This window comes from Kibdelosporangium banguiense, from assembly GCF_017876405.1.
Taxonomy (GTDB): Bacteria; Actinomycetota; Actinomycetes; order Mycobacteriales; family Pseudonocardiaceae; genus Kibdelosporangium; species Kibdelosporangium banguiense.
Genome location: NZ_JAGINW010000001.1, coordinates 11,714,434 through 11,768,756, shown reverse-complemented (window position 1 = coordinate 11,768,756; position 54,323 = coordinate 11,714,434). Strand labels below are relative to the sequence as shown.

60 protein-coding genes (1 of these 60 running past the window's edge) are annotated in these 54,323 nt (G+C 66.2%); 35 read left to right on the top strand and 25 right to left on the bottom strand.

Going from position 1 to position 54,323, the window contains the following annotated elements; all coding sequences use genetic code 11:
• Positions 1-131 precede the first annotated feature (131 nt).
• Positions 132-890 carry an SDR family NAD(P)-dependent oxidoreductase gene (locus JOF56_RS52740; protein WP_209646958.1) on the bottom strand — a complete coding sequence of 253 codons (759 nt, stop codon included), beginning with the start codon at positions 888-890 and terminating at the stop codon, positions 132-134.
• A gap of 100 nt (positions 891-990) precedes the next feature.
• On the opposite strand from JOF56_RS52740, the gene JOF56_RS52735 reads away from it, so the two are divergent.
• Both JOF56_RS52735 and JOF56_RS52730 read left to right on the top strand, forming a co-directional pair.
• Complete coding sequence (locus tag JOF56_RS52735; protein WP_209646957.1) at positions 991-1,611, top strand: TetR/AcrR family transcriptional regulator; 621 nt, start codon at positions 991-993, stop codon at positions 1,609-1,611.
• 42 nt (positions 1,612-1,653) lie between these two features.
• On the top strand, positions 1,654-2,268 hold the full coding sequence (locus JOF56_RS52730; protein ID WP_209646956.1) for a histidine phosphatase family protein: 615 nt from the start codon (positions 1,654-1,656) through the stop codon (positions 2,266-2,268).
• A 239-nt stretch (positions 2,269-2,507) separates the two neighbouring features.
• Here the strand turns inward: JOF56_RS52730 and JOF56_RS52725 are convergent, their stop codons facing one another.
• Positions 2,508-3,230 (bottom strand): hypothetical protein, encoded by a 723-nt coding sequence (locus JOF56_RS52725; protein ID WP_209646955.1) that lies wholly within the window; start codon positions 3,228-3,230, stop codon positions 2,508-2,510.
• Positions 3,231-3,363: 133 nt separating this feature from the next.
• Between JOF56_RS52725 and JOF56_RS52720 the strand changes: the two genes are divergently transcribed.
• Both JOF56_RS52720 and JOF56_RS52715 read left to right on the top strand, forming a co-directional pair.
• Positions 3,364-3,525, top strand: coding sequence for a hypothetical protein (locus JOF56_RS52720; RefSeq protein WP_209646954.1), 162 nt, complete (start codon positions 3,364-3,366; stop codon positions 3,523-3,525).
• A gap of 63 nt (positions 3,526-3,588) precedes the next feature.
• Positions 3,589-4,698: a hypothetical protein gene (locus tag JOF56_RS52715; protein WP_209646953.1), complete on the top strand. Its 1,110-nt coding sequence runs from the start codon at positions 3,589-3,591 to the stop codon at positions 4,696-4,698.
• A gap of 146 nt (positions 4,699-4,844) precedes the next feature.
• Here JOF56_RS52715 and JOF56_RS61065 read toward each other — a convergent pair whose 3' ends face one another.
• Positions 4,845-5,003, bottom strand: a complete 159-nt coding sequence (locus JOF56_RS61065; protein WP_372448341.1) for a hypothetical protein — start codon at positions 5,001-5,003, stop codon at positions 4,845-4,847.
• A 55-nt stretch (positions 5,004-5,058) separates the two neighbouring features.
• Between JOF56_RS61065 and JOF56_RS61060 the strand changes: the two genes are divergently transcribed.
• Positions 5,059-5,181: a DUF6891 domain-containing protein gene (locus tag JOF56_RS61060; RefSeq protein ID WP_372448413.1), complete on the top strand. Its 123-nt coding sequence runs from the start codon at positions 5,059-5,061 to the stop codon at positions 5,179-5,181.
• A 55-nt stretch (positions 5,182-5,236) separates the two neighbouring features.
• Here the strand turns inward: JOF56_RS61060 and JOF56_RS52705 are convergent, their stop codons facing one another.
• Positions 5,237-6,106, bottom strand: coding sequence for a DUF4394 domain-containing protein (locus JOF56_RS52705; protein ID WP_209646951.1), 870 nt, complete (start codon positions 6,104-6,106; stop codon positions 5,237-5,239).
• Positions 6,107-6,271: 165 nt separating this feature from the next.
• Here JOF56_RS52705 and JOF56_RS52700 point away from each other — a divergent pair, with 165 nt between their 5' ends.
• On the top strand, positions 6,272-6,694 hold the full coding sequence (locus JOF56_RS52700) for a hypothetical protein (RefSeq protein ID WP_209646950.1): 423 nt from the start codon (positions 6,272-6,274) through the stop codon (positions 6,692-6,694).
• Position 6,695: 1 nt separating this feature from the next.
• Here the strand turns inward: JOF56_RS52700 and JOF56_RS52695 are convergent, their stop codons facing one another.
• On the bottom strand, positions 6,696-9,809 hold the full coding sequence (locus tag JOF56_RS52695; protein ID WP_209646949.1) for an AfsR/SARP family transcriptional regulator: 3,114 nt from the start codon (positions 9,807-9,809) through the stop codon (positions 6,696-6,698).
• Between the two features lie 894 nt (positions 9,810-10,703).
• Between JOF56_RS52695 and JOF56_RS52690 the strand changes: the two genes are divergently transcribed.
• Positions 10,704-12,041, top strand: coding sequence for a ferredoxin reductase family protein (locus JOF56_RS52690; protein WP_209646948.1), 1,338 nt, complete (start codon positions 10,704-10,706; stop codon positions 12,039-12,041).
• A gap of 41 nt (positions 12,042-12,082) precedes the next feature.
• On the opposite strand, the gene JOF56_RS52685 is transcribed toward JOF56_RS52690, so the two are convergent.
• The 3 genes from JOF56_RS52685 to JOF56_RS52675 all read right to left on the bottom strand — a co-directional run bounded on the left by JOF56_RS52685 (position 12,083) and on the right by JOF56_RS52675 (position 14,257).
• A complete protein-coding gene (locus JOF56_RS52685) occupies positions 12,083-13,042 on the bottom strand; it encodes a glycoside hydrolase family 6 protein (RefSeq protein ID WP_209646947.1) in 960 nt (319 codons plus the stop codon).
• A gap of 195 nt (positions 13,043-13,237) precedes the next feature.
• Positions 13,238-13,681 (bottom strand): VOC family protein, encoded by a 444-nt coding sequence (locus JOF56_RS52680; protein ID WP_209646946.1) that lies wholly within the window; start codon positions 13,679-13,681, stop codon positions 13,238-13,240.
• A gap of 81 nt (positions 13,682-13,762) precedes the next feature.
• A complete protein-coding gene (locus JOF56_RS52675; RefSeq protein WP_209646945.1) occupies positions 13,763-14,257 on the bottom strand; it encodes an FBP domain-containing protein in 495 nt (164 codons plus the stop codon).
• A gap of 69 nt (positions 14,258-14,326) precedes the next feature.
• On the opposite strand from JOF56_RS52675, the gene JOF56_RS52670 reads away from it, so the two are divergent.
• Together JOF56_RS52670 and JOF56_RS52665 are read left to right on the top strand one after the other, a co-directional pair.
• Positions 14,327-14,890, top strand: coding sequence for a TetR/AcrR family transcriptional regulator (locus JOF56_RS52670; protein ID WP_209646944.1), 564 nt, complete (start codon positions 14,327-14,329; stop codon positions 14,888-14,890).
• Positions 14,891-15,032: 142 nt separating this feature from the next.
• Positions 15,033-15,749, top strand: coding sequence for a GAF and ANTAR domain-containing protein (locus JOF56_RS52665; RefSeq protein ID WP_209646943.1), 717 nt, complete (start codon positions 15,033-15,035; stop codon positions 15,747-15,749).
• Between the two features lie 96 nt (positions 15,750-15,845).
• On the opposite strand, the gene JOF56_RS52660 is transcribed toward JOF56_RS52665, so the two are convergent.
• Complete coding sequence (locus tag JOF56_RS52660) at positions 15,846-16,598, bottom strand: chitosanase (RefSeq protein WP_281065957.1); 753 nt, start codon at positions 16,596-16,598, stop codon at positions 15,846-15,848.
• 258 nt (positions 16,599-16,856) lie between these two features.
• On the opposite strand from JOF56_RS52660, the gene JOF56_RS52655 reads away from it, so the two are divergent.
• Positions 16,857-17,075, top strand: a complete 219-nt coding sequence (locus JOF56_RS52655) for an RNA-binding S4 domain-containing protein (RefSeq protein WP_209646942.1) — start codon at positions 16,857-16,859, stop codon at positions 17,073-17,075.
• Positions 17,076-17,209: 134 nt separating this feature from the next.
• On the opposite strand, the gene JOF56_RS52650 is transcribed toward JOF56_RS52655, so the two are convergent.
• The gene (locus JOF56_RS52650) at positions 17,210-18,529 is read right to left on the bottom strand and encodes an aminopeptidase P family protein (protein WP_307855682.1); all 1,320 of its coding nucleotides are present in this window, start codon (positions 18,527-18,529) and stop codon (positions 17,210-17,212) included.
• A gap of 316 nt (positions 18,530-18,845) precedes the next feature.
• Between JOF56_RS52650 and JOF56_RS52645 the strand changes: the two genes are divergently transcribed.
• The 6 genes from JOF56_RS52645 to JOF56_RS52620 all read left to right on the top strand — a co-directional run bounded on the left by JOF56_RS52645 (position 18,846) and on the right by JOF56_RS52620 (position 25,857).
• On the top strand, positions 18,846-21,959 hold the full coding sequence (locus JOF56_RS52645; RefSeq protein ID WP_209646940.1) for a PQQ-dependent sugar dehydrogenase: 3,114 nt from the start codon (positions 18,846-18,848) through the stop codon (positions 21,957-21,959).
• Between the two features lie 174 nt (positions 21,960-22,133).
• Positions 22,134-23,279 carry an acyl-CoA dehydrogenase family protein gene (locus tag JOF56_RS52640; protein ID WP_307855681.1) on the top strand — a complete coding sequence of 382 codons (1,146 nt, stop codon included), beginning with the start codon at positions 22,134-22,136 and terminating at the stop codon, positions 23,277-23,279.
• Complete coding sequence (locus JOF56_RS52635; RefSeq protein ID WP_209646938.1) at positions 23,276-24,250, top strand: LLM class F420-dependent oxidoreductase; 975 nt, start codon at positions 23,276-23,278, stop codon at positions 24,248-24,250. Before JOF56_RS52640 ends, JOF56_RS52635 begins: the two co-directional genes overlap by 4 nt.
• 22 nt (positions 24,251-24,272) lie before the next feature.
• Entirely contained in the window at positions 24,273-24,746 is a 474-nt protein-coding gene (locus JOF56_RS52630) for a winged helix-turn-helix transcriptional regulator (protein WP_209646937.1), read from the top strand.
• 96 nt (positions 24,747-24,842) lie between these two features.
• On the top strand, positions 24,843-25,283 hold the full coding sequence (locus JOF56_RS52625; protein ID WP_209646936.1) for a hypothetical protein: 441 nt from the start codon (positions 24,843-24,845) through the stop codon (positions 25,281-25,283).
• A gap of 253 nt (positions 25,284-25,536) precedes the next feature.
• Positions 25,537-25,857: a hypothetical protein gene (locus JOF56_RS52620; protein WP_209646935.1), complete on the top strand. Its 321-nt coding sequence runs from the start codon at positions 25,537-25,539 to the stop codon at positions 25,855-25,857.
• Between the two features lie 44 nt (positions 25,858-25,901).
• On the opposite strand, the gene JOF56_RS52615 is transcribed toward JOF56_RS52620, so the two are convergent.
• Positions 25,902-26,315 carry a VOC family protein gene (locus JOF56_RS52615; protein WP_209646934.1) on the bottom strand — a complete coding sequence of 138 codons (414 nt, stop codon included), beginning with the start codon at positions 26,313-26,315 and terminating at the stop codon, positions 25,902-25,904.
• 129 nt (positions 26,316-26,444) lie between these two features.
• Here JOF56_RS52615 and JOF56_RS52610 point away from each other — a divergent pair, with 129 nt between their 5' ends.
• On the top strand, positions 26,445-27,224 hold the full coding sequence (locus JOF56_RS52610; protein WP_209646933.1) for an isocitrate lyase/PEP mutase family protein: 780 nt from the start codon (positions 26,445-26,447) through the stop codon (positions 27,222-27,224).
• A gap of 10 nt (positions 27,225-27,234) precedes the next feature.
• Here JOF56_RS52610 and JOF56_RS52605 read toward each other — a convergent pair whose 3' ends face one another.
• The 3 genes from JOF56_RS52605 to JOF56_RS52595 are packed head-to-tail and all read right to left on the bottom strand — an operon-like array spanning position 27,235 to position 29,713.
• Positions 27,235-27,984 carry an ABC transporter permease gene (locus tag JOF56_RS52605; protein WP_307855680.1) on the bottom strand — a complete coding sequence of 250 codons (750 nt, stop codon included), beginning with the start codon at positions 27,982-27,984 and terminating at the stop codon, positions 27,235-27,237.
• A complete protein-coding gene (locus JOF56_RS52600) occupies positions 27,981-28,733 on the bottom strand; it encodes an ABC transporter ATP-binding protein (RefSeq protein ID WP_209646932.1) in 753 nt (250 codons plus the stop codon). Before JOF56_RS52600 ends, JOF56_RS52605 begins: the two co-directional genes overlap by 4 nt.
• Complete coding sequence (locus JOF56_RS52595; protein ID WP_245378777.1) at positions 28,730-29,713, bottom strand: ABC transporter substrate-binding protein; 984 nt, start codon at positions 29,711-29,713, stop codon at positions 28,730-28,732. The genes JOF56_RS52600 and JOF56_RS52595 overlap by 4 nt, the downstream gene beginning before the upstream one ends.
• Positions 29,714-29,780: 67 nt before the next feature.
• Here JOF56_RS52595 and JOF56_RS52590 point away from each other — a divergent pair, with 67 nt between their 5' ends.
• Positions 29,781-30,134, top strand: coding sequence for a cupin domain-containing protein (locus JOF56_RS52590; protein ID WP_209646931.1), 354 nt, complete (start codon positions 29,781-29,783; stop codon positions 30,132-30,134).
• 318 nt (positions 30,135-30,452) lie between these two features.
• On the opposite strand, the gene JOF56_RS52585 is transcribed toward JOF56_RS52590, so the two are convergent.
• Entirely contained in the window at positions 30,453-31,295 is an 843-nt protein-coding gene (locus JOF56_RS52585) for an ADP-ribosylglycohydrolase family protein (protein ID WP_209646930.1), read from the bottom strand.
• Between the two features lie 183 nt (positions 31,296-31,478).
• On the opposite strand from JOF56_RS52585, the gene JOF56_RS52580 reads away from it, so the two are divergent.
• A complete protein-coding gene (locus JOF56_RS52580) occupies positions 31,479-31,973 on the top strand; it encodes a hypothetical protein (RefSeq protein WP_209646929.1) in 495 nt (164 codons plus the stop codon).
• 55 nt (positions 31,974-32,028) lie between these two features.
• Positions 32,029-32,580 (top strand): DUF5565 family protein, encoded by a 552-nt coding sequence (locus JOF56_RS52575; protein WP_209646928.1) that lies wholly within the window; start codon positions 32,029-32,031, stop codon positions 32,578-32,580.
• Positions 32,581-32,595: 15 nt separating this feature from the next.
• On the opposite strand, the gene JOF56_RS52570 is transcribed toward JOF56_RS52575, so the two are convergent.
• A complete protein-coding gene (locus tag JOF56_RS52570) occupies positions 32,596-32,784 on the bottom strand; it encodes a hypothetical protein (RefSeq protein ID WP_209646927.1) in 189 nt (62 codons plus the stop codon).
• Between the two features lie 413 nt (positions 32,785-33,197).
• Here JOF56_RS52570 and JOF56_RS52565 point away from each other — a divergent pair, with 413 nt between their 5' ends.
• Together JOF56_RS52565 and JOF56_RS52560 are read left to right on the top strand one after the other, a co-directional pair.
• A complete protein-coding gene (locus JOF56_RS52565; RefSeq protein WP_209646926.1) occupies positions 33,198-33,998 on the top strand; it encodes a helix-turn-helix transcriptional regulator in 801 nt (266 codons plus the stop codon).
• Positions 33,999-34,025: 27 nt separating this feature from the next.
• The gene (locus tag JOF56_RS52560; protein ID WP_209646925.1) at positions 34,026-34,895 is read left to right on the top strand and encodes a DMT family transporter; all 870 of its coding nucleotides are present in this window, start codon (positions 34,026-34,028) and stop codon (positions 34,893-34,895) included.
• Here JOF56_RS52560 and JOF56_RS52555 read toward each other — a convergent pair.
• The gene (locus tag JOF56_RS52555; RefSeq protein ID WP_209646924.1) at positions 34,889-36,400 is read right to left on the bottom strand and encodes an ArnT family glycosyltransferase; all 1,512 of its coding nucleotides are present in this window, start codon (positions 36,398-36,400) and stop codon (positions 34,889-34,891) included. The two genes, JOF56_RS52560 and JOF56_RS52555, sit on opposite strands and share 7 nt — an antisense overlap.
• A 116-nt stretch (positions 36,401-36,516) precedes the next feature.
• Between JOF56_RS52555 and JOF56_RS52550 the strand changes: the two genes are divergently transcribed.
• Together JOF56_RS52550 and JOF56_RS52545 are read left to right on the top strand one after the other, a co-directional pair.
• On the top strand, positions 36,517-37,239 hold the full coding sequence (locus tag JOF56_RS52550; RefSeq protein WP_209646923.1) for a dienelactone hydrolase family protein: 723 nt from the start codon (positions 36,517-36,519) through the stop codon (positions 37,237-37,239).
• A gap of 15 nt (positions 37,240-37,254) precedes the next feature.
• Positions 37,255-37,641 carry an MmcQ/YjbR family DNA-binding protein gene (locus JOF56_RS52545; RefSeq protein WP_209646922.1) on the top strand — a complete coding sequence of 129 codons (387 nt, stop codon included), beginning with the start codon at positions 37,255-37,257 and terminating at the stop codon, positions 37,639-37,641.
• Here the strand turns inward: JOF56_RS52545 and JOF56_RS52540 are convergent.
• Positions 37,638-39,857 carry a molybdopterin-dependent oxidoreductase gene (locus JOF56_RS52540; protein ID WP_209646921.1) on the bottom strand — a complete coding sequence of 740 codons (2,220 nt, stop codon included), beginning with the start codon at positions 39,855-39,857 and terminating at the stop codon, positions 37,638-37,640. The genes JOF56_RS52545 and JOF56_RS52540 overlap by 4 nt on opposite strands.
• Before the next feature lie 9 nt (positions 39,858-39,866).
• Positions 39,867-40,313: a winged helix-turn-helix transcriptional regulator gene (locus JOF56_RS52535; RefSeq protein WP_209646920.1), complete on the bottom strand. Its 447-nt coding sequence runs from the start codon at positions 40,311-40,313 to the stop codon at positions 39,867-39,869.
• 170 nt (positions 40,314-40,483) lie between these two features.
• Between JOF56_RS52535 and JOF56_RS52530 the strand changes: the two genes are divergently transcribed.
• The 4 genes from JOF56_RS52530 to JOF56_RS52515 are packed head-to-tail and all read left to right on the top strand — an operon-like array spanning position 40,484 to position 45,127.
• Positions 40,484-41,698: an amino acid ABC transporter substrate-binding protein gene (locus JOF56_RS52530; protein ID WP_209646919.1), complete on the top strand. Its 1,215-nt coding sequence runs from the start codon at positions 40,484-40,486 to the stop codon at positions 41,696-41,698.
• Positions 41,699-41,712: 14 nt separating this feature from the next.
• Positions 41,713-42,576 (top strand): branched-chain amino acid ABC transporter permease, encoded by an 864-nt coding sequence (locus JOF56_RS52525; RefSeq protein ID WP_209646918.1) that lies wholly within the window; start codon positions 41,713-41,715, stop codon positions 42,574-42,576.
• A complete protein-coding gene (locus tag JOF56_RS52520; protein WP_209646917.1) occupies positions 42,573-44,333 on the top strand; it encodes a branched-chain amino acid ABC transporter ATP-binding protein/permease in 1,761 nt (586 codons plus the stop codon). The genes JOF56_RS52525 and JOF56_RS52520 overlap by 4 nt, the downstream gene beginning before the upstream one ends.
• Positions 44,333-45,127 carry an ABC transporter ATP-binding protein gene (locus JOF56_RS52515; RefSeq protein ID WP_209646916.1) on the top strand — a complete coding sequence of 265 codons (795 nt, stop codon included), beginning with the start codon at positions 44,333-44,335 and terminating at the stop codon, positions 45,125-45,127. Before JOF56_RS52520 ends, JOF56_RS52515 begins: the two co-directional genes overlap by 1 nt.
• A gap of 153 nt (positions 45,128-45,280) precedes the next feature.
• Here JOF56_RS52515 and JOF56_RS52510 read toward each other — a convergent pair whose 3' ends face one another.
• Complete coding sequence (locus tag JOF56_RS52510; RefSeq protein ID WP_209646915.1) at positions 45,281-46,300, bottom strand: LacI family DNA-binding transcriptional regulator; 1,020 nt, start codon at positions 46,298-46,300, stop codon at positions 45,281-45,283.
• A 58-nt stretch (positions 46,301-46,358) separates the two neighbouring features.
• Positions 46,359-47,453, bottom strand: coding sequence for a M20/M25/M40 family metallo-hydrolase (locus JOF56_RS52505; protein ID WP_209646914.1), 1,095 nt, complete (start codon positions 47,451-47,453; stop codon positions 46,359-46,361).
• A gap of 57 nt (positions 47,454-47,510) precedes the next feature.
• Here JOF56_RS52505 and JOF56_RS52500 point away from each other — a divergent pair, with 57 nt between their 5' ends.
• Positions 47,511-48,284: a GNAT family N-acetyltransferase gene (locus JOF56_RS52500; RefSeq protein ID WP_209646913.1), complete on the top strand. Its 774-nt coding sequence runs from the start codon at positions 47,511-47,513 to the stop codon at positions 48,282-48,284.
• Between the two features lie 4 nt (positions 48,285-48,288).
• On the opposite strand, the gene JOF56_RS52495 is transcribed toward JOF56_RS52500, so the two are convergent.
• On the bottom strand, positions 48,289-48,705 hold the full coding sequence (locus JOF56_RS52495) for a VOC family protein (RefSeq protein WP_245378775.1): 417 nt from the start codon (positions 48,703-48,705) through the stop codon (positions 48,289-48,291).
• Positions 48,706-48,728: 23 nt separating this feature from the next.
• Between JOF56_RS52495 and JOF56_RS52490 the strand changes: the two genes are divergently transcribed.
• Both JOF56_RS52490 and JOF56_RS52485 read left to right on the top strand, forming a co-directional pair.
• Positions 48,729-49,157: a MarR family winged helix-turn-helix transcriptional regulator gene (locus tag JOF56_RS52490; protein ID WP_209646912.1), complete on the top strand. Its 429-nt coding sequence runs from the start codon at positions 48,729-48,731 to the stop codon at positions 49,155-49,157.
• Between the two features lie 188 nt (positions 49,158-49,345).
• Positions 49,346-49,645, top strand: coding sequence for an ArsR/SmtB family transcription factor (locus JOF56_RS52485; RefSeq protein WP_209646911.1), 300 nt, complete (start codon positions 49,346-49,348; stop codon positions 49,643-49,645).
• Between the two features lie 17 nt (positions 49,646-49,662).
• Here JOF56_RS52485 and JOF56_RS52480 read toward each other — a convergent pair whose 3' ends face one another.
• The gene (locus JOF56_RS52480; RefSeq protein ID WP_209646910.1) at positions 49,663-50,703 is read right to left on the bottom strand and encodes a DNA polymerase IV; all 1,041 of its coding nucleotides are present in this window, start codon (positions 50,701-50,703) and stop codon (positions 49,663-49,665) included.
• A 19-nt stretch (positions 50,704-50,722) separates the two neighbouring features.
• On the opposite strand from JOF56_RS52480, the gene JOF56_RS52475 reads away from it, so the two are divergent.
• Together JOF56_RS52475 and JOF56_RS52470 are read left to right on the top strand one after the other, a co-directional pair.
• Positions 50,723-50,905, top strand: coding sequence for a hypothetical protein (locus JOF56_RS52475; protein WP_209646909.1), 183 nt, complete (start codon positions 50,723-50,725; stop codon positions 50,903-50,905).
• Positions 50,902-51,189, top strand: a complete 288-nt coding sequence (locus tag JOF56_RS52470) for a hypothetical protein (RefSeq protein ID WP_209646908.1) — start codon at positions 50,902-50,904, stop codon at positions 51,187-51,189. The genes JOF56_RS52475 and JOF56_RS52470 overlap by 4 nt, the downstream gene beginning before the upstream one ends.
• Position 51,190: 1 nt before the next feature.
• Here JOF56_RS52470 and JOF56_RS52465 read toward each other — a convergent pair whose 3' ends face one another.
• Complete coding sequence (locus JOF56_RS52465) at positions 51,191-52,153, bottom strand: helix-turn-helix transcriptional regulator (RefSeq protein ID WP_209646907.1); 963 nt, start codon at positions 52,151-52,153, stop codon at positions 51,191-51,193.
• A 74-nt stretch (positions 52,154-52,227) separates the two neighbouring features.
• On the opposite strand from JOF56_RS52465, the gene JOF56_RS52460 reads away from it, so the two are divergent.
• Positions 52,228-53,205, top strand: a complete 978-nt coding sequence (locus JOF56_RS52460) for an ABC transporter ATP-binding protein (protein ID WP_209649018.1) — start codon at positions 52,228-52,230, stop codon at positions 53,203-53,205.
• Entirely contained in the window at positions 53,202-53,936 is a 735-nt protein-coding gene (locus JOF56_RS52455) for an ABC transporter permease (RefSeq protein ID WP_209646906.1), read from the top strand. Before JOF56_RS52460 ends, JOF56_RS52455 begins: the two co-directional genes overlap by 4 nt.
• 43 nt (positions 53,937-53,979) lie before the next feature.
• Here the strand turns inward: JOF56_RS52455 and JOF56_RS52450 are convergent, their stop codons facing one another.
• Positions 53,980-54,323, bottom strand: partial view of a phosphotransferase family protein gene (locus tag JOF56_RS52450; protein ID WP_209646905.1) — the 3' end only. Its footprint extends 496 nt past the window's final position; the window shows 344 of its 840 coding nt (coding positions 497-840); the start codon falls outside the window, past its right edge — the gene reads right to left on this strand; it ends in the stop codon at positions 53,980-53,982.

Here is a 54,323-nt window from a genome sequence, read left to right as displayed (position 1 = left end):
TGCCATTCGCCCGGCCGCGACGACGATGGGGAGCACCCACTTGCGTACAGCGTTCATGGGTCTCACCTCCTCGCGTGATGTCACGGCGTCGCGGACGCTATCAGCTGCGCCGACGTGCACCCAACCCTTTTTCAGACCGCAGCCCAGCCGTTGTCCACAGGAAGCACGACGCCGGTGATGTTGCTGGCAGCGTCCGAGGCGAGGAACACGATGGCGTCGGCCTGTTCGCGTGCTTCGGAGATGCGCCCGATGTTGCGGGCGTAGGCGGCTACGACCTTGGGACCGTGGGTGTCCATTTCGGCGTCGACGGTCAGGCCGGTCATCGTGCCGCCGGGTGCGATGGCGTTGGAACGAATTCCGGTGTCGCGGTACATCACGGCGACCGACTTGGTGAGTCCGATGATGCCGTGCTTGGACACGGTGTACGCGGTGCCTGCCGCGCTGCCGCGCAGCGCTGCCTCTGAGGCCGTGTTGACGATCGCGCCTTTGCCCTTGGCCAGCATGTGGGGGAGCGCGGCACGGGTGAGCAGGAACGGGGCCGTCAGGTTGACGCGGATGACCCGCTCCCACTCGGCGTCGGAGACGTCGGCGGTGGCCGACATCCGGTCCATGATCCCGGCGTTGTTGACGAGTACGTCCAAGCCGCCGAACGTCTGGACGGCCGTGGTGACCACCTCGTCGACCACGGCGGCGTCACTCAGGTCGCCGGTCACCGCCACGGCGGTGCCCCCGCTCGCCTGGATCTCGGCCACCACGTCCTTGGCCGTCTCGGCGTTGAGGTCGGCCACCAGGACTTTGGCGCCTTCCTCGGCGAACCGCAGAGCGGCGGCCTTGCCGATACCCGAGCCCGCACCGGTCACGACGACGCTGCTGTTGTTCAACCCACTCATCTCGGCTCCTGTCCGCTGTGCCCCTCTTTGTGCAGGTTACAGATTTATGGCACATGGTGCCAGTAAGGCGCACCGTGACAGAAAGTGCTAATCTGGTGACATGTCCGCCGAGAACCCGGGCCGGACCGGCCGGCCACCGTTGACCGAGCGGCGCAAGGCCCAGACCCGTCTGGAGATCGCCCACGAAGCGGTCCGCCTGTTCACGGCCAAGGGCGTGGCCGCGACCTCCGCCGAGGAGATCGCGGCGGCGGCGGGCATTTCACTGCGCACCCTGTGGCGTTACTTCCCGTCCAAGGAGAGCTGCGTACTTCCCTTGCTGACCAGCGGAATCGAGGTCACGGCGCGGTGCATGCGCGCGTGGCCTCCCGGCGAGGCGATGACCTGGCTGCTCAAGGAAATGGAACGCTGCTCGCAAGACCTCGTCACCCACCTGCCCACACTGTTCGACCTGGTCCGGCTGACCCAGTCCGAACCAGGGCTACGCGCGGTCTGGCTGCAGGCCCACCAGGACGCCGAACCGGTTTTCGCGGCGGTCCTCGCCCACCGCGCCGCCCTCCCACCCGACGACCTGTCGGCCAGAATGCAGGCCGCGATGATCAACACTGCCCTGCGAGTGGCGATGGAACACCACGCCTCGAAACCCGGCCCACCAACCGAGGAAGCCGTACTGCGGACAGTCCGGACCGCGTTCCTGACTGTCGCACAAGGACTTCCCGACTGAAACCGCGTTGCGCCAAGCCGGCGATCGGACCACCATCACGGCATGATCGAGCGCGTCCTGTTGGCCCGGCACGGCCAGACCGAATGGAACCTGCAGGGCCGAAGGCAGGGACAGCTGGACTCTCCGCTCACAGAGCAAGGATTCGAGCAGGCTCGCCGCAACGCGGAACTGCTGGATGCCGTCGACATTGTGTTCACCAGCCCATTAGGACGAGCAGTGTCCACCGCCAAGATCTTCGCCGAGCACCTCGGCGCGACCGTCATGGTGATCGACGAGCTGGCCGAGCTGCACCACGGCCGTCTCGCCGGCCTGACAAACAACGAGATCAAGCAGCAGCACAACAACGAATGGCACCGCCGCACCCAGGACAAATACCGCTGGAGATTCCCCGACGGAGAAAGCTACGCCGATGTGGACGAGCGCGCAGCCACCGCACTGACCCTGATCGAAGGTCACGCGGCCGACCGCCCCCTGATCGTGTCCCACGAAATGATCGGCCGGATGCTGCTGCGCCGACTACTCGACCTCGACCCAGCCGACGCCCTACGCCGACACCACCCCCACAACGTCATCTACGAGGTAATCCCAGGCTTCGCGCACCTCCAAGAACTCCAGTCACCGAACCCACTCCACGACGACCCAACCCCGGCGCCCTGACCCAGCCCCCGCGCCACCCTGGCTTCCAGTCTCAAGACAAGCGCCATCACATGTGAAATTCCCCCAAAGGGGAACCCTTGTTGAACACATTACCAAGGGGGTCCGACAGTTTCGGTGTTTCCGCAGGTCAGGGCGGGTGGGGGCGGTCGGGTGGGCGGTCGAGGCCCGAGTGGTCAAGAGGGCGGCCAGCGTATCCCCGGCCTGAGTCTATTTGGGGCAGACGGCTTGGGGGCTGCTTGTCAGATCTGACTGTAGCTTCTGAGCCCGACCAGCGTCGTGAACGTGATCCTGTTCGTACCGGATGCGGCCGGCAGGCCGAAACGCTTGTTCACCAGCCGGTCGAACGCATGGCAGCCACGCGCCTTCGGCACCGCGAACTGTTCGTCCTTGATGCTGAACCTCAGTACGGTCGGATTGGGAGAGACCACGTCGGGTCCGCTCGTCCGGATCGGCCTGAACTTGATCGGATCCTGGTCGCTGCCGATCGTGCACGTGCCCGGCAGCAGCGGCGAGATCACCCTGAGCTTCAGGTGCTGCTCACCCATCTGGTCGCCGACCGACAGGAAATCGGCGAATCCCGCGTACTCGATGCGGATGTCGGCCCGCAGCAACGGATTGTGCTCGTCGGAACCCGGGATTCCGAGCAGGCCGCCGGGTACCCGGGCCGGGTCGGCCCGCAGAGCGCCGAAGACCTGAGCGAACTTCCCATCCAGCCGGCCCTCCGCGAACGTCAGCCGCATAGCCCCCGACGGCTGTGCGGGAAGCGTGCCCAACTGGACCGTTCCACTCGACATCAGCACCTCGCACCGCCACTGTGCCGGATCGGCTCCCGCCGGAATCGCCGGACAGTCACTGAAATCAAAGGTGGGCACAGGTTCCGCGGCCGCCGCCTGTCCAACCGGGACCATGATCACCGCGGCGGCTGTCAGCACAACCGCGGCAGCACGTCGAAAAGCTCGCATTGTCGTCATACCTGCAGAGACTTCCGGTTCGCAGCCCGCCGATGATCCGGCAGATCCCGGATTCGCCCCCTGGATCACCCCGAGGCCCACTGCGGGTTCTGTGTCAAATGACATGTTTGGTGCCGCACTTTCTGTGGTTGCTTGTGTCGCGACCCGTGTCGGTGGTGGCAGTCCGGACGATGACGCGTCCCAGTTGGCCGCGCGAACCCTGATCCCGTCAGTGGTCTGGATCGCGGGCTGGCTCGCCCTGATCGGCTGGGGCCTGTGGACAGGTGTGCCCCTGTTGTGGCCGTGATCTGTTTTTGTCGGACCCCTGCGCCATGATGTCGCTGTCGGTTTCCGAGTGCGGGGGTTGATCATGAGGACGTTGTTCGAAGGCGACGTGTGGGTCCACTATGGACAGATCTATGTAGAGACCGCTGAGGAGTTTCCGGGGTTGACGGAGTGCTTCGCGGGTCAGCGCAACGGGTTGTGCGGTGCGGCCGTGCCCGGGCATCTGTTCCTGATCACCGGGTTGCATACCGGTGAGGTCGCGTTCGCGGTCGAGGTGCACGAGTCGGTGCCGGCGTTGGATGAGTCCTGGCAGGACGTTGTCGAGGTCTCGTTCCGGCCGGAGGGCGAGGCCGCGCTGGTGCAGTGGGCAGGGGAGAATTCCTGGCCGCTTGACCTGGCTGAGACCGACTATCGGGTGCGGTACTGCGGCAAGGGGATGGATCAGGCCAACCGTAAGGACACGGTCCTCGATGACGAGCCGGTGATCGACCGGTACCTGCTGCAGTTCTGGCCCGCCCCGCCGGCACCTGATCAGGTGGTCAGGCAGACCAGCGAGGTCGCCGCGTACTGGCACGGCGTGGCGCAGGATCAGCCACCGCCGCCGACACCGGAGGAGAAGGCCGAGGCCAAGCGCCTGGCCGCGCTCGAACAGCGGTGCAAACATGAGGAAGCCAAGCTGAAGGCCGAGCAACGCGAGTGGGGAGGGTCGTTACCCAGCGAACGTCTGAGGCAGTTACGCGGTACTGCCCTCGTCATCGCGCCTATGGACCGTCCGCTTGTCGACGCGTTAGGCGCGGCGGATGCGCGCACCCAACGGGAGGTCGCCCGCTGGGTGACCAGGCGCGCCTTCGTTGAGGCACAACTCAGTGAAGTGGACTGGATCGCGGCCGCCCTCGCCGCGGTCGACCAGGGCGATCCGTTACCACCGCCGTTCGACAACGACGAGGAGGCATGGCAACGGCTGTTCACCGACCCGCATGTGCCGCACACGATGGTGACCTCGCCCGACGGCCGGCTGGACAACTGTTCGCAGCAGGCCATGGCGTTCCCTGCGATGTTCTCGGCCAGGGTCGAGGATCCGTTGGCCGCCGCGTTCGACGCGCTCTGGGCTGGAGCGGTCGCGTTCGGGCACGGGCGGCACAACGTCTTGTTCACCGAGGTCAAGGAGGTGTTCCCGATACTCAGGCAGAGCTGACCGCACAGGCTGTCGCGAGAGGTCCGCCGGAACTGTCGGTGGTCGCTGGCAAGATGCCGGCCGTGGTGGAACCGATGAAAGACGCCCTGCCGATCGAGGTCTCGACTGAGGACGGGGCCAAGCGCTTCGGGCTCACCGGAGCGGAGCTACATGCGCTGGTGGACGGCCTCGGCGGCGACGGCGACCGGTTTGTGGTCGTGGAGCGAGTGCCTGCGTCGCCAGAGGTCTACGTCCAGACCTGGCGGGAGGGCACCGGGTCGTATGGCGTCGAGTTCCGGGATGGCAGTGCTGATCGGCACTTTCACGTTGAGATAGGCGGCGTACGGATCTTTGCCCGGGTCGCCCGACGACTCGCTGACAGTGGGCCGCGAGGTCGCCGCCGCGCTCACAGCGGGTGGATTACCTGTGGTGTGGAACGATTCCGCGGATACACGCATCCACGTCACACCGTTGGACTGGAAGAAGCGGATACCTCAGGGCTGAAAGGCGAGCCCGCCCGCGGGGGGTTTGGGGCGGGCTCGCCGACCGGGGGTGTGTTTCAGTTGGTGTCGAGGGCGATGGCCAGGTCGCCGAGCGGGATCGGGAACGCGCCCACGCTTGTTGTGGCGCCGGTGAACAGGTTGACGGTGTAGAGCGATGATGTGGAGGCGCCTGCTGGGTTGAGAATGGCGAAGCCGGTCACCGAGGTCGTCTTTCCGTTGGTCAGATCGCTGTAGATGTCGAAGCCCGCGTTGGGCAGCGCGTCGAAGCCGATCGAGCCGATCGGCGCCAGCGTGCCGATGTTGGCCGGTGACTGGATGACGATCTCGTCAGTGGCGGTGGCGACGTCGTACAGGGTGGTCGCGGTGTCCGGGCTCAGGTCGTTGTTGGTGTACGCGGCGCCGGTGACTCCCCTTGTCGGCCCATACGGCGGCGGGGTCGTCAGGGTGCCGTCCTCGATCGTGGTGTGGTCGTTGAGGTTGTGCCGCAGGTTCTGGCCGTTGTCGCTGATCACCCGCAGCCGGTCGGCCGCCGGGTTGAAGTCGACGCCGAAGTTGTTGCCGTACAACGGAACCTGGAGCTGTGAGACCTTGGTGACCACCGGGTCCGAGACCTGCGGCGGGGTCTTGATCGTGTAGATGCCGCCCTGGTTGCCGACCGCGTACATCAGGCCGTTCTGCACGCGGAAGTCGATCCCGATCACAGCCGTGTCACCGACGAGCCCCAAGATCAGCCGTACCCAGTCGAGGGTCTGGGGTTTGTCGGTGGTGAAGGTGGCCATCAGCTTGCCGTCGGCCGAGATCCCGAACGCCCGCAGGCTCTGCACCTGAGCCCAGCCGGTGCCGGCGGCCGGCGTCCCGACGACCGCGGTCGCGGCCGACAGGGCCACGGCCACCGCGGCGATCCCCTGCTTCATACGTGCTTTCACAGGTCGTTCCCTTCCGAGCGTCTGGTTGTTGCCGGAACGGCGAGGATCAAGCTATTGGGCGCCACTGGACATCCATTGGACGCGGGCTGAACTAGTCACATCGGCTCTTGCAGGCGTCCCGGACAGCCGCCAGATTGGAGGCATCAGACCGACCAAGGGGACGACGTGATCAGACGTTGGGTGCTCGCACTGTGTACCGGGGTTCTCCTCACGGGGCTCCCGGCCACAGCCCAGGCCGCGCCGCTGGAGTGCTCCTCGCCCGTACGGACGACCGAAGTGCTCCTGAAGTACCAGGACTCCTTCACCTACATCTTCAGGGTTTCCTGGTGCGTGGAAGGAAAGCAGATCACCGGGATCGCCACGGAGGTCGTGCACGAACAGGACGGCAAGACCTGCACCTGGACAGGTCGGATGGAGGAGTGGATACGGCGGGACCAGCTGACCGGCTCGTGGACAGCCTTCGACATGAGCGAGTTCTCGTGCATGAAGAGCGACGGATCCGGGACTCAGGCTGTGAATCCGTGGGCCATGGTGACGGTGTACCCCGACAACACGCCGCCACTGCGACGGGACGGAATCGAGAGATAGCTCAGGTCCGGTCGAGAACGCCGAGGGAGTGGGTTGCACCCAGGCGATGACCGGTCTCGTGGTGAATGGCAAGTGCCCGGCGGGCGTGCTCGGCCGCATCCGCCGCCCTGCCCTGGGCCAGCAGAACACCAGCGAGAGCGGTCATCGCCTGCCCTTGCAACGCCCGGTAACCCGCCTGTTCGGCAAGTGCGAGAGCGTGCCGGGCGTGACTGATCTCCGCCGTGGCCGTGGTGAGACCGATGAGGATGTCGATTTCGGGGTAGCGGTCGCCGGTTTCGCGGATCAGCTCGAGTGCCTGACGGTAGCGGCGGATCGCGTCCTGCCGATGGCCGAGACGGTGGTGCACAGCGGCGAGCGTGGCCAGTGCCTCTGCTTCTGTGCGTGGCTCACCGGATTGCTCGGCCAGGGTGAGGCCGGTGCGTGCGTAGTCGGCGGCTTCGGTCATACGTCCGAGATCGCAGTACGTCGCGGCCAGCCGGCTGTGCGTCTCAGCCTCGCAGGCGCGGTTACCGGCTTCGCGATGCAGGCTGATCGCACGCGTAAGCAGCACGGCAGCTTCGGCAGGCAGCCCGCGGACGCGTTGCACCTGGCCGAGATTGCCCAGGTTGATCGCCTCGCCGTACCGGGACCCGATCTGGCGGTACCGGCTCAACGCCTGCGCGTAGTGCTCAGCCGCTTGTGACAGCCGGCCCAGTTCCCAGTGCACGTTACCGAGATTGCCGAGCGCGACCGCTTCGCCTATCGGCTGGCCGATGGAGCGGCTGAGGACCCGTCCACGGTCGAATCGGACAGCGGCAGCCGTGAGGCGGCCTGCCTGCCAGTACGCGCACCCGAGGTTGCCCAGCACGGCAGCCTGGGCCTCGACCCATTCGGCTTGCCGGGCAAGCAGAAGCGCTGACGTGTAGTGCCGGACCGCCTGCCGGTATCGGCCTTGCCGGAAGTGCAGGTCGGCGAGGCTGAGCCGGGCCGCGGCCCGGGCCCGGGAGTCGCCGGTCTGCTCGGCCGCCGTGAGTCCCGCCGCGGCCGCGGCCTGCCATTCCACCCGGCGCATGCACATCCAGAAGTAGCCGCGCAGCGCGTCGGCAAGCGGCCACGTCATGGCTGGTGGCCCGGCCCGGATGGCCGTGACGAGGTTGCCCAGTTCGGCGTCCAGCCACGCTGCTGCCCCGCCGAATTCCGTGACACCAGAAGGCATGCGAGCGTCGATCTCGGGCACCGGCAGCCGTAGCATGTGTGGATAGAGCAGCCGGGCGGCACCGTCCACCGCGTGCAGATACCAGTCGTACAGCCGTTTCAGGGCCGAGTCGCGATCCTGTTGGGGCTCTTGCTGTTGCACCTGCTCGGCCGCGTATCGCCGCAGCAGGTCGTGGAAGTGGTAGTGGCTGGGTGCCTGATGTTCGACGAGGTGCGCCCCGGCAAGGCGATCCAGCAGACGGCCGGTCTCTCCCAGATCCGCGCCGATGAGCGCGGCGACCGTCTCGACACTGAACTCCGTACCGGGAAGTAAGCTCAACAAGCCGAAAAGTCTCTGTGCTTCGGACGGCAGTGCGGCATACGAAAGGTCGAAGGCCGTTCGTACCGCGGTTTGCTCATCGCCCTGGACTGCGAGGGCGGCCAACAGGTTGCCTTCACGCAATTCGGCGACGTAGTCCTGGATGCCGCAGCCAGGACGGTCGGCGAGGTTGGCCGCCGCGATTCGTAACGCGAGTGGCAGGTATGCGCACAGCTTGGCGAACTCGACAGCTGCCTCATGCTCGGCGTTCACGCGTTCCGCGCCCAGGATTCGGGCCAGCAGATCAAGGGCGTCGTCAGGGCTCAGGACGTCGAGCGTGAGCTGACGGGCGCCGTGCATGGCGACCAGGCCCGCCATCCGGTCTCGGCCGGTCACCAGCACGAGGCAGCCCGGACCGGATGGCAGCAGCGGCCGGATCTGGTCCGGACTGGCGGCGTTGTCCAGTAGTACCAGCGTTTTCTGATCGGTGGTCAACGTCCGGTACAAGGCCGACGCGGTCTCCAGGTCCAGCGGCACGCGCTCGGCCGGAATGTCCAATGCGGACAGGAACTGGGCGAGGATCTCGATCGGCGTGGCCGGCGGGCCGTGTGCGTGCCCGCGCAGATTCGCGTAGAGCTGCCCGTCCGGGAACCGGTCTCGCACCCTGTGCGCCCAGCGCACGGCCAACGCCGTCTTGCCGACGCCTGCGGTCCCGGAGATCGCGGCGATCGTCATCGCCTTCTCCCGTTCCGGCAACAGGTCGTCCAACATGGACAGCTGAGACGTCCGGCCGGTGAAGCCGTGGGGCACGGCCGGTAGTTGTTTCGGGACCCGGGGCGCGGGCCGGGATTTCGTGGTGGCCGTGCCTGTGGTCTCCCCGTCGTGCAGAAGCGCCGCGTGCGCCGCGAGCAACTCGGGGCCGGGGTCGATGCCGAGTTCCTCGATGAGCCGGTCGCGAACCTCGTGGTATGTCTGGAAAGCCTTGGCCCGTTGCCCGACGGCGTGGTACACGCGGATCAGCCTGGCCTGGACGGACTCGTCCAGCGGCTGGTCGGCGGCGGCCTCGGCGACCTCGGGCAGGACGTCCGCGGCGGCCCCGATCGCGATCATCGCGTCGCCGTGCCTGGCCAGCACTTCCCGGCGTTCGGCGACCAGCGCCACAACCTTCGGATGCGTGGCCAGGAAAGGAATGTCGGCGAGCGGCCGGCCGCGCCACAACCGCAGCGCCTCCCCGAGCAACGTCGCCACACGGGCCGTGTTGCCGTCGCGATGCGCGTCGTTCGCCTCGTCGATGAGCCGCCGGACATGCACCAGATCGACGTCCACGATGTCCCGGTGGACCGCGTAACCGCCGCTCACGTGCGGCAGGACCGTACTGCTGGAACGCGGCGGACGGCCAGGCTCCAGCACCCGGCGCAGGTGTTTGATGTGTGTCTGCAGGACATTCACCGCACTTCGTGGCGGCCGGTCACCCCACAGCGCGTCCATCAGCTCGCGCCGGGGCACCGCCTCGCCACCGGCGAGCGCGAGCAATCCCAGCACCGCTCGCCGGGCAGGCGGACCGAGATCGAGCTCAACGCGGTCGTTCCACGCCCGCAACGAACCCAAAACCTGGATCCGCACAGACCCCCCTGCCAGTGTGGGCCTTGCAATCGTCAACAGGGTGGAACGTAATTCACAGACCAGTGCTCCACAAGGAAAGTCACGGAAAGAGGTCCACTGCGACAGCCATTGGGTCCGCTCAGGCTAAAGCCCGCCCAACCAGTTGGGCTGATCCGGTCGCGCCCCGCAGGTCGCATCAGGCAGGACGTTCGCCGATCGTCGACCGGCGAACCCGTTGCCGGAGTGGCCGATCGGAGACACCTGTGACCAGACTGCCGGTGCACTGTCCTCATGGAACACGGAGCCGGGCGGTGCCGCCACCCGAGGCAGCCCTCCCCGCACCATGAATTCCGGCAAGGGGAACCCTTGATGAACACATTACCGGAGGGGTCTGACAGTTTCGGGGTTTGCGCAGGTGGGAGGGGGTGTTCGGGGTGGATGGTCACCAAGGCGGGCAGCAGGGGAGCGACCCAGGCGGGCACGGTGGCGGCATGGCTATCATCGCGACAACAATCGAACGTGCGGTGAACAACCGTTTCCGGTATCGCCGCGTGAAGTACCTGGTCGCATAGTTCTTCCAGTCGTCAGATCGGTGGAACCGCGTACCAGGAATAACGCCATGTAGACATGCACTGCCTGTTGGGTAGAAGGCAAACTCGCAGGTCAGAGGCTCAGGCGCGAGTCCTGATGTTATCTCTTTTCGCGTCGCGCCGCCCACTGGAAACCATGTTCTGCATCATTTGTTGTGCCCGCGTTCGGGTAGTGGTAGGGAAAGGTGTCGGCTATTCGGAGGGCTGGCTGCCCCGGACCAGGGGAACACGCCCGGGAGGCGGATATGCCGTTGCGGGGCGCCGTGGGGTGCCCGATTCGTACATAATGTGCACCCGGCTTGACGCGGCTCGATGAGAGGTAACGATGGTGGCCACGAGTTCACAGGTGCGGCGGAGCTCCGTACCGCCGGTCGTCCAGGCGCGGTGGGCGCTGTGGGCGTTCGTCATTGTCAACGTGGTGATCGTCGAGGTCCTGTTCATCACCGCGGGGACCGGCAAGAACAACATCCTCACCATCGCCAAGTTCTTCGGCCTGCACGCCGCCCTGGTCATGATGTTGCAGCTGTTGCTGGTCGCGCGGCTGCCGTGGCTGGACCGCCGGATCGGGATGGACCGCCTGACGTCCTGGCACCGGTGGGTCGGCTTCGGTCTGCTCTGGACCGTGCTCACGCACGCCACGATTGTTGTGCTCGGCTACGCGACGCTGGACAACGCCTCGATGGGCAAGACGTTCCTTGCGTTGGCCGGCGTACCCGCGTCGCTGCTGGGCATGATCGCGGCCGCGCTCATCGTCGTGGTCGGGGTTTTCTCCATGCGCTATGCCCGGCGGCGGTTGAAGTACGAGACCTGGCACGGTCTGCACCTGTTGCTGTACTTGGTTTTGGGGCTCGCGTTCGTCCACCAGCTGCTGGAGACCACGACTTTCAAGTCCTCGGTGTTCGCGATGGTCTACTGGTGGGCGCTGTGGATCTTCGCCTTCGGGTCCCTGATCGTCGGCCGGATCGTCGTTCCGTTGCGGCGCAACGCCTACCACCAGTTCCGGGTCCAGGCCGTGGTGCCTGAGGCGCACAACGTGACATCGGTGTACGTCACCGGCCGCCACCTCGACCAGTTGCCCGCCCAGGCCGGGCAGTTCTTCATCTGGCGCTTTCCCGGGCACAACCACTGGTGGCTGGCCAACCCGTTCTCGATGTCCGCGGCTCCCAACGGCCGCACGCTGCGCCTCACCGCCAAGGCGGTCGGCACCACCAGCGCGGGCCTGCGCAACCTCCAGGTCGGCGCCCGCGCGTTCCTGGAAGGCCCGTACGGAGCGTTCACGTCGATGCACCGCACGCGCCACGGCGTCGTGCTGATCGCCGGCGGAGTCGGCGTCACCCCCGTGCGGTCCCTGCTGGAAGAACACACACCAGGCGACTTCGTCGTGCTCTACCGCGTCCGTGACCCCAAGGACGCCGTCCTGCTCAACGAGTTGCAGCAACTGGTGGCCGCGCGCCGTGGCCGTCTGCACGTGCTCACCGGCCGCACCGATCAGGGCGCGCGTCCCTTCGAACCGGACCAACTGCGCTACCTGGTCCCCGACATCACCGAACGGGACATCTACGTCTGCGGCCCACCGGCCATGACGGCAGCTGTCCTAAGTGGCCTCCGCAGCCTGCGCGTCCCCAGCCGCCAGGTCCACGCCGAAAAGTTCAGCCTGGCCTGACGGCGCCGGCCGCTTGGCAGGCAAGCGGCCGACGCTCCGGCTCAGGTGCCGTCGATCAGGAACTCTGCCAGTTCCGGGCTGAATTCTCCGGCGGGGATGGTGCGGATGACTCCGCATGTGCCGTCGGAGTCGCCGGGGACCTTGATCCAGAGCAGCATGTCGGCGCCGCCGCCGACCTGGGACGGGGTGCCGAGCTTGCGGCCGGGAGGGTTGCACCAGTCGCCGTTCGAGCCGTTGCCGTTGCGGCTGGTGTCGACCACGAATGGCTTTGGGTAACCGTATTTGCTCGACAGTGCTGCGCTTACGTTGTTGCCGTAGGTGTTGGAGGCCTGGGTCGAGTGGAAGTTGGACACGTTGACGGCGAAGCCGCGGATGGTGCTGACGCCCGCCGCGTGCAGCCGGTCGGCCATGGTCGCGGCCGGGATCCAGGTGGCGTTGCCGCCGTCCATGTACGCCCAGGTGTTGGGGGCCTTCTGGGCGAACTGGGCCGCGGCGAACTTCAGCAGCTCCAGGCGGGTCTGGCGCTCGGCCTGGGGCAGGCAGTCCAGCTGGGCCAGCGCGTCCGGCTCGATGATCACGACGGCCGGCTTGCCGCCGATGCCCGCGGCGAAGTTCGAGATCCACGTCTTGTAGGCGTCGACGCTGCCCGCCCCGCCACCAGAGTGCCCGCCGCAGTCCCGGCCGGGGATGTTGTACGCGACCAGGATCGGCAGCTTGTCCACGACGTCGGCGGCGTAGGTGAAGGTGTCCACGGCCGTGCGGATGTCACCGCTCCAGTTGCCGAACCAGCGGCCACCCGCCTTGGTCGCGATGGCCGCTTTGATCTTGTCCACCCGGGGTTTGTCGCCCGGGTTCTGCCTCACCCACTGCGCCGGGTTCGAATCGGGATCGACATAGAAACCGTTGGTCTTCTCAAGAGGGTTGCCGTCGGCGGCCTGCGCCACCGGGACGCTGAGAGCCAGCATCGAGGCGGCCAGCAGCCCGAGGATCTTGATACGCATGCGCCGCAACATGGCAGCGACGCGTACAAGAATCGTACAAACAGACATAAGTGGAACTACTCATGGGCCGCCGTGTGGGCGGCGCCGTCAAAGTGTGGTCGCTGAACTGGCGCGACCTGGGCCCACTGGAGAAGTCCTGCAGCGCTGAGGCCGCGCTCGCCGGCTCATAGGGACCGACGCGCTACCGCATTGGCGTCAGTTGATGTCGAACTCGTTGCCTTCCGGGTCCTTCATCCCGACCGCGTAGTGGTCGAGCCCCTCGTTGGGCAAGGCGCCGGTGATGGTGGCGCCGAGGCCCGCCAGCCGGTTGGCCTCGGCGTCGACACGCTGCCGGCGGGTCTCGATCGAGTCGGTCCGCGCGCCGCTGGCGTGGATGTCGAAATGCAGCCGGTTCTTGACCACCCTGGGGTCCTGGACCTGCTGGAACCAGATGCTCGGGCCGTTGCCGTCCGGGTCGCTGATCCGGTCCGCGCCGTCGTCCAGGTCCTCCTCGGGTATCCCGAGGTCGCGGTAGAAGTCGTTCCAGGTGGCGAAGCCGGCCGGCGGCGGCGCGAGCTGATAACCCAGCGCGGCGGCCCAGAAGCGGGCCAGGCGGTCCGGGTCGGCGCAGTCGATCACCAGCTCGAAGCGGACGGGCATCGGGGTTCCTTCCACAGGTCACGCCGGGTGCGCCGGCCATCCTGCCAGGTGGCTCGCGGAGTGGTCCACGCAAGCCGATGACTATTCGGCGACTTTGGCCAGGAATCCGGTCAGGTTGGCCATGGTTCGTTCGACCTGCATGTCGACTGTGAGCGACTCGTGGAAGCGGGCGCCGGGGCCGGCGTCCTTCTTGCCGCGCAAATAGAGCGAGCAGGCGAGGTCGCTGCAGATGTAGGCGCCCACGGAGTTGCCCTGCTGGCCATTTTTACCGGCTTTGCGTGCGGTCATCAGTGAGACGCCGTCGCCCGGGTGCGTGGTCAGGCAGAGCGAGCACATGCTTCGTTTGACGTGCCCGGCTCGTGGTGTGGCCCGGCGCAACGCGACCCCGACGAGTCCGTTGCCGGATTCGGTGACGAGGTAGGCGCGGTCTGGCGCCCCTGGGTCACACCAGCCGAGGAAATCCAGGTCATCCCATGGCTGCGCGGCCAGGTCGCGCGGTACGGCCAGGCGCTGGGCCTCGCCCTTGGTGCAGTTGACGAACGACGCGCGGATGTCGCTCTCGGTGACTGGCTTCATGACAGTCGACGCTAACTTTCCTAGATGTCTTAGGCAAATGAATATAGGCTCTAGGCAGAAAGGTGGTCCATGGCACGAGTGGGGATGACCGCCGAACGCCTGACTCAGGCGGCGGCGGAACTGGCCGACGAGATCGGCTTCGAGAACGTGACTGTCTCGGCGCTCGCGCGCAGGTTCGGCGTCAAGGACCCAAGCCTGTATTCCCATATCAAGAACGCGCAGGATCTGAGAGTCCGGCTGGCGACACTGGCCCTGTCGGAGCTCGCCGACAAGGTCACCACCGCCATGGCCGGCCGCGCGGGCAAGGACGCCCTGGTGGCCTTCGCGAACGCCTACCGGGACTACGCGAGGAAGCATCCCGGGCGATACGCCGCGATGCAGATCCACATCGACACCGAGACATCAGCTGCCCACGCGGCACGCCGTCACGCAGAGCTGACACGCGCGATCCTGCGTGCCTACAAGCTGTCCGAACCCGATGAGACAGACGCGGTACGTCTCCTGCACAGCACGTTCCACGGATACGTGAGCCTGGAGGCCGCTGGCGGATTCCGCTTCTCGCGTCCGGCCGACGCCTCATGGTCCAGAGCGCTCGACGCCCTCGACACCCTGCTCACAAACTGGCCGCGCTGAACCGGTGCCGGTCCCCGACCGGTAAGGTGACCTGGGTTTCGTTGAAAAGTCAGCGGGCTCACCGAAATGGGATTTTGGTGAGCTGCTGTCGTGCTCGCCGCTGCAGCAGCACAAGGAGCGATCAGTGGCGGGTGATGCACCCATGGCGGAGCGTTTGGACGAGGTCAGAGCGGCGATGTCGGCTCTGACCAGCGCGTTGGAAACCACGTCGGACGATTTGGCAATGCTCGAGGCCGTCTGCGCCGAGGCGATCCGGGTCGTGCCGGGTGCGGACATGGCCAGCATCACGGCCATCGACGACGACGGCCCGCGAACTGCCGCGTACACGGACAAACGGGCCCTGGAAGTCGACCAGGCGCAGTACGTTGCCGGCGACGGCCCATGCCTGCGAGCCGCGGCGACCGGCAGGACAATGCGGTTGTCGCTGGAGACCGCGAGCGAGCTGTGGCCGGGTTTCGTCGTCCAGGCGAAGCAGTTCGGCGTGGGCAGCTACCTCGCCGCACCGCTGCGAGTGGACGAGCACCTGACCGGGGCCATCAACCTCTTCGGCTTCGACAACCACGGCTTCCAGGAGACGGACTCCAAACTGCTGGAGCTCTACACCACGATCGTGGGCTTCGGGCTGAGAACCACCCGCCGGTACCGGGAAACCCTGGCGCTGGCGCAGAATCTCGATGCCGCCATGCAGTCGCGGGCCGTCATCGAACAGGCCAAAGGCATCCTGATGGCCACCCACAAGATCGACGACAGCCAGGCGATCGAGCGGCTGATCGCGCACTCCCAGCAGACCAACACCAAGCTGCGCCAGGTCGCTGTCGACTTCGTCCGCGAGGCATCCACTCCCGCGAGCGCGGTTTGAGAATCCCGGCAGGGGAAACCTCTTGGGCAGGCCTGGCATACGGGCTCAGGCTTCGCCGGTCCAACAGTGGGCCGGCGAAGCCGGTGAGATCTCCCGTTACTTGATGGAGAACGAGTCGCCGTAGACCTTCCAGTTCAACGGCGTATTGAGGTCGAAGTTCTTGTTGCGCAGGAACACCCGCTGCGCGGTGTCCACGCGGCTGGTGTCGGAGTGCGCCTCTTCCTGTTTCATCGCCCATACGCGGGCGTCGAGGAAGGCGTTGAGGTACGCCGTCTCGTCGCCGCCCTGTGCCGGTGGCTTCGCCTTGGTCAGGGCCCGCTTGCGGATGTTGGTGAAGCTCGTCTTGTCCGAGCCGTCACCGTGCATCACGATGGCGTCGTAGTAGATGAACTGGCCGAGGGTGCGCAGTCCGTCCTGCTTGGCCCGGCTGACCGACGGGTTGAAGTACACGCGGTCGCGTTCGGACTCCTGGGAGTCCTGGAAGACCTTGTCCTTCGCGGCGGTCTTCCAGTCCTTGGGGTAGTTGGGGTCCAGGCCTTCGTGCGAGTCGCTGCCGTCGACCTTCTTCAACGCTGGCAGGTACTTCGCCAGGATGTTGTTGGGTGAGCGGCGGGTGTACTCCTGGACGAGCTCGAGCATGTCGTGCGTGCCCGAGCAGAAGCCGATGATGCCCGCGGTGTAGCCGCGGCCGTCGTCGATGTCCTCGATGTACTTGAACTGGGCCCGCCAGTCCAGCGAGGAGTTCTCCGCGCTGGACACGATCTTCATCGCGATTTCCTTCTTGGCCGGGTCGTCCAGGCCACCGGCCGCCGCTCCCGACGCGGTCACTGCCGTGGCCGACAGGCCCATGCACACGACGGAAACCATTATCGCAGCCCGTTTGTGCCACTTTGCCGTGAGTTTCAAGCGTAATCCTCCTTGCAGGGCAGGATGTTCGCTCCGCCGGGCGTCGGGCGGCGTCACGCTCGAAGGAGCGGGCCCGACAGACACGGGCCCTGCCGGTGAGTCAACAGCTCCCGGCCTAATTCGTCAAGATTCCTTCCGAATTGTCGGGTTGCCCCGGACCCGTCCTGCTCCCGCCGGCCGGTCGGCGTATTCTCCGGCGTGATGAGCACCCGTGACGTATCCATCCGCGACGACTCGATCCGGCTTGGGCAGTTTTTGAAACTGGCCGGTCTGGCCGAGGACGGCAGCCATGCCAAGGAACTGATCGAGACGGGGGACGTCGCGGTCAACGGCGAGCGTGAGTACCGCCGCGGCAGGCAGCTGCGCCTGGGTGACGTGGTCGCGGTCGGCGGCGCGCAGGCCCGGCTCGTGAGCTCGTAGAACCTCGTGGAACAGATGACGCTGGACCGGTGGGCTGTGAGGCGGACCGGCCCAGCGTGCTGTGGCGGGTACCCGGCTGGTGTCGCCGGGTGATCAGGTAGTCGGCCGGCAACGCCGTTTGGTTCCCAGGACCGTCACCGACTGCCGGCGACCCACTCTTCCAGGCCGCGGGCACTTCGGGGCAGCGCGGTGGACAGCACCTTGTTACCGTCGCGTGTGACGAGGACGTTCTCCTCGATGCGGATGCCGATGCCGCGTAGCTCCGGTGGCACGGTCTCGTCGTTGGGGTGGAAGTACAGGCCTGGTTCGACGGCCAGCGTCATCCCTGGCTCAAGGGTGCCGTAGTGGTAGGCCGCCGCGCTGGAGTTCGCGCAGTCGTGCACGTCCAAGCCGAGAAAATGGCCGACACCGCAGACCACATAGCGCCGGTGCTGCTGGCCGTCGGGGCTGAGTGCCTCATCGACCGAGACCGGCAGCATGCCCCAGCCGTCCAGGCCCATGGCCAGCGCCAGCATGGTCGCTTCGTGGAACGCGCGGAACGGCACGCCCGGCTGTACCGCGGCCAGCGCGGCTTCGGTCGCCTGCTCGACCAGGTCGTAGATCTGGCGTTGGGCCTCGGTGAACCTGCCGGCCACCGGCAGCGTCCTGGTGATGTCGGCGGTGTACAGGGTGTCCACCTCGACCCCGGCGTCGAGCAGCAAGAGCGCGTCCGGGTCGACGGGCCCGTTGTTGCGCGTCCAGTGCAGCACGGGGGCGTGTGGCCCGGCAGCGACGATCGAGGCGTAACCGGGGGCGTTGCCCGCCGCACGGGCCCGGCGGTCGAACGTGCCCTGTAGCCAGCGTTCGCCACCGCCCTTCACGGCGGCCGGCAGTTCCGTCACCACGTCCTCGAAGCCCTGGACCGTGGCGTCCACTGCGGACTGCAGCTGGCCGATCTCCCAGTCGTCCTTGACCCGCCGAAGCTCCGCCAGTGTCTGCCGGATCGCCGCGGAGTTCTCCGGGCTCACCAACGCGTCCAGCAACGGATCGACACCCGTGGCCGCGTACACACGGGGGAGCGCCCCGCGTAACGCTGTTGGCAGCGACTCGATCGGCCGGCAGCGCATACCAAGCGCTTGCTCCCATTGCTCGGGCCCGGGAACCGGCCCGATCCACAGCTCGCCGTCACGCGCGTTCGCGAAATAGTCGGTCTCCGCGGGCCCGGCCGGCTCCGGCAGGAACAACTCGGCGTCCCCGTCCGCCGACATCACCAGCACGGCGCCTTCGGCATGACACCCTGTGAGCCAAGAGAAGTCACTGTCCGGCCGGAAGTCGTACCCGGTGTCGTTGGACCGGACCGGCGCCCACCCCGACGCGACCGCCACTCGTGCCCCGGGCAACGCCTCCCGCAATCGGGCCCGGTGCGCTGCGGCCGCTTGCGCCGCTCCATCCGCCAGACGGACGGTCCGATCCACCGGTCCCCACCCGTGCGGGATGCTCGTGCGAAACCCCCGGGCATTGAGAAGTTCGTACCGGTCGGGGCGCGCGGGTCTGCTCACAGCAGCCAGGATCTTCGACCCGCCCGGCCGCCGGGACCTCCCATATTCCCCTAAGACCACGTTATGACTCGGGCCGCGGCTGTTGCGTATCGCGAAACCCGACCAACCGGCCTATGTGGACGATACATGTCGGAGGCCCCGGCGTGAAACGTTGTGGAGGACTGCGCCGATGCATCAGGCGAGCCGGTCCTATGGGGGGTCCGGATAGTGATGGACGGCGGGGTGTTTTGTTGTGCGCATCAGACGCTTAGTTCATGCTGCGGTCGTTCTGGCCGTCGCGGCGGGCCTTGCGGTGGCAGTGCCGAGCGGGGTGGCGAGCGCGGTCACGTTGTCGAACGGCTTTCTGCTGGAAGACACTCCGGCGGGTCTGGCGGGGGACCCGCTCACCGATTTCGCCTTCCTGCCCGACGAGAGCATGATCGCGACGGGCAAGAACGGCCGGGTCAACTGGTTGCCGAAAACCGGTGCGCCCAAACAGATCGCGACGATCCCGGTGGTCACCACGGGCGATATGGGCCTGCTGGGTGTCGCGATCGCGCCGGATTACGCGACCAGTCGGACGATCTACACCGCGAGGAGCGCGCCGGGCTCGGGTCAGTACGGTGTACTGAGGCTGAGCCGCTGGACAGTCAGCGTCGACGGGGCCGGAAACCCGGTTGGTCTGACGAGTGAACGAACTGTCGTGGAGACCTCCGCGGGCAGCAGTATCCACCCGATGACCACAGTGATCGCCGACGAGGACGGCACACTGTGGGTCAGTATCGGCGATTCCGCCGTTTTCACCTCGGTCGACCCCCTCGCGCTGCGGGCGTTGGACATCAACGATCTGCACGGCAAGGTGTTGCACATCAAGGCTGACGGCACAGGCGTGCCGACGAACCCCTTCTACGAGCCGGGCAACCCGAACTCCACGCGCAGCAAGGTGTACGCGAGCGGGTTCCGCAGCCCGTTCCGGTTCAGCCTCGAACCGAACACCAAGCAGCCGATCCTCGGCGATGTCGGGTGGAACACGTTCGAGGAGATCAACCTGCTCAACCCCGGCAACTCGTACGGCTGGCCGTGCTGGGAGGGCACGCAGCGCACACCCAGCTACGGCGACTTGCCGGGCTGTTCCGGCGTCAACGGTGTGGCTCCACTGAGGACATATCCGCGCGCCGACGGTTCGGCCGTCGCCGGTGGCCTGATCTACCAGGGCAAGAACTATCCGGCGGAGTACCAGGGCCGGTACTTCTTCGGCGACTACGCATCACGTCGCATGTGGACCATTCCCTTCGAGTCGCCGGGCGCGGTCACGGCTCCGCTCGGCACGCCGTTCGGCCTGGAGATCGGCAGCGTCGTGAAGATCACCGCCACGCCGGCGGCAGGCGACATCGTGTTCGCCGACATCGGTTCGGGCAACATCCGCCGCCTGGTGTACGCGCCGGGCAACAATCCGCCGACCGCCGTGATCGAGGCGAGCAACGACCCGGCGACGCGGCAGGTCACGTTCGACGGCGAGGAGTCGTCGGACCCCAACGGCGACGAGCTGACCTACGCCTGGGACTTCGGTGACGGCACGACAGGCACCGGTGCGGTCGTCGACCACACGTACGCCGGGACTCCGGAGAGCTTCACGGTCACCCTGACGGTGACCGATCCGCTGGGGGCGGCAGGGTCCAAGACCCTGCAGGTGTATCCGGGCAACAACCCGCCGGAGCTGGCGTTGCAGCCGCCGGATCCGAATCGGACGTTCGCGGTCGGGGACGTGATCGAGGCGTCGGCCACGGCGACCGACCCGGAGGACGGCCCGTTGCAGGTGTCGTGGGCCACCGAGGTCATCCACTGCCGTGGCGCGGGGAACTGCCATTCGCATCCAGGAACCCAGTTCAGGGACATGACACCGTTCCGGTTGCCGTTCGAGGGCCATCCCGGTGACACCCGCCTGGAGATCACCGCGACCACCACGGACAGCAAGGGCGCCACGGACAGCAAGACGTTCGTGGCCAAGCCCAAGCAGCGCCGGATCACCGTGCAGAGCAACTCCCCGGCCGAATTCACCATCGGTGACGAACAGATCAACTCCGGTCTGTTCACCGTCGGCAGTGCGCTGACGATCATCGCGCCGGAGGCGGCGGCCGACAAGGTCGCGACGTTCGACCGGTGGTCGGACAACGCGCCGCGAGTACGGACCCAGACCGTGCCGGACGCGGACGTCACGCTGCAGGTCAACTACCTGACCCCGATCGACCGCCGCTACAACAGCGAAGCCGCGCTGCGGCAGGTGTTGGGCGCGCCGACCGGTGTCGAGCAGGGCGACGCGCAGGTTCGGTGGCGCACATACCAGGGCGGCCGGCTCTACTGGTCCCAGGCGACCGGTGTCCACCTGGTGATGGGCGAGATCCTCGCCAAGTACCTCGCCGCGGGTGGCCACCAGGTCTATGGCCTGCCGACCACCGACGAGCTGACGCCGTCGGCGGACAACCGGGGCCGTTACAACCTGTTCGAAGGCGGCCGGTCGATCTACTGGACGCAGGCCACCGGCGCTCGCCTGGTGTTCGGCATGATCTACGAGAAGTGGCAGGCCCGGGGCAACGTGGCCTTCAACGGCTACCCGGCCACGGACGAGCTGCCCACGACGGGGAACTACGGCCGGTTCAACGCGTTCGAACGCGGCTACATCTACTGGAGCCCGGCCACGGGCGCCAATGAGCTGCACGGCGCGATCTACGACCGCTGGGCGTCGCTCGACTGGGAACGCTCGGTGGTGGGCTACCCGACGACCGATGAGACCGGTACACCGGATCGGATTGGGAAGTTCAATCATTTCCAGTTCGGGTCGGTCTACTGGCATCCGAATATCGGTGCCTACGAAGTGCACGGCATGATCAAGCAGAAGTGGGCGGCTCTGGGCTGGGAGTTGTCGCCGTTGGGTTACCCGACGACCAACGAGACCGGTACACCGGATCGGATTGGGAAGTTCAATCATTTCCAGTTCGGGTCGGTCTACTGGCATCCGAATATCGGTGCCTACGAGGTCCACGGCATGATCAAGCAGAAGTGGGCGGCTCTGGGCTGGGAGTTGTCGCCGTTGGGTTACCCGACCACCGACGAGACCGGTACACCGGATCGGGTCGGGAAGTTCAATCATTTCCAGTTCGGGTCGGTCTACTGGCATCCGAACACCGGCGCCAACGAGGTACGCGGCCTGATCAGGGACCGCTGGGCGGCGCTCGGCTGGGAGCTGTCCTACCTCGGCTACCCGACAAGCGACGAGCACAACTGGAACGGCCTGCGCCGCTCCAACTTCCAGTACGGCTACATCACCTACAACCCGGCCAACGGCCAGATCATCGACCGGCGTTACTGACCAGCCGGTGTCATGCGGCTGCCCGGACCTCCCCCTTGGGTCCGGGCAGCCGCTTTTGCCTTTTTTGCGAACTGTGACCCAGTCGACGGCGGCCCGCTGACCTGTCGGCTTGACGGCGGAGTGTCCGGTAAAGATACTGAACCGGTAACGCATCTGAACCGACTGGGAGGGGTTGTGCTCGATTCGGTGATCCAGCGCACGACCGCGCCCGGCGAGTTCGAGAGCCTGCACCACGCCGCCCGGGAAAGTGCCGAGCTGGCAAGGAGGCTGGCCGCGACCACCGAGCAGCGGCGGGCGTTGCCGGTAGAACTGGTGGACAAGCTCGCGAAGGCGCAGTTGCTGCGCTCGGGCGTGCCGCGGCATCTCGGTGGGCCCGAGGCGCCACCGGCGGTCAGCCTGGAAACGGCGGAAGCGGTTGCCCGTGGCGACGCGTCGGCTGGTTGGTGCGTATCGATCGCGGTCACCAGCAGCCTGCTTTCCGCTTACGCGCCAAGGCAATGCGCTGAGGAAGTGTTCGGTGACCCGACGACGGTGGCAGCGGGTGTCTGGGCCCCGAAAGGCCGGGGCCGCCAGGTGGACGGCGGGGTCGTGCTGTCCGGGCAATGGGCGTTCTGCAGCGGGATTCCCCACGCCGACTGGCTTTTCGCAGGTTTCGTGCTGGACAGGCAGCTGAGGGTGGCCGCGCTGCCCAAGGCCGATCTGGAAGTCCTCGACACGTGGCACACCAACGGCTTGCGTGGCACCGGAAGCCATGACTGTGTCGCGAACGAGTTGTTCGTCCCGGACCATCGCGTGTTCTCTGTTGTGGACGGCCCGCCGGCACAAGCCACGCGACTGCACCGTTTTCCGTTGTTCGGTTACTTCGCGCTGTCGATCGCGGCCGCCGCGCTGGGCAATGCCAGGGGAGCGATCGACGATCTGGTGGAACTCGCCGCGGGCAGGAAATCCCTGGGGTCGAGCCGCACTCTTGCCGAGCGTTCCCACACGCAGGCGGTTGTCGCGGAGTCCGAAGCCGCGCTCCGGGCGGCGCGTTTGCTGATGTACCAATCCATCGACGATGCGTGGCAGGCTGATCAAGCCACTGACGACCTCAAGGCCGGCATCCGTCTGGCGGCGACGCACGTGGTGCGCACGTCCGCGAAAGTCACAGCGGCGATGTACGACCTTGGTGGCGGTGCCACGATCTACCAGGGTTCCCCGCTTGAGCGCCGGTTCCGCGACGCACACACCGCGACCGCGCACTTCCAGGTCAACCAAGCCAGTTACGAGCTGCCCGGCAGGCTACTGCTGGGACAGCCCGCGCAGACAGGGCAGCTATGAACGAGATCGGAGTGGCAATACCTTTCTGGCTGGACCGGCCGGACACCGAGGCACTGGACATCGCGGTGACCGCCGACCGGCTGGGCTATTCGACGCTGTGGGTCGGCGAGATGGTGACGTTCGACGCGTTCTCCCTGGCGACCGCGATCGGGTCGCACACCAGCCAGATCCGCCTTCGGGTGGGGCCGTTGGCCGTCGGCGTGCGTACCCCTGTCGGTATGGCGCTTGGGTTGTCGTCCGTGGAGCGACTGACCGGCAGCCGGGTGGATGTGGCGCTCGGCGCGTCCAGCCCGACGATCGTCCACGACTGGCATGACCGCCCATGGGGTAAGTCCGCGGTCAAGATGCGGGAGTCCGTGCAGGTTCTGCGCACGATCCTGGAGGACGGCCGGGCTGACTATGCGGGCAAGGAAGTCCGTACACGCGGTTTCCGGTTGCGGCACGCGTTGCCGAATCGTTCGGTCACAGTCGCGGCGTTCGGTCCGGAGATGACCAAGGTCGCCGCTGAGGAAGCCGACGAGATCGTCCTCAACATCGTCACGCCTGGGCTCGTCGCGCGAGTCCGCGAAACGGTCTACGCGCACGCGAAAGCGGCCGGCCGGACCCCGCCGAGGATCGCGGTCTGGGTGTCGGCCGCGCTCGACCCGGGCCCGGCGAGTATCCACCAGTTGGCCAGACAGCTTGTGGTGTACCTGAAGCAGCCCGGCTACGGCGAGATGTTCACCGAGCTCGGCTACGGCGAACTCGTGCGCCGGGCCCGATCCGGCGCCTGCTACGCGGACTTGGCCCGTGATCTGCCGCCTGAACTGCTCGCGCGGGTGTGCATGATCGGGTCGGCCGAGCAGATCGCCAGTCGCGTCGAGGCCTACCATCGCGCGGGCGCCGACCACGTCGCGCTTGTCCCCAGTACCGCGGAAGATCCCGCGGGCCACTGTTTGCTCAGCGCCGTCGCCAAGGAGATGAACCTGTGACCAGTAGTGCTCTGGACCTGTGATGCTGTCGGCCAAGGACGTCAAATACCGCTTCGAGGCTGATTCTGTGGGCCGTGCTGTGGCACTGGTAGGAGAGCGCTGGAGCCTGCTGATCCTGCGGGAGACCTACTTCGGGGTCCGCAGGTACGCGGAGTTCGCGCGCAATCTCTCGATCCCGAGGCCGACCTTGTCGGCCAGGTTGCGGACACTCGTCGACGCGGGCCTGCTCGACCGCGTGCGGTACGCGACCGACCCGGACCGGCACGAATACCGGCTGACCCAGGCCGGCCGGGAACTGTTCTCGGCCATCGTCGTGCTGATGCGATGGGGCGACAAGTACCTGGCCGGACCGGACGGCCCGCCACTTCTGTTGCGGCACATCGACTGCGGCGAGATCGCCGAGTCCTATGTGGCCTGCCGGCAGTGCGGCGGCGAGATCACGATGGAAACGGTGACCCCGGAGCCTGGCCCGGCATTCCGCGAAGAAGAGGCCTGATAGGCGGCACACAACAAACGGGATACCCGTTGCGCGGGCCTGAAAACGTACGGTTTCTGTTGAGCGGGCCGGGTGGCCGGGTGCGACCATCGAGCTATGAACTATCCGGAACCCGATCCGCAGCGGACCAGGGCGTTACCGAACCAGGATCCGGCCTACACACAACCGCCACCGCAGCAGCAGCCGGTCGTACAGCCTGAGCAGGAGACTGCGCACAGTCAGGCCAAACGGGTGCGTACGGTGCGGATGGTGTGCACGGCCATCACGTTCGTCTGTGCTTTCTTCGCGGTGATACTCGGTATTCAGATTGTTCTCGTACTCGCGGACGCGAACCCCGCCAACGGTGTGGCGTCGTTCGTCGAGGGTTTCTCCTCGGCGGTTTCCCTCGGTTTCGACGGGCTGTTCACGCCTGACTCGGCGAAGGCCGCAGTGCTGTTCAACTACGGGGCCGCGGCGATCGTCTGGTTGTTGATCAGCACTGCGCTGACGTACCTGATCAGGAGGTTCGCCCTGCCCGCGAACAGGATCACCGAATAAAGCGCACCTCTGGGCCGGCCCGTCTGCACCAGGTGCAGCTCCTTGACGCCCACCGGCTTACCGGCCGGTCGGAGCCGGTAAGCCGAGGACTGTCCCGGCTGAGGCCGGAACGGCGGTCAGCAGAAGCACGGCGACGACAAGACACCAGAGTTTTCGCATGTCCGCAGCCTGCCGCAGGATGATTCGCCGCACATCCTGCCTCAGGACGTCAGACCCAGGTATGACACGACCCGAAATCGGCTAACCCCAGGGCATGACCGATGACCTGAGTGACTTCGTGCTCGCCCGGCTGGCCGACGACGAACAGCGGTTCAACGCCGGTGAACTGCCCTATCTGGACGAGGCCGAGCGGCACGGCCGGATCCGGATCATGTACACGGAGGACGGTACCGGCCTGCTCGCCGTGGCCGGCCCGGTGGAGGCCACCGGGCAACGGGTCCCGGTGCCGTTCCCGGACAAGGTCGCTTTCCTGCGGACTGAAGCGAAAGTCATGCAGGACAAGGATGTCCTGGAGCTGGTGGCGTCGGTCTACAACGCCCACCCGGACTGGCGGGAGCACTGGCCGGCCATGTGAAACCGCCCCCGGCCGGCTGCCGGAGGCGGTCGGCGGAGTTCGGATCAGGCTTGCGGCTGCGTGATGTTGACCATCCACTCGATGCCGAACCTGTCGGTGAACGAGCCGAACTCGTCGCCCCACGCCTGCTTCTCCAGCGGCACGTTCACGGTGCCACCTTCACTCAACCTGGTGAAGTAGCCGCGCAGTTCCTCAGCGTCGTCACCGCTGATGCTGACGGAGAAGTTGTTGCCGGGCTTGACTTCCCCGCCGGGAGGGCCGTCGGACCCCATCAGCGTGTAGCCGCTGGAGGTGTCCAACTGGGCGTGCATGATGTTCTTGTCGAACGGGGTGGGCTCCGGAGTGAATCCCTCGAACGTGTTCAGGACCAGGTCCCCGCCCAGCACCTCCTGGTAGAAGGTCATCGCTTCGCGGGCGGTGCCGGGGAAGTTGAGATACGGGTTGAGCCGTGACGCCATCAGATGCTCCTCGAAGGGGGTGGGAGCAGCATCGTCGCAGACCAGCGGCAGTCCGGCAACGCAACTGGACCACGAAAACAGTGTCAAACTGGACCTCGCGAGTGGACAAGTCACGGTTAGCGTCAACCCATGACACAGCGAATCGGCACTTCACCAGGTGCCCTGAAGGCCGGTAAGGCGCTCCTGCGGTCCCTGCACGTCCCGGGCAGGCCGCTGATCCTGCCCAACGCCTGGGACGCGGCGTCCGGCCTGCTGGTGGAGGAAGCCGGATTCCCCGTTGTGGCAACGAGTTCCGGTGCGGTGGCCGAATCACTCGGATACGCCGACCATCAGGGTGCTCCGGTGGACGAGGTCTTCGCCGCGATCAGGCGGATCACCCGGACGGTGTCCGTACCGGTCACGATGGACGCTGAAGGTGGCTACGGCCTGTCAGCCGGCGAACTGGCCGATCGGCTGGCAGAGGCCGGTCTGGCCGGCTGCAACATCGAGGACACCGACTACGCCGGAACCGGCCTGGTGGACATCGTCGTGCAAGCGGACAGGCTCGCTGCCCTGCGGGCCGCCGACCCGGATCTGGTGATCAACGCCCGGATCGACCTGTTCATCGCCGCCAAGGATCACCGAGCGGTCCTGGACGAGGCGATCGAGCGGGCGCGTGCCTACCTGGCGGCGGGTGCGGACTGTGTCTACCCGATCCTCGTCCGGTCGGCTGACGTGCTGGAATCCTTCGTCGGCGCGATCAGCCCGGCCGCGGTGAACGTGGCCTACCTGCCGCACGGGCCGGACCTGCCCGCGCTCGGCGCCCTCGGGGTCGCACGCGTTTCGCTGGGGACAGGCCTGTGGTGGAACCTGCAGGCCGTGCTGCGGGCAAAGCTCGCCAAATTCGCCGCAGGCACACCACCCTACTGAGAACTGACATTCACTCCTGAGACCAAGGCAAAATCACCCGTTCGAGGTATACCAGTCCGTAGAACAAAGCAATGCTCATGATTGCGAGCAGAGTCATCGCCGCGAATGCCAGTGCGGTGTCCACACTCGCCCCGGACTGCACGATGACGTAGCCGAGCCCAGCCTTGGCGCCGACGAACTCCCCGATCACGGCACCGATCACGGCCAGCGAGATCGCCACCTTCAGCCCGACGAACACCTGCGGCATGGCGTACCGCAGCCGGAGTTTGAAGAACTCCTGGCTGCGGGAGCTGTCCATGCAACGCATCAGGTCGACCAGTTCGGTGGGAGTGGACTTCATCCCGGTGGCCGTGGAGATCACGATCGGGAAGAAACAGACCAGGAACACCATGATGACCTTGGGCAGCGTGCCGAATCCCAGCCAGACCAGCAGGATCGGCGCGATGGCGATCTTGGGCACGGCGTTCACCGCGAGCAGCAGCGGGTAGATCATCCGCTCGAGGATCCGGGAAGAGACGATCAGCAACGCGATCGGCACACCCACCACAATGGACAAAGCGAAGCCCTGGACGGTCTCCAGGAGCGTCACCCATGCCTGGTCGAGCAGGAACCGCTGGTGCAGCACGTACGCGTCGAACACGTCTTTCGGGCTGGGCAGCAGGAACTTCTCGATCCCGAACACGATCGTGGCCAGCCACCACAGGCCGATGACGGCCGCCAGACCCAGCAGCGGCAGCACAATCCGCCCCACCCGGCTCACGCGGGCGCCAGCATGTCGTGCAGCTCGTTGCTGATGCGAGCGACATCGGCGGCGTGGGCGCCCCGGCCCAGCGACCGGGGCCTGGGAATGCCGACCTCGACGATCTCGGTGACCCGGCCCGGCCGCGGGCTGAGCACCGCGACCCGGTCGGACAACAGGACGGCCTCGTCGATGGAATGCGTGACGAACACGATCGTAGTCGCGAGTTCCATCTGAACCCGTTGCAGCTCTTCGGAAAGCTCGGTCCGGGTGAGCGCGTCCAACGCGGAGAACGGCTCGTCCATCAACATCACCTTGGGACTCTGGATCAGCGACCGGCACAACGAGACGCGCTGCTGCATCCCGCCGGACAGCTCGCGCGGCAGCCGGTTCTCGAACCCGGTAAGCCCCACCATCCGCAGCAGATCGTGCGCGCGGCCGGTGTACTCACGCCGGTCGAGCCGGAAGATCTCCACCGGCAGCATCACGTTGGCCAGCACCGAACGCCACGGCATCAGCGCCGACTGCTGGAACATCACCGAGACATCCCGGCTGGGTCCGGTGACAGGGCGGCCGTCGACCGTGACGGTGCCCGAGGTCGGCCGCAGCAGCCCGGCGATCAGCCTCAGCAGCGTCGACTTGCCGCAGCCAGACCGGCCGATCAGCGTCACGAACTCGTTGGCGCGGACCGTGAGATCGACGCCGTCCAAGGCCTGCACCGGCCCCGACCGTGCGTCGAACACGTGCGAAACGCCGTGCAGCTCGATCATGAGCCGGCCACGATGTCCTTGGTCGCGATCGACCCCTCCGGGATCGCGTTCGCCTCGGTCAGCAACTGGATCGTCTTCTGCACCCGCAGTTCGTCGACGCTGCCGATCGGGCCGCCGGCCGGCCGCACCGCCGGTCCCATCAGAGTGACCTCCGCCGCGGCGACGACCGGGTCCTGGGTCGGCTGGTGCTTGCGCAGGATCTCGCCGGTCTCCTCAGGGTGGTCGATGGAGTACTGCAGGCCCTTGAGCAGCGCGGCACGGAAGCGTTTGACCAGATCCGGATTCCTGGCCGGCAGATCCTTCGACGTCACGAGCGCGTTGCCGTAAAGATCGGGAAGCAGATCGCCGTACGGCAGCGCGGACACCTTCCGTCCCTGCGCGGCCTTCTCGATCAGCGGCGTGCCCACAACAAACTGCCCGATCCCGTCAACCTGCCCGGACACAAGCAGCTGAGGCAAAGCCGGGGGAGCGGCAGGCACAAACTCGACCTTGGCCGGATCGATGCCGGCGGCCTTGGCGTAAATGGGAAACATCACCTGATTGGTGGAACCCGGCTGATCGCCAATACGCTTGCCGACCAGGTCGGCGGGCTTGCTGATGCGCCGGTCAGCCAGCGTGACAATCGCCGACAGCGACTTCTGGTGCACCATCGCAACCGTGGTGACCGGCAGCTTCTCCTTGGCGGCTGTGATCACCGTGGCGGTGAAATCACCGACCCCGAAGTCCGCGCGGCCACTCGCGACCAGCTTGAGCACCTCGACCGTCGCGGAGCCCGGATTGATCGTGACATCAAGCCGGGATTCACTGAAGTAACCCTTCTCCAGCGCGACGTAGGCGTACGCGTCCCTGCCGAAGGTATTGAACGAAGTCAGATAGGTGATTTTGTCCGTGCCACCGGCCGCGGGAACCTCACTGGCACTGCACGCGCTCGCGGCGGCCAAGGCGGCGGCCAGCAGAATCGCTGAGGGACGTGTCCGCATCGGCTTCTCTCCCCCTGAATAGGACCTGTGAAATCCTGACCATATCTTGGGTGAGAGGAAACGCGGGATGGCCAAGGACAGGATCGTCACCGGACCGGACGGTTCCACCATCGAACTCGCTGACGTCGGGCAGCGCGTCATATTCGAAAACGACCAGGTCCGGGTATGGGAGATAACCCTCGCGCCAGGCGAGCACCAGACCTGGCACCGGCACGAACATCCATACCTGGTGATCGCTCTCGGCGGCGCATCCAACCGCATCGACCCACTCACGGGTGAGCCGCGCCTGGTCCACGAGGAGCCCGGCGGTGTCGTTTACCGGGAACCCGGCGAAATCCACATGCTGACCAACCAGGGCTCGACAACCTACGTGAGCCGCCTGATCGAACTGAAACTCGGGGTGAGTCCGAACATGCTGTGACTCCGGGATCGCCTGGATGGGGTAGCGCTTGGGTGGCGCAGGGTGTATGGCGATTGGGTGAGTCTTCGGCTGGTGTTGGTGCTTTTCACTGAAAGGCGACTCGGGTTTGGGGCAGGTTTCGTTGCGGGGCGCCGGGCTTGGGGTGCTCGCCGCTGTGCTGCGGTGCCCTGGACTTGTGTGGTCAGGCTTCGCCCAGGCAGACCGAGGATGAGGACACTCAGGACACATTTCTGTTGCGCTGACGCGCTTTGGCTTCAAGGGGTGCTCGGTAACCGGGGCTGGGTTCGCGACCGGGGGCTAACCAGGCACGCCAGATCTTCAGGCTTGGGTGGGGAGGCGGGAGTTGAGGGCGGCGAGGTAGTCGCGGCCGTACTTGCCGTTCTCCAGATTGGCCAAGAGGGGTGCTGGTAGGTCCTGGGTGTACTCGGGGCTTTGGGAGGCTGCTGCCAGGGCGATGGTTGCGACTGTGTCCACGTCGCCGGTGAATGCGATGCAGGTGTGCAGGAGCCTGCTCATGCTTATGTTGGAGGATAAGGCTGTCAGGGCTGCGGTTACGCTCATTCGGCCTTTTGAGCCTACTTTTCCGTGCCATTTCTTTGCCCAGCTTCCGGTTGGCAGGACGCTGTCTATCCATTCGGCTACTTTGGATGGTGGGCCTAGGGTTTTGTGGCAGTAGTGGACGGCGAGGGCTGCTGCTTGGGCTGAGGCTATGCCGTCGGGGGTGTTGTGGGTGACCTGGGCTTGGATGGCTGCGGCGGTCATGACTTCGGCTGGAGTCGGGAGCAGGCCTATGGGGGCCGCGCGCATGGCCGCTCCGCTTTTGTCGCTGTCGGGTTTTATCTGGCGCAGGAAGTCCTTGCCTGATTGGGTGTTGAGCAGGAATTGGTGGAAACGGCCCGCGTAGCCTGATCGGGGGTCCCGGTGGAACGCCTCGACGAAGGCGTCGGCGAGGTTCTCGGGGGTCCATGGCCGGTCTGAGAGCATCAGCTCGGCTATGGCTATGGTCATCTGGGTGTCGTCGGTGTAGTCGCCCGGACGGATGTCCGAATGAGTGGGGTGCTGGACGTAGTTCTGCAATGTGTTGTGGTCGGCGACGAACTTGCGGTCCGCGTATTCGAATCCCGCGCCGTATGCGTCTCCGACAGCCAGTTCGACGAGCACGCACGCACTGTACGGCAACGCCTGTCCTGTCCACTTCGGATGGTGACAACCATGTTCAGGTAGTGGCGACCTTGTGCCTACTGCGGAGTAGGCACTTGACGGGATGCCTCCGGCACATTCGCTATTGACCATCCACAGTGGTCCCGTTACTCCTTGTGACGCAGGAGCATGGGAGGAGACTAGGTGAGGCGCAGGCGTGGCTGGGCTGTCCTGGGGGCGTCCGGGGTAATGGCGGTCATTGTGGGGGCCATGATCGCGAACGACAGCAACGAGCCGGAGGAATCGGCCGCCCCCAAGATCATTGTTCCGTTGGCCGAGGACGCGGTCGTGGATCTGCCGACGACGACGCAGACCCGGCCGTCGATGGTTTTCATCGACGTGCCACCGGTCGCGGTGACATCCGAAACGGTGGTGTCGACACCTTCGCAGCAACCGCCGGCTATCCCGGCGCCGAAGAAGGCGGCGACCAGCACACCGCCGCCGCCACCGAAACCGGTGTTGCCGGTCCCGACGGTGAAGGTGCCGACGACGGTACCCAAGCTGGATCGCTCGCAGTCCTTTTGGGGCCTCTATCCCGGCGCCATGTACAACTACGGCTACTACGGTGGCTATGGCTACTACGGCGGGTACCCCCAGGATCCTTATGGTTACCCGCAGGGCGGCTACTGGGGCCGGTAATAACGAGTGGACGGTACTGCGACCATCGTCATGAAGTTCATGACGGAGGTAGCCGATGCGCAAGATCCCGACTTTGTTCACTCGCGATCCCGAGAATCTACGCAAGGTCACCCGCGACGTGCACCCCGACTGCGGTTGGGTGCTCGACGGCGAGGGTGAGCCGACGCGTAAGTACGACGGTACCTGTGTCCGGCTCGACGAATCGGGCACCTGGTGGGCACGTCGTGAGGTCAAGGCGGGTAAGACCGCGCCGCAGGGTTTCCAAGCTGTCCAGCAGGATCCGGCGACCGGCAAGACCGTTGGCTGGGAGCCGGCCGGGTTGTCTCCGTTCGCGAAGGTGTTCGATCAGGCGATCGCCGGCGAGCCGGATCTTCCGGCCGGCACGTACGAACTGTGCGGGCCGAAAGTGAACGGCAATCCAGAAGGGTACGAGGGACATCGCCTTGTCCGGCACGAGACAGCCGAAGTACTGGCCGATGTTCCGCGTGACTATGACGGTTTGATGGCCTGGCTGCTCGACCATCCACAATACGAAGGACTCGTCTGGCATCATCCCGACGGGAGGATGGCCAAACTCAAATACCGTGACGCGCTGGCCAGTAAGTAGGTCACCGGAAAGCGGTCACAGTTTGTTGCGCAGGTTCCGTTCTCGCAGCGCGACGTGCAGCCGTGCGATCGTGCTGCGAGAAATGGGCAACGGGTGTAGCACACGGACCCATAACGGCCGTTCATCGGTCAGCAACCGATACAGCTCAAGGCCCTCGACGTCCGTCAGCGCGAGCCTGACGGGCAATTTCTGCTCGTACGCCATGGTTCAAAGGCTACGCCGCCAGGCAGGTCCGCAAAATCACCTGCTTGTGTGAGACCTTCTGATGTGGACGCTCCGGCACCGAGCCGGAATGCGGAATTCCACTTGTTGCCACGTGGGGCGCCGGCATCGCCGGGGAGCGGACCGACGCCACCACGTAGCGCACCGCCGGTTCGGGCGGCGGCTTTCGGTCATTCCCAAGTGGTGTCGACGCCCGCCTTGGGAATCGCAATGAAAACGCTATCCGCAGCCGCGTGTTGTTGTCTGTGGACCAAGAGCGGCTTGCTTCATCACGTTTTGATTGAGCGTTTGACCAGCACTTTTGCCGGAACGGGGAAATGTCGATCTTCGGCTGGCGACTGTGCGTCATAGCCGTTAGTCCGGCCGGGGGACGAACCTGGGATACATTCGCACGCATGGAACAAGCCACATGGACACGCGTTGACGCAGGTCAGGGCGCGCCCCTCGACATGCTCACCGCGCGGTTCACCCGGCATGTCTACGCGCCGCACGCGCATGACGAGTTCTCCATCGGGGTGTGCACCGACGGCCTTGAAGTGATCGACATCCGCGGCGCACGCCACTACGCGGGTCCCGGCAGCATTGTGGTGATCGAACCGGGCCTGACCCACACCGGCGGGCCTGCTGGGCCGGCCGGATTCGCCTACCGAGTCCTCTATCCGCAGTGGACCAGCATGTCCGAACTGGACGTCCCGCACTTCCGCGATCCGGTGATCGAGGATCCGCAGCTGGCGGCCGAGATCCAGCGAACCCACACGGCCCTGGTCGACTGGCGGGACCCGCTCGAAGCGGAGTCCCGTCTCTCCTGGGTCCTGGCCAAACTCGTGCGCCGGCACGCGGTCGGCGCCGCGACGCCGCCGGTAGCGGCGAGTTCCGGCGTCGCCCGTGCCACCATGGACCGTCTCGCTGACCGGATTGTCAGCCCTCCCGCGCTGCACGAGATCGCTGCGGACTTAGGCCTGTCGCGCTTCCAGTTGTTACGTACCTTCCGGGAAACAGTCGGTATGCCGCCGTTCGCCTGGCTCTCGCAGTACCGCGTCAACCGGGCCCGCGCCCTGCTCGCCGAAGGCCACCGTCCCGCCCAGGCCGCCGCGCTGACTGGCTTCGCCGACCAGGCGCACCTGACCCGGTGGTTCCGCCGGGTGCTTGGGGTCACCCCGGGCGCGTTCCGCGACGCAACAGCGTTCAAGACTTGAGCCGCCCGCCTCGGCGAGGCTGTAGCGGTGACACGTAATGGTTGGATTCTGTTCGGCCTGATGAGCGTTATCTGGGGGCTGCCTTACCTGATGATCAAGGTGGCGGTCGAAGGTGTCTCGGTGCCGGTGCTGGTGTTCGCGAGGACGGCGGTCGGCGCCGTGCTGTTGTTGCCGTTCGCGTTGCGGCGGCTGGACTGGGATGTGGTGCGGCGGCACTGGATGCCGATTGCCGCGTTCGCCGCTTTCGAGGTGATCGGGCCGTGGGCGTTGTTGTCCGACGCCGAGCGAGGGCTGTCCAGTTCGATGACCGGGCTGCTGATCGCCTCGGTGCCGATCATCGGGGCGGTGCTGGTGAGTGTGCTGGGGGAGCGGCTGGGGCCCAAGCAGTGGATCGGTCTGGCAGTCGGATTCGGCGGCGTGGCCGTGCTCGCGGCGCCGAACCTGAGCGGCGGCGACGCCTGGTCGGTCGTCGAGGTGCTGTTGACCGCGTTGGGATACGCCATCGCGCCCATGATCGCGGCCCGCAAACTCCAGGAAGTGCCAGGACTTGTGCTGGCGACGTTGTGTCTGGGCCTCGCCGCGGTTGTCTACGCCCCGTTCGCGATTCTGCACTGGCCGCAGCGAATGCCGTCCGCTGATGTGCTGTTTGCCCTTGGCGGGCTTGCGGTGTTGTGCACGGCCGTGGCGTTCTTGTTGTTCTTCGCATTGATCCGGGAAGCGGGGCCGTCCCGGGCGTTGGTGATCACCTACGTCAACCCGGTGGTCGCCGTCGTGGCCGGTGTGGTGGTGCTCAGCGAGCCGCTGACCACCACCACTGTCGTGTCGTTCGTTCTGATCCTTTGTGGATCCATTCTGGCGACGTCGAGGACGCCGGAGCGTGTGGCAGTGGCTCAGTAGAACCGGCGGAGGCTGGGCCAGATCTTGGACCAGGGCGCGGTCGTCCCCGAACACAGGGTGATGGCCGTGCCTTGTTCCTCGTTCTCCAGTCCGATTCCGTTGTCGTTCTTCGTGACCACGCGGCATCCAGTGAGCGAGGGCGACAGCGTGGGCTGACCGCCGACAACGATCACGGCTCCGGTCATGGTGTCCGGCGGCGGGCCCCAGTCCGCATAGGACATATGACCGGAGTACGGCTTGGGCAGCCCGATCGCCGGGCCGTAGTGCTCAATCGCACCGGCCTGGCCGTAGTTACTGGTGAGGATTACCGACTTGGCACGCTGTTCAGCCGGGATCTGCAGCCACACACCGGCTACGCTGTCCGTCAGCTCGGGCCAGCCGACCTGCTCGCCGGGCTCCTTGTTGATCGCCAGTACCGGCCCGTTGAGTGAACTCGGTGGCAGCAGCGGAAGCCCGGTGACCAAGGACATGGCAAGCCCGATCACGCCGAACACCGTGACAACGCCTCGCCGCGACGCTTTCCGCCCACGGCTGAGCCAATCCAGGGCGGGCCGCACGCCTGCGGGCAGCAACATGATCAGCAACGGCACCGAGTAGTACGGCTTTCCGCCCAGCGCCAACAGTTCCACGCACACAACGGGATAGCTCACCGCGAGCGCCCGAGCCCAGCGCAGCCCGGGATCACGCCACAGCCGGACCAGACCGGCCGCCCACACCGGCACGAGCACCGGCGTCAGGTACACCAACTGCATGGGAATGAACAGAATCCGGTTCTCCACGCCGTCGTCCCCGCTGATCCCGGACGCGACCGTGAGCATCGGCCAGTCATTCGCGGCCTGCCATAGGAAAACCGGTGCCGCGAGCACCAACGCGACCGCGACCCCCGCCGCCAGCCAGACACTGCGAAGCACACCGCGCGGCCCGAAAGCGAAAACGCCCGTCGCGAGCCCGGACACCAGCAGCAAGATGAGCCACTTGTTCGCCAGGCCCAGGCCGATGACCGCGCCGACCGCGAGCCACCAGCGTCCATCGCCGGTTCGCAGCAGGCGCAACACAGCCAAGCCCAGCAACGCCCAGATCAGCATGTCCACTGTCGTTGTGGACAGCATGTGCGCCACGGCCACGGCGAACGGCCCGAGCGATGCCAACGCAGCCGATACCCATTGGACGGTCCGGCCACCGCCGAGTTCCCGGGCGATCAACGCGATCACCGCGATGGTTCCGGCAGCCGCCAGTGTGGCGACAACCCTTAATCCGACCGGCGTTTCGCCGAACAGCGTGATCGACAGCCGCGCCAGCGCGGGCGTGATGGGTGGTTGATCGGTGTATCCCCAGGCCAGCTGTTTGCCCGCGGCGATGAAGTACAGCTCGTCGCGGTGAAACCCGTACCGTCCGGACAACGCGCTCAGAACCGCGACCTGCACAGCGAGCACGATGGAGACTTCTCGCCACGCGAATCGGGGCAACTGTGCGGTTTCCGGCGTTCGCAGGGCAGTATCGCTCATATCAGGCCCTCCCCCAGAGGCAGCCGTCGACTGCGGCAGAGCGTACCGGTCCAATGTCACATCTCGGCATGCTTCTCGCGGTGCGCGAGCCGTCACGGCTGGCTACGGTTTAGCCCATGGCTGACATCGACCTGACCGACCTCGCCGGGAAGCACGGCGGCTCTCAGCCCTTGCGGGGCTACCTCGCGAAACCTGCCGGCGACGGGCCGTGGCCCGGTGTGGTCGTGATCCACGAGGCGCTCGGGGTGAACGACGTGACTCGGCGGCAGGCAGACCGGCTGGCCAAAGCCGGATACCTGACCCTGGCGGTCGACCTGTTCAGCGAGGGAGGCGTGCGCCGCTGCCTGGTCTCCACCATGCGCTCGCTGACCAAGGGAGAGGGCAGGCCGTTCGCCGACATCGAGACAGCCCGTGACTGGCTGCTGGCGTCCGATGAGTGCACAGGGAAGATCGGCGTCATCGGCTTCTGCATGGGCGGTGGCTTCGCGCTGCTGACCGCGGCATCCGGGTTCGACGCGTCCTCGGTGAACTACGGCTTCCTACCGCGTGACCTGGACGCCACACTCGCCGGCGCGTGCCCGATCGTGGCGAGCTACGGCTACAAGGACGTCCCCCAGCGCAAGATCCCGGCCAAACTGGAGCGGGCGCTGACCAAGGCCGGTATCCCGCACGACGTCAAGCAGTACCCGACCGCGGGGCACTCCTTCCTCAACGACGCCGAGATCGGCCCCAAATTCCTGCGCCCGGTGATGCGGGTCGCCAACATGGGCCCAGAGCCGATAGCCGCCGCCGACACCTGGACCAGGATCGAGTCATTCTTCGCCGAACACCTGCGCTGAGAGTTAGCATCCCCCATGGCCACCTGGGATGATGTCCGCCGAATCGCCATGGCACTGCCGCAGTCGGAGGAACGCGCCTCAGGTGACGGCCTGCTGCAGTGGCGCGTGAAGGACAAGCTCTTCGTCTGGGAACGCCCACTGCGCAAGGGAGATCTGGCCGCTCTGGGTGATTCGGCCCCGGACGGCCCCATCCTCGGTGTGCGAGTGGCAGACCTGGGCGTCAAGGAGGCCCTGCTTGTCGAGGACCCGTACTTCACCACGCCCCATTTCGACGGCTACCCCGCTGTGTTGGTGCGACTGACGGAGATCGACATCCCGGACCTCGAGGAACTGGTGGTCGAGGCCTGGCTGGACCGCGCCCCCAAGCGCCTGGCCAAGGAATACCTGGCCGGCCAGGCCTAAGGCAGTTCGCCGGAGTAGATCTCCACCTCGACGAGTGCGTGCTGGCCGGTGCAGCCTTGCGCGAGATTGGATGTGCCGCGGTCCGCGGTCAGCACGTTCGGGTTTCCGGCCGCGCACAACGGCTCGTCCAGGCTGTCGACTGGGGAGAACCAAGCCCCGGTGGGCAATTGCACGACCCCTTGCCGGACTTCGGCACTCACCACGGCTCCGGCGAGGCATGCGCCAAGATCGTTGAAGACGCGGACTACGTCACCGTCGGTGATTCCCCGGGCGGTGGCGTCGGCTGGGTGGATCCGGATCGCCTCTCGTCCGGCGACCTTGCCGGCCTGGCTGGTGGGGCCGCCGTCGAGTTGGCTGTGCAGGCGGGTGTTGGGCTGGTTGGCGATCAGGTGCAACGGGAATCTGCCGGCGTCGGCCCAGCTTGACGGGGCCAGCCACACTGGATGCCCAGGGCAGTCCGCGTATCCGAACCCGGCCACTGTCTTGGATGTGATCTCGATCCGGCCGCTCGGTGTCGGCAGGGCGGCGCGCTCGGGATCGGCCCGGAAGTCGGCGAAGAGGACGTGTTCTGACTCGTCCACCGGCAGTTCGAGGGCGCCCGCCTCCCAGAATTCCGAAAAGGACGGTTCGGTGCGCCACGCGGAGTACAGATGTTCCAGCCATTCCCGGGCGGTGCGGCCCTCGGTGTACGCGTCCTCGACGCCCAGTCGCGCGGCAAGGCCTGCGAAGATCGCGTAGTCGTCACGGGCCAGCCCGGCAGGCGCGGCGATCTGGTGCATGGCGATCAGGTGGCTGTCGCCTCGCCCGGCCCCGAAGTCCTCTCGTTCCAGGCTTGTGGTCACGGGCAGCACGATGTCTGCGTGCCGGGCGGTCGCGGTCCAGAACGGTTCGTGCACGACGATCGTTTCCGGGCGTCCGAAGGCACGCCGTAGCCGGTTGAGATCCTGGTGATGGTGGAACGGGTTCCCGCCGGCCCAGTAGACCAGCCGGATGCCGGGATACCGGCGCTCAGAACCGTTGTACGAGTACTCCTCGCCCGGATGCAGCAGCATGTCCGCGATCCGGGCGACGGGAATGAACTCGGTCACCGGGTTGACGCCCTGAGGCAGCGCGGGAACCCCGGCTCGGGAACCATCGGTGCCGACGTCGCCCATCGAACCGTATCCATGGCCGAAACCGCCGCCTGGCAGCCCGATCTGGCCGAGCATCGCGGCGAGCGTGATGCCTGCCCAGATCGGCTGCTCACCGTACTCGGTCCGTTGCAGCGACCAGGTCACGGTGATCATCGTCCGGGAGGCGGCCATTTTCCTTGCCAGAGCGACGATGTCGGCGGCCGGGATCTCGGTGATCGCGCTGGCCCAGGTGGCGTCCTTGGGCACACCATCGAACAGGTATCGCTCGAACTCGGCGTACCCGGTGCAGTACCGGTCGAGGAAATCCTTGTCGTGCAGGCCTTCTGTCACGAGTGTGTGGGCGATCCCGAGCATCAGGGCGACGTCCGTGCCGGGCCTGATCGGCAGCCATTGCGCGTCTATTGTGGACGGAAGGTCGGTCCGGATCGGGCTCACCAGTGCGACTTCGATACCGGCCCGGCTGAGCTCGGCGAGATGGCCTGGCGTGGTGTGCCGGGTGACGCCGCCGGGTGTGACAAAGACGTTCTTGGCCGGGACGCCACCGAAGGCGACGAGCAACTCGGTGTTGGCGGTGATCGAACGCCAGCTGGTGCCGCGGTGCACCACCTGCTGGTAGTCGCCGACGATGTGCGGCAGCACCACCTGGGACGTGCCGAAACTGTAGGTGTTCCGGCTCGCGGTGAACCCGCCGATGGTGTTGAGGAACCGGCGCAGCTGGCTTTGGGCGTGATGGAACCGGCCTGCGCTTGCCCAGCCGTAGGAACCGCCGTAGATCGCCTGATTGCCGTGCTCATCGCGGATCCGTGCCAGCTCTCGCGCGGTCAGGTCGAGTGCCTCGTCCCAGCTGACCTCGACGTACGAGTCACGCCCGCGCCGGTCGTCCGACCCTGGGCCGTTCTCCAGCCAGCCTCGCCGGATCGCAGGTGCCGTGATCCGGCTGGGGTGCGTCAACGCGGTGGTCAGGTTGTCCAGCAGGGGAGTAGGCGCGGGATCTGCCGGATGGGGAACGATCGTGAGCCGCCCGTCGGCGTCGGCCTCGGCGAGAAACGCTCCCCAGTGTGACGTGTTCGGCCGCAAGGTCATGAACGGATCTTATGAGCGCCCAGGCAGCGAAAGGGTGTTTTCCGGGGTCAGGGGCGTTCCGCAGCGATCACACAGCAGGTGTGAATCTGGATGGCCGCCGCATCCGGTGTGCTCGACGATCAACGGCGGCCCGTCCGGTTTCGAGTAGTGCTCGTCGCCCCACATCATCAGTTGCACGAGCGTCGGCCAGAGCTGCCGGCCTTTGGGCGTGAGGTGGTACTCGAAGCGCGGTGGGTGGTCCAGGTACTGCTTGCGCTCCAGCACACCTTCTTCGGTCAGGTGCTTCAGCCGGGTGGTCAGGACGCCTCGCGGGATACCGAGCTTGCGGCGGATGTCGTCGAAGCGCCGGATCCCGAGCCCTACGTCGCGGATGATCAGCAACGACCAGCGTTCGCCGACCACTTCGAGTGAGCGCGCGATCGAGCACACCTGGGTGTCGTAGTCGCGATGCAGCACGCAGTCAGTGTACCTGCTCAGTTCGGTGAAAAGACTGACCAGTGCGGCAGAAGGGGGCTGTGCGGCCTTCCCGGCCGTGATAACTCAGTGTTGACAGATCGCAGCACCCAGCGAACGATAGCCGGCTGCAATCGTTTGCTGTGGTCAACCGAGTCCGAGGAGACCCTGCGATGCGCGACAAACCCGCCCGGCGACGTCTGCTCGCCCTGCTCGCGTCCGTGGCGCTCGTGGCCACCGGCTGCGGCAGTTCGGGCGGCGGGAGCCCAGGCGGCCCGATCGTGATCGGCACGTCGCTGCCGCTGACCGGGCAGTTCTCCCAGCCGGGCGGCGAAGCCAAGCGCGGTTACGAGATCTGGCGCGACATGGTCAACGGCAGCGGCGGAATGCTCGGCAGGCAGATCGACCTGCGTGTCACCGACGATGCCGGCAATCAGGACACGATCATCGCCGACTACACGAAACTGATCACCCAGGACAAGGTGGACCTGTTGCTGGGCAGCTTCTCCTCGCTGCTGAACTACGCCGCCTCGGCGGTGGCCGAGCGCAACCGGATGCTTTACGTCGAGCCGGCCGGCGGCGCGCCGAACATGTTCACGCGTGGCTTCAAGATGCTCTTCTTCACGCAGCCCGCGACCGCCCCGCATCACGCCGACGGCATCACGGAGTGGGTCAAATCCCTGCCAGCAGACCAGAAACCGGCGACCGCGGCGTTCCTGACCCAGGACGACCCGTTCACCCGCCCGGCCATCGAGTCACTGCAGAAGCAGCTCGAAGAAGCGGGCGTGAAGACGGTCCACAGCACGATCTACCCGGCCAACACCACGAACTTCCAGCCGATCGGCAGCGCGATCGCCGCGCAGAAGCCCGACCTCGTCGCGCAGGGCGCGCAGTTCGAGGACGGCATCGGCGCGATCCGGGCGTTTCGGCAGATCGGGTTCTCCCCGAAGATCATGTTCCAGACGAACGCGCCGGGCAACGGCAAGCAGTACAGCGACGGCGTCGGCATGCCCGCGACCGAGGGCGTCTTCTACAGCACAAGCTGGAGCGAGACCGCCAAAACCCCGCTGAACAGCGAGTTCGTCGCGGAGTACCGCAAGCGCTTCAACTCCCCGCCGACCGAGGACGCCGCCGACGCGTTCGCGGCGGGCCAGGTGCTCAAGGCCGCGGTCACCGGGGTGGGCAAGATCGACCAGGTCGCGCTGGCGGACTGGCTGCGGGCCAACGAGGTGCCGACCATCCTTGGCCCGTTGCGGTGGGCTGCCAACGGTGAGCCGCAAACCTCGTTCATGCTGGCCCAATGGCAGAACGGCAAGGTCGAGGTGGTCTCGCCGAAACAGGCCGCGACCACTGAGAAGGTCGTGTTCCCGAAGCCGGGCTGGACATGACGCAGCTGTTGCAAATGATTGCACTAGGGCTGCTGATCGGCGGCGTATACGCCCTGATGGCGGCCGGGCTGACCCTCGTCTTCGGGATCATGGGCATCGTCAACGTCGCCCAGGGTGCGTTCCTGGTCCTGGTGGCGATGCTGACGTGGAAGGCGTGGCAGCTGACCGGGCTGGACCCGATCCTGCTCGCGCTGGGCACCACGCCGGTGATGTTCGGCCTGGGCTGGGTGCTCTACCGGCTGGTGATCGTGCGGGTGCGGGGCACGGCTGCGGCCATGTCGATGCTGCTGACGTTCGGGATCGCGCTCACTGTCGAAGGCCTGCTGAACGTCACGGCGGGTAACTATTTCCGGTCGGCCACGCCGTCGTACTTCGCCGAGTCGTTTCACCTCGGGGCGATAGTCCTGCCCAAGGCTCAGGTGTACGGCTGCCTTGCGGCCCTGATTGTGCTCGGTGTGTTGTATCTCGTGCTCAACCGGACATGGACCGGGCGTGCGATCCGTGCGTGTTCGCAGAATCCTTCTGGTGCAGCGCTTGTTGGGATCAGTGCGTCTTCCATGGCCGCGTTGTCGTTCGCGATCGGTACGGCGACCGCGGGGACCGGCGGGTCGATTCTGTCGGTGCTGTATCCGTTTTTCCCCGCCTCGCACTACGAATGGATCGCCCGGCTGTTGGGGATCATTGTGCTGGGCGGCATGGGATCGCTGCGCGGGGCGTGGGTCGGCGCGATCATTCTTGGACTCGCTGAGACGGCTACCGCGACGTACGGCTCGCCTCGCTGGTCCACGCTCGTGTTCTACGCGGTGATCCTTCTTGTGTTACTCGTCCGTCCACATGGGCTGTTCGGCACCCGGTTGCGAGAGGACGCCGCAACGTGAATCCGCGTGTTGGGCACGGGATTGCCGCAGTGGTTTGCCTTGCACTCATTCTGGTTCCGCTCATCGATCCGGCGGCCACGTATGAGCAGACCGTGTTGCTGCTGGCCTTTCTCGTGGCGATCCAATCCATCAGCTGGAACATCATCTCGGGTTTCGCGGGCTACATTTCCTTGGGGCACAGTGTCTTTCTCGGGATAGGCGCCTACACCGCGGGCATTCTGTCCACTCGATGGGAGGTCAACCCGCTGGTGCTGGCGCCGCTCAGTGGCGTTGTCGCGGTCGTGGTGGCTTTGCTGGTGGGCAGCGTTGTGTTGCGTGTCAAGGGTCCCGCGTTTGTGATCATCACGATCGCGCTGTTGCTGTTGTTCCAGATCCTGGCTGTGAACCTGCCCGGGCTGACCAACGGGTCGGACGGGATCACGCTCGAGCTGCCGTTCTGGGATCCGGAGATCCAGAACATCCCCTTCTACTACATGTTCCTCGGGCTGATGGTGCTGGCTTTCGGCTTCAGCGTGTGGATCCGGCGCACCAAGTTCGGCACCGGGCTGGTCGCGATCCGGGAGGACGAAGGAAAAGCCGCCGCGATCGGCATTCCCGCAACCCTGTACAAGAATCTCGCCTATGCCGCGAGTTCCTTCTTTGTCGGGGTCGCGGGCGCGGTGTACGCGTACTTCCTGACGTTCCTGAACCCGTTGGGTGCCTTCAATATTCTCGTCAGTGTGACAGTGGTTCTCGGAGCACTTGCCGGTGGGCGGGGAACCTTGTGGGGTCCGGTCATTGGTGCGTTCATTGTTTCGTTCGCCAGCGAGGCCGCGACTGTTTATGGCGGCGGATCGCAGAGCAGGCTGCTGCTTTTCGGCCTGGCGCTGGTGATCATCGTGCTTTTCATGCCTGCTGGACTGCTGCCCGCGTTGCAGCGCCTGCTGCCCAAACGCCCCATCGAGTACACAGACCACGTTGGTGCGATGGAACATCGCCCGATCGAGGTAACGACTCGGCCGATTGAAGACAAAACCGGGCCGTTGCTGGAAATTCGGGACGTGCACAAAGCTTTTGGTGGTCTGCATGCGGTCAACGGCGCGAGCCTGGAGATCCCGCGCGGCTCGATCACAGCCCTGATCGGGCCGAACGGGTCCGGCAAGACGACGTTGTTCAACCTGATCACCGGAACCGGAGGGGCGCACACCGGGCAGATCTGGTTCGACGGCTCGCGGATCGACGGGTTGGCGCCGTGGACGCGAGCGCATCGCGGCCTGGGCCGGACATTTCAGGTAACCCGATTGTTCAAAAGCATGACCGTCCTGGAGAACGTGGTGTCGCCGCTGGGTTCGTTCTCCCCGTCGGTGCTGGCTTCCGGCGCGGTTTCCGGACATGAGGCGGATCGGGCGCGCGACCTGCTGTCGTTCGTCGGACTTGGCCGTTTCGAAAACGAACGGGCCGGAGCCTTGTCCTACGGTCAGCAGAAACTCGTCGAACTGGCGCAGGTGCTGATGCTCGAACCCCGGCTGGTCCTGCTCGACGAGCCGGCCGGCGGCGTCAATCCCGGCCTCGTCGACCGCATGGCCGACGTAATCCGTGCGGCCAACCGCCAGGGCATCACATTCCTGGTGGTGGAGCACAACATCCCGATGGTGCTCGACCTGTGCGACCCTGTCTTCGTGCTCGCCAGGGGAGAGGTGATCGCATCCGGGCCGCCGGACGTCATCCGCAACGACGCGGCTGTTCTGGACGCATATCTCGGCGAGGTGCCCACCTGATGTTGACCTTGCTCGATGTGTACGCCGGATACGGCGGCGGCGACGTGCTGCAAGGCCTGAACATCACAGTGGAGCCGGCTTCGGTCACATGTGTCCTCGGCCCCAACGGCGCCGGAAAGTCGACAGTCCTCCGCGTGATCAGCGGTCTGATCAGGCCCCGACAGGGCACAGTCCTGTTGGGATCGACTCGAATCGAGAATCTGACCGCCCCGCAGATCCTGGAATTGGGAATCGCCCAGGTCCCACAGTCGGGCGCGTTGTTCCCACGAATGTCAGTGCGGGAGAACATCCTGCTGGGTGGTTACCTGATTCGCCGTCAGCGCAAACTGCTCGAGGAGCGCTATTCAGCGGTCGCTGAACTAGTGCCCCTTCTCACGCAACGCCCGAACACTCCGGCCGGCAACCTCTCCGGCGGCCAACGCCGAATGCTCGAAATAGGCCGCGCCCTGATGCTGGATCCAGCCGTGGTCCTCCTGGACGAACCCTCCCTCGGCCTCGACCCCAAAAGCCTCGCCGCCGTCACCGCCCTGATCCGCAGCATGCGCGACCAAGGCAAAACCATCCTCCTGGTAGAACAGAACGTCCGCCTCGGCCTCGCCCTCTCAACCCACGGCATGGTCATGGAAGGCGGACGCGTCCGCCTCACCGGCACAGCCAGCGAGGTAACCAACCACCCCGAGATAGCCTCCCTCTATCTGGGAGCCCTCCAACCCCAATCATCCGACACAACCCAGCCACCCACGCCAAAACGCGCGCCACCCACCGCGTCAGGAATCCGCCAGGGGAACCCCTGATTTTACGTTACGGCAAGGGTCTGACAGTTTTTCGTTTTCCCTGGTGGAGGGCAGGTTCTGGGGCCGAGCGATCTCACGCGCGGCGCTGGATGCCCTGTTGCTGGAGTCTCCAGCGCTGGCAGCAACACGTTTCCGGCAGCCGGGGCTGGTGCCTCAGCGAGGCGGGGCTGTTGATTCGCGGAGGACCAGGGTTGCGGGGAGGGTGATCGACTTGGCGGGGAGAGCTGGGTTGGCGAGGCGGTCGAGCAGCATGCGGGCTGCCTCGGCGCCGATTTGGTAGTGGGGGACGCGGACTGTGCTCAGGGGTGGGGTGAGGCGGTCGACGAAAGGCATGTCGTTGAAGCCGACCAGGGAGATGTCCTCGGGGCAGCGTAGGCGGCGTTCGCTGAAGACGTCGAGGCAGCCCAGCGCGATCATGTCGTTGGCGGCGACTATGGCGGTCGGCAGTTCGCGGGCGTCGAACATCGCGCGGATTGCTTTGGCGCCTTGGATTTCGGTGAATTCGCCGGCGATCATGACCAGGCTGGGGTCGGGTTCGATGCCTGCGTCGTCGAGGGCCTGGCGGTAGGCGCGGAGCCGGGTGCGGCCGGTGGTTGTGTCCTGGGGGCCGCCGATGTGGCCGATTCTGCGGTGGCCGAGTTCGATCAGGTGGCGGACTGCCATCGCGATGCCGTCGTGGTCGTCGCCGGTCACCGACGGGATGTCGGACTGGTCGACCCGGCGGTTGACCAGGACCATCCGTACGCCCTGTTGGTGGGCCTCGATGAACAGGTTGTCGTCGCGGCGGGCGGTCGCGATGATCACGCCGTCGACCTGGCGGGCGCGCAGGGTGTCGAACAGGGTGCGTTGCCGTTCGAGGTCGTTGTCGGTGTTGGCGATCAGGGTTGTGTAGCCGGAGTTGGCCAGTACGTCCTCGATGCCGCGCACGATCGGCGGGAACAGCGGGTTGGTCAAGTCCGGCAGCAGCACGCCGACCGACATGGACCTGGACGTCTTCAGGCCGCGTGCCATCGCGTTCGGCTGGTAGCGCAGCTCGCGGGCCGCCGCCTGCACCCGGCGCATCGTCGCCGGGTTGACCAGGGACGCCGTAGCCGGGTTGAGGGCCCTGGATGCGGTGGTGACGTGCACCCCGGCGCGCTGCGCGACCTCTTTGAGGGTAGGAGAGTTCGACATACGGCAGCACCAGAGCCCTCGGCGGCGGAAAACGATTGCATCAGGAGATTAACACGGCTCAACCACAGAATCGCCTGGCTGCGGCCGTGAGCACGGATGCGCACTTGATCGTGTCGGCGATGCTGACCCACTCCACATCGGCGTGCGCGCCTTCGCCGCCCGGCCCGTAGAGCACTGTGGGAATGCCCGCACTCGAGATGAACGCCGAGTCCGCCCAGTAGCTCGCACCGGTGATCTCCGGGTTGCCCGCCACTTCGGCCAGCAGCTTGACGATCTCGGCGTCCTGCGGGGTCTGCATGCCGTCCCGGGCCTGCGTGGTGCGGCTGGTGGCCTTCAGTTCCGGATCAGCTCGCATGCACGAGTCCAGCAGATCCGCGATGTCCTGTTCGACGTCCGCGAGCGTCTCGTAGGGGAGCGTCCGCCGCTCGACGGTCAGCACGCAGCGGTCGGGGATCGTGGTCTCCTCACGGCCGCCGCTGATCAGCGACGCGTGCAGGCTGCCTGAGCCGAGCAGTTCGTGGCTGCGATCGCGCAGCGACCGGTCCAGCTTGTCGAGCGCGACCAGGATCGGACCGGTCTTGAGAATCGCGTCGACACCGAGATGCGGCCGGGAGCCGTGCGCTGCTTTGCCATGCACCTCGATCTCGGTCCACGCGAAACCCTTGTGCGCCACGGCGATCGTCAGCTCGGTGGGTTCACACACGATGGCCGCGTCGGCCTGCAGGTGCGGCAGCGTCTCTTGGATACCGACGCTGGAGTGCTCCTCGTCGCTGACCGCCGCCACGATCACCTCGCCCGCCAAGCCGTTCGAGTCCCGGCAGGCGATCAGGGCCGCGGCCAATCCGGCTTTCATGTCGTACGCACCACGGCCGTAGAGCCGGTCGCCCTCGATCCTCGGGACCAGTGGATCGGTCACGCCGCCCAGGCCGACCGTGTCGAGGTGCCCGCACAGCAGCAGTTTCCGGCCTGGACCGCCGTTGGACCGGACGATCACGCTGTCGCCGACGATCTCGGCCCGCAGCCCGGCGTCGGTGGCCCAGCCCGCGACGAACCGGGCGATGGCCGCCTCCCCGGCCGCGCCCGGCACCAGTGAGGCGTTGACCGAGTCGATCTCGACGAGCCGCTTGAGCAGCTCAATGACTTCTTCCCGCATACGGCCAGTGTCGCAAACCGAATGCGGGCGGGCATGAGGTCCGGCTAGGGTCGGGGCGTGCCGGATGCCGCAACGTTGCTCGCCGCGTATGACGACCGCCTGCGTCCCGCCGAGGCCACGAACCTCGAAGCAGGCGCCTGGGCCGAATCCGACGGGCCGATCGTCCGGATCGTCGGCAAGCGCCGTGGTTTCATCAGCGCACCCAGGGATCTGGGCGTCGACGGCGCCGAACTGGACGCCCTGATCGCCCGGCAGCGCGATTTCTTCGCCGCCCGTCGCGAAAGCGTCGAGTGGAAGACCCGCAGCCACGATCTGCCCGCAGGCATTCCCGGACGCCTGCTCGCCGCCGGTTTCCAGCCGGAGGACGAGGAGACCGTCGTGATCAGCCTGACCGAGACGCAGGCCGCGCCGCCGGTGCTGCCCGACGGTGTCCAGATCAGACAGACCGACGCCGATGCCGACATGCACCGGATCGCGGCGATGGAAAGCGCGGTCTGGGGCGAGGATCTGAGCTGGCTGGGCGAGAACCTCATCTCCCGCAAGGCGCATCTGGCCGTGTTCGTGGCGGAGGCCGACGGGCAGGTGGTGTCCGCGGCCTGGCTGGTCTTCAAATACGGCAAGGACTTCGGCGGGTTGTGGGGCGGCTCCACGCTGGCCGAGTGGCGAGGGCGCGGCATCTACCGCGCCCTCGTCCGGCGGCGCGCGCAGCTCGCGGCCGAGATGGGCCTGCGATACCTGCAGGTCGATGCGTCCGAAGACAGCCGTCCGATCCTGGAACGGCTGGGTTTCACCGCTGTCACGAAGACAAGGCCGTACGTCTGGACCCCGTGAACTGTCAGTTCGGGACGGCGGTGAACAGTTCGTAGCTGTGGCCGTTGGGGTCGCGGACGTACACGCCACGGCCGCCGCCGAGATGGTTGATCTCCCGGTCCCAGCCCAGCACCTTCCCGGAGCCGTACTCGATCTCGGGGAACCGGGCGAGGTGCGCCATCACCGCGTCGAAGATCTCGTCGTCGACCAGGAAGGCGTAGTGGCCGGGCGTGGCGGGGCCGCGGTCGTCGAAGTCGAGTGTCAGATCGGTGTTGACCTGCACCGGGACGAACGGGCCGGTGGGCTCGCCGACCTCGAGGCCGAGCAGGCCGGCCAGGAACCGCGCGGCGACTGCCTTGTCCTGCGCGGGAACGATCGTGTGGTTGAGGACGATCACAATGAACTCCATTCCGTGCGATACGCACTCAATATACGTGCGCATCGCACGGAATGTAAACTGGCGGCATGACTGATGGTGGGCCGGCGCTGTTCCGGCTGGTCCGGTTCTTCTCGCGGCGCTGGGCCACTCAGGCGTCGGCGGAACTGACCGGTGAGATGCGCCACGTTCAGCACATCCTGGTCGTCGAGGCGGTCGGCGCCATGCGCGGCGAGGCGACCGTGAACGCGGTGGCCCACCAGTTGGGCCTTGACCACTCCGGCGCGAGCCGGATGGTGATCGCCGCCGCGTCAGCGGGCTATCTCACCCGCGAGGAGTCCGAAATGGACCGGAGGCGGACGGTGGTCCGGTTGACAGATCAGGGCTCGCAACTGCTCGCCGGAGCGCGGCGGTGGCAGGAGCGGGCGTTCGACGAGCTGACCGCGAGCTGGGACGAACAGGACAAAGCCCAGTTCACCGGCTACCTGAAGAGAATCGCCGGGGAACTGGGGGCTTAGAAAGGCCTTGGCCCTTGGTGGGTCGCCATTGGAAGAGGGGCGTTGCGGGGCGCCCAGATGCTGGCGTGCTGCTCCACCTTCCACTCTGGACCTTCCAGGCGTCGACCGTCCTGTCTGATCGCAATAGGTTCCACGGCATGCTTCGCATCAGACTTGACTTATATAAGAGTGCGTCGTTCCATGAGGGCATGCATGCGTTCGATGTCCTCGGGGATCCCGTGCGGCGGCGGATTCTTGAGCTGCTTGCCGAGGGAGAGCGGCCGGCCGGTGAGATCGGTGCGGTGGTGCAGGAGGAGTTCGGGATTTCCCAGCCTGGGGTGTCTCAGCATCTCCGGGTGTTGCGAGACAACGGGTTCGCCAAGGTCCGGCCGGACGGTACGCGGCGGCTGTACTCGGTGGATCCGGCTCCGCTCAAGGAGATCGACGTCTGGCTTGATCGGTACCGCCGGTTCTGGAACGCGCTGGGCAAGGGTGAACGCCGGCGCTAGTGTCCACAAAGGCGGTTTCACTGCGGAGGGAACTCCGCTCGCACGCCGAGCAGCCGGATCGGGCGGTTGTGCTCGAAACGGGTGAGCACTTCCAGTGCGGCGCGTGAAATGTCGGCTGCTGAGCTGGTCGGCTCGGGCAACGTGATGCTCCGAGTCTGGGTGAAGAACGGGGCGAACCGCACTTTCACCGCGACCCGGGCGGCGGGACGGCCCTCTTCGGCGACGTCCTGGGCGACGCGTTCTGCCAAGGCCACTATGTGTGCGGAGATCTCCTCGTGCGAGGTCAGGTTCTCCTGGAATGTGACCTCCCGGCTGCGGGATTTCGCGACATACGGCGTCGCCGTGACGTTGGTGTCGCCTGCGCCAAGGGCAAGCGACCGGTAGTAAGGACCCATCGCCGGGCCGAATCGGGCAGCCAAGCCGGCCGGGTCGGCGCGGGCCAGGTCAGCGACCGTATGCAGGCCCATCTCGGTGAGCTTCTTGGTGGTCTTCGGGCCGATTCCCCACAACGCGTCCGTCGGCCGACCGGCCATCACGGCAACCCAGTTTTCCCTGGTCAGCCGGTATATCCCGGCTGGTTTGCCAAATCCTGTGGCGAGTTTGGCTCGCAGCTTGTTGTCGCCGATGCCGACCGAGCAGGACAGGCCGGTCTCCTCGGCCACGCCTCGCTGGATGTCGGCGGCCAACGCCTCAGGATCGTTGGTGTGCGCGCCGACGAACGCCTCATCCCAGCCGATCACCTCGACGACCACCGGAAACGTCCGCATCCTCGCCATCACATGCTCGGAGACCTCCTCGTACGCGGCGTTGTCGGCCGGCAGGAACACCGCTTCCGGGCAGCGTTTCGCAGCGATCCGCATCGGCATCCCCGAATGCACCCCGAACGCGCGGGCCTCGTAGGACGCGGTGGCCACGACCGTGCGTTGCGTCGGGTCGCCGTTGCCGCCGACGATCACCGGTTTGCCACGCAGCTCAGGACGGCGGCCGATCTCGACCGCCGCCAGGAACTGGTCGAGGTCGACATGCAGTACCCAGTCCGAGCTGGACACCGTGGACATACGACTCAGTATGCGGTGAGTGACGCCTGCCGCGCGCGGGTATGCCGGGCACATGACGCACTTCGACACCCCGGAGTTCGACCCGGAACACCCGCAGCCCGCTGAGGAGGTCCCGATCGAGGCAGCCGAGGCCGACGTGGCCGAGCAGCGTGCCGAGGTGCCCGACGAACCCGATATGCCGCAGGGAGGCCGAGTGCTGTGACCGACCCGGAGGACCTCGACGAGGACCGCCTGCAGATGGATCCGCTGGAAGAAGGGATGGATCCGCCGGAACACTGGTCCGGTGCGGACAAGTACGGGACGACACCGTACGAACAGAGCCACCCGCGTGGCCTGGACCAGCGGCTGGACGAAGACCAACCTGATGTCCAGCCCCGGTACGACGAGCCGGACCACGAGCGGGCCGTGCAGACCGGGCGGTCGGCCGACGAGGCAGGGGGATCGATGGCCGAGACGATCCGGACGCCTGAGCAGCCGCCGCAGTGACTCAGGGCTTCTGGCCGCGCAGGAACAGTTCGCCCATCTTGTGCAGGTACTCGCCGAACTCGGGTGGCTGAACGACGTCGAAGTCGGCGCCCACGGCCCCGATCACCATGGCGGGCCAGTCGAACCAGTCGACCTTCATGATGAGCCGGCTGGTCGTCTCGGTGATGGGCTCGACCGTGCCCCAGTGCGCCACGGTCTGCTTGACCTTGGCGGCGGGCGCCTGGATCTTGACGATCACTTCGTACTGCGCCGCCCTGGTTTTGAGGCGGTCCTGGACGAACTTGCCGGCGTCGCCGCCCGGCAGGTCGCGTTGCCGGAACCGGGCTCCGGTCGGTTTCGGCTCGACCATGCGGTCCGCGCGGAAAGTACGCCAGTCGTGGCGTTCCACGTCCCACGCGACGAGATACCACCGGCGCCCCAACGAAACCAGGCGGTGTGGCTCGACATGCCGCTTGGTTTCCTCGCCGTCGTGGGCGGTGTAGCTGAAGCGGAGCCGTTCGTCGTCGCGGCACGACGACGCGATCACGGTCAACGACAGTGCGTCGACCGTTGAATTGCTGCTCCCACCCCAGAAAGCGGGAACGGTGAATGACCGCAACGCCTCCACACGCCGCCGCAGCCGTGGCGGCATCACCTGGATGACCTTGGTCAACGCGCGCATGGACGTCTCTTCGATACCGTCCACCGCGCCGCCTGCGGCTGTCCGCAACCCGACTGCGATCGCGACGGCTTCCTCGTCATCCAGCAGCAATGGCGGCATTGCCGCGCCGGACTGGAGTTGGTAGCCGCCTGCCACACCGCGGCTCGCGTCGACCGGGTAGCCCAGTTCACGTAGCCGGTCGACGTCTCGCCGGAGGGTTCGTGGGCTGACCTCGAGCCGGTCGGCCAGTTCGCCGCCCGGCCAGTACCGGTGGGTCTGCAGCAGGGACAGCAGCCGCAGCATCCGTGCGCTCGTGTTCGCCATGGGAAAAGATTCGCACACGTTGCGGTCAGAAACTGGCCTGAATGACTTCTAACGTTGCCGTCATGACCGAAGCGATGATCCATACAAGCGGATTGACCAGGCACTTCACGGTGCGTAAGGAGACAGTCGAAGCTGTCAAAGAGCTGGACCTGCATGTCGAAGCCGGTGAGATGGTCGCGCTGCTGGGACCGAACGGCGCGGGCAAGTCGACCACGCTGCGCATGCTGACGACGCTGTTGGCACCGACTTCGGGAACAGCACGGGTCGCCGGTTTCGACGTGACCGCCGACCAGCGCGCCGTGCGCAGCCGGATCGGTTACATCGGCCAGGGCAACGGCGCCGGTCACAGCCAGCGCGGCCGGGACGAGCTGGTCAGCCAGGGCCGTGCGTACGGTATGAGCGCGGCGGCGTCCAAAGCCCGCGCGGCCGAGCTGATCGAGTCGCTCGACCTGACCGCGGTCGCCGACCGGATCGTGTCGTCGCTGTCGGGCGGCCAGCGCCGCAGGCTGGATATCGCGATGGGCCTCATTCACGCCCCTGACCTGCTGTTCCTCGACGAGCCGTCGACCGGTCTGGACCCGCAGAACCGGGCCAACCTGCAGGAGCACATCCGGCGGCTGCGGGCCGAGCACGGCACCACCATCGTGCTGACCACGCACTACCTGGAGGAAGCCGATCAGCTGGCCGAGCGCGTGATCGTGATCGACCACGGCCGCAAGATCGCCGACGACACCCCGGCCAAGCTCAAGGCCGAGCACGCCAGCGACCGCATCACCCTGACCTTCGACAACGCCGAGCAGGCCGAGCGCGTCACCGCGCACCACGCTCTGGGCATCGCCGAAGGCGCACGCGTCCAGCAGAACGGTGCCCAGGTCGTGCTGGAGATGACCGGCGGCGCACAGATCGCGCCGAAGTTGTTGCGCAGCATGGACGACGCCCTGATCGAAGTCGCGAGCGTAGAGGTCGCCCGGCCCACGCTCGACGACGTTTTCCTGAATTTGACCGGCCGCAGCCTCCGCGAGGACGGCGTTTCCGCGAAGGAGCAATCATGACCACGTTGGTTACTGACACGATCACGGTGTTCAACCGGGAGCTGCGGCCGGTGCTGCGTAACCCGTTCTCGGTGATCTTCACAATGGTGCAGCCGCTGTTCTTCCTGGCCTTGTTCGCACCTCTGCTACCCGGCGACTCGTCGCTGCAGTGGTTCGTGCCCGGCATAGTCGTGATGTCCTGCCTGTTCGGCACGTCGACGACCGGCTCGAACCTGCTGTACGAGATTCAGACGGGCTCGCATGAACGGCTTCTGGTAACGCCGCTACGCCGGTCTGCGCTGATCATTGGGCGGTCACTGAAAGAGATCGTGCCGATGCTCGCGCAGACCGCCCTGCTTGTCGTGGTCACCGTTCCGTTCGGGTTCGACCTGCATGTGGCGGGTGCGTTGATCGGATTGCTGATCCTCGCGGTGTTCTGCGTCGGTCTGGGCGCGTTGTCCTACACACTGGGGCTGGCGTCCAAGGACCGGGAATGGATGTTCTGGAGCGTGCAGCAGACGCTGATCTTCCCGTTGTTGTTGCTGGCCGGGATGATGCTGCCGATCGACAACGGTCCACAGTGGCTGCAGACCATGTCGAAGTTCAACCCGCTGACCTATGTGGTCGATGCCGAACGCGCACTGTTCAACGGAACCATCGCCTCAGGCACAGTCCTGGCCGGTTTGATCGCGGCTGTGGCGATCTGTCTGCTGGGATTGCTGGTCGGCACAAGGGCCATGCGCCGCGCCTGAAATATGTGACACGGCGGCCCGGCCTGGGGGTTGGGCCGCCGGTTCAAGGGAAAACGTGGCGGTGGATCGCCCACCGTGATGCGGCTTCACGCAGTTTCAACGTGACTTTGTTGGCGTGCGCGTCCACGGTTTCCTGCCAGTACCGGGCCTGTGCGACGGCGAACAAGTCCAGTGCGTCCGCGCAAGCCGTTGCCCAAGCGGGGACCTTGGCGGCCCATTGTTCGGCGGTGTGGGGCGTGTGGCCGGCGAAGATCAGCCAGACGACCCAGCACGCCGCGTCGATCCACGGCGCGCCACGGGTGGCCATCGGCCAGTCGACCAGATACGTGCCGGTTTCGCCGGTCAGCATGTTGCTGGGATTCATGTCGGAATGCACGAGCGCGCTGC

Bases quoted from the DNA above. Each gene is read 5' to 3' on its own strand.
- JOF56_RS52740 (WP_209646958.1), bottom strand. From the start codon at position 890: ATGAGTGGGTTGAACAACAGCAGCGTCGTCGTGACCGGTGCGGGCTCG.
- JOF56_RS52735 (WP_209646957.1), top strand. From the start codon at position 991: ATGTCCGCCGAGAACCCGGGCCGGACCGGCCGGCCACCGTTGACCGAG.
- JOF56_RS52730 (WP_209646956.1), top strand. From the start codon at position 1,654: ATGATCGAGCGCGTCCTGTTGGCCCGGCACGGCCAGACCGAATGGAAC.
- JOF56_RS52725 (WP_209646955.1), bottom strand. From the start codon at position 3,230: ATGCGAGCTTTTCGACGTGCTGCCGCGGTTGTGCTGACAGCCGCCGCG.
- JOF56_RS52715 (WP_209646953.1), top strand. From the start codon at position 3,589: ATGAGGACGTTGTTCGAAGGCGACGTGTGGGTCCACTATGGACAGATC.
- JOF56_RS52690 (WP_209646948.1), top strand. From the start codon at position 10,704: ATGGTGGCCACGAGTTCACAGGTGCGGCGGAGCTCCGTACCGCCGGTC.
- JOF56_RS52685 (WP_209646947.1), bottom strand. From the start codon at position 13,042: ATGCGTATCAAGATCCTCGGGCTGCTGGCCGCCTCGATGCTGGCTCTC.
- JOF56_RS52680 (WP_209646946.1), bottom strand. From the start codon at position 13,681: ATGCCCGTCCGCTTCGAGCTGGTGATCGACTGCGCCGACCCGGACCGC.
- JOF56_RS52675 (WP_209646945.1), bottom strand. From the start codon at position 14,257: ATGAAGCCAGTCACCGAGAGCGACATCCGCGCGTCGTTCGTCAACTGC.
- JOF56_RS52670 (WP_209646944.1), top strand. From the start codon at position 14,327: ATGGCACGAGTGGGGATGACCGCCGAACGCCTGACTCAGGCGGCGGCG.
- JOF56_RS52665 (WP_209646943.1), top strand. From the start codon at position 15,033: ATGGCGGAGCGTTTGGACGAGGTCAGAGCGGCGATGTCGGCTCTGACC.
- JOF56_RS52660 (WP_281065957.1), bottom strand. From the start codon at position 16,598: ATGGGCCTGTCGGCCACGGCAGTGACCGCGTCGGGAGCGGCGGCCGGT.
- JOF56_RS52655 (WP_209646942.1), top strand. From the start codon at position 16,857: ATGAGCACCCGTGACGTATCCATCCGCGACGACTCGATCCGGCTTGGG.
- JOF56_RS52635 (WP_209646938.1), top strand. From the start codon at position 23,276: ATGAACGAGATCGGAGTGGCAATACCTTTCTGGCTGGACCGGCCGGAC.
- JOF56_RS52630 (WP_209646937.1), top strand. From the start codon at position 24,273: ATGCTGTCGGCCAAGGACGTCAAATACCGCTTCGAGGCTGATTCTGTG.
- JOF56_RS52625 (WP_209646936.1), top strand. From the start codon at position 24,843: ATGAACTATCCGGAACCCGATCCGCAGCGGACCAGGGCGTTACCGAAC.
- JOF56_RS52620 (WP_209646935.1), top strand. From the start codon at position 25,537: ATGACCGATGACCTGAGTGACTTCGTGCTCGCCCGGCTGGCCGACGAC.
- JOF56_RS52615 (WP_209646934.1), bottom strand. From the start codon at position 26,315: ATGGCGTCACGGCTCAACCCGTATCTCAACTTCCCCGGCACCGCCCGC.
- JOF56_RS52610 (WP_209646933.1), top strand. From the start codon at position 26,445: ATGACACAGCGAATCGGCACTTCACCAGGTGCCCTGAAGGCCGGTAAG.
- JOF56_RS52600 (WP_209646932.1), bottom strand. From the start codon at position 28,733: ATGATCGAGCTGCACGGCGTTTCGCACGTGTTCGACGCACGGTCGGGG.
- JOF56_RS52595 (WP_245378777.1), bottom strand. From the start codon at position 29,713: ATGCGGACACGTCCCTCAGCGATTCTGCTGGCCGCCGCCTTGGCCGCC.
- JOF56_RS52590 (WP_209646931.1), top strand. From the start codon at position 29,781: ATGGCCAAGGACAGGATCGTCACCGGACCGGACGGTTCCACCATCGAA.
- JOF56_RS52575 (WP_209646928.1), top strand. From the start codon at position 32,029: ATGCGCAAGATCCCGACTTTGTTCACTCGCGATCCCGAGAATCTACGC.
- JOF56_RS52570 (WP_209646927.1), bottom strand. From the start codon at position 32,784: ATGGCGTACGAGCAGAAATTGCCCGTCAGGCTCGCGCTGACGGACGTC.
- JOF56_RS52565 (WP_209646926.1), top strand. From the start codon at position 33,198: ATGGAACAAGCCACATGGACACGCGTTGACGCAGGTCAGGGCGCGCCC.
- JOF56_RS52555 (WP_209646924.1), bottom strand. From the start codon at position 36,400: ATGAGCGATACTGCCCTGCGAACGCCGGAAACCGCACAGTTGCCCCGA.
- JOF56_RS52550 (WP_209646923.1), top strand. From the start codon at position 36,517: ATGGCTGACATCGACCTGACCGACCTCGCCGGGAAGCACGGCGGCTCT.
- JOF56_RS52545 (WP_209646922.1), top strand. From the start codon at position 37,255: ATGGCCACCTGGGATGATGTCCGCCGAATCGCCATGGCACTGCCGCAG.
- JOF56_RS52540 (WP_209646921.1), bottom strand. From the start codon at position 39,857: ATGACCTTGCGGCCGAACACGTCACACTGGGGAGCGTTTCTCGCCGAG.
- JOF56_RS52530 (WP_209646919.1), top strand. From the start codon at position 40,484: ATGCGCGACAAACCCGCCCGGCGACGTCTGCTCGCCCTGCTCGCGTCC.
- JOF56_RS52525 (WP_209646918.1), top strand. From the start codon at position 41,713: ATGATTGCACTAGGGCTGCTGATCGGCGGCGTATACGCCCTGATGGCG.
- JOF56_RS52515 (WP_209646916.1), top strand. From the start codon at position 44,333: ATGTTGACCTTGCTCGATGTGTACGCCGGATACGGCGGCGGCGACGTG.
- JOF56_RS52510 (WP_209646915.1), bottom strand. From the start codon at position 46,300: ATGTCGAACTCTCCTACCCTCAAAGAGGTCGCGCAGCGCGCCGGGGTG.
- JOF56_RS52505 (WP_209646914.1), bottom strand. From the start codon at position 47,453: ATGCGGGAAGAAGTCATTGAGCTGCTCAAGCGGCTCGTCGAGATCGAC.
- JOF56_RS52495 (WP_245378775.1), bottom strand. From the start codon at position 48,705: ATGCGCACGTATATTGAGTGCGTATCGCACGGAATGGAGTTCATTGTG.
- JOF56_RS52490 (WP_209646912.1), top strand. From the start codon at position 48,729: ATGACTGATGGTGGGCCGGCGCTGTTCCGGCTGGTCCGGTTCTTCTCG.
- JOF56_RS52485 (WP_209646911.1), top strand. From the start codon at position 49,346: ATGCATGCGTTCGATGTCCTCGGGGATCCCGTGCGGCGGCGGATTCTT.
- JOF56_RS52480 (WP_209646910.1), bottom strand. From the start codon at position 50,703: ATGTCCACGGTGTCCAGCTCGGACTGGGTACTGCATGTCGACCTCGAC.
- JOF56_RS52465 (WP_209646907.1), bottom strand. From the start codon at position 52,153: ATGGCGAACACGAGCGCACGGATGCTGCGGCTGCTGTCCCTGCTGCAG.
- JOF56_RS52460 (WP_209649018.1), top strand. From the start codon at position 52,228: ATGATCCATACAAGCGGATTGACCAGGCACTTCACGGTGCGTAAGGAG.
- JOF56_RS52455 (WP_209646906.1), top strand. From the start codon at position 53,202: ATGACCACGTTGGTTACTGACACGATCACGGTGTTCAACCGGGAGCTG.